This is a genomic window from Bacteroides helcogenes P 36-108 (genome assembly GCF_000186225.1).
Classification (GTDB): Bacteria; Bacteroidota; Bacteroidia; order Bacteroidales; family Bacteroidaceae; genus Bacteroides; species Bacteroides helcogenes.
This window is the reverse complement of sequence record NC_014933.1, coordinates 1,095,756-1,153,426: the sequence shown is the minus strand read 5'-3', so window position 1 is coordinate 1,153,426 and position 57,671 is coordinate 1,095,756. Positions and strand designations below refer to the sequence as shown.

At 43.9% G+C, this 57,671-nt stretch carries 51 protein-coding genes and 1 tRNA gene (2 of these 52 cut by a window edge); 42 read left to right on the top strand and 10 right to left on the bottom strand.

What is annotated here, in order from left to right; genetic code table 11:
* The 3 genes in view from BACHE_RS04435 to BACHE_RS04425 are tightly spaced (at most 25 nt apart) and all read left to right on the top strand, a layout consistent with a single transcriptional unit that may run on beyond the window.
* Positions 1-31 carry the final stretch of an efflux RND transporter periplasmic adaptor subunit gene (locus BACHE_RS04435; protein WP_013546512.1) on the top strand. The gene continues 1,112 nt to the left of window position 1, outside the view, so only the last 31 of its 1,143 coding nucleotides appear in the window; its start codon lies beyond the left edge, outside the window; the stop codon is at positions 29-31.
* A 25-nt stretch (positions 32-56) separates the two neighbouring features.
* Positions 57-3,194, top strand: a complete 3,138-nt coding sequence (locus tag BACHE_RS04430; protein ID WP_013546511.1) for an efflux RND transporter permease subunit — start codon at positions 57-59, stop codon at positions 3,192-3,194.
* On the top strand, positions 3,191-4,369 hold the full coding sequence (locus BACHE_RS04425; protein WP_013546510.1) for a TolC family protein: 1,179 nt from the start codon (positions 3,191-3,193) through the stop codon (positions 4,367-4,369). The genes BACHE_RS04430 and BACHE_RS04425 overlap by 4 nt, the downstream gene beginning before the upstream one ends.
* 318 nt (positions 4,370-4,687) lie before the next feature.
* Here the strand turns inward: BACHE_RS04425 and BACHE_RS04415 are convergent, their stop codons facing one another.
* Genes BACHE_RS04415 through aroQ form a run of 3 tightly spaced genes read right to left on the bottom strand, consistent with a single transcriptional unit; the run spans position 4,688 to position 7,262 of the window.
* A complete protein-coding gene (locus BACHE_RS04415) occupies positions 4,688-5,317 on the bottom strand; it encodes an O-methyltransferase (protein WP_013546509.1) in 630 nt (209 codons plus the stop codon).
* A gap of 30 nt (positions 5,318-5,347) precedes the next feature.
* Positions 5,348-6,805, bottom strand: coding sequence for a pyruvate kinase (pyk, locus tag BACHE_RS04410; RefSeq protein ID WP_013546508.1), 1,458 nt, complete (start codon positions 6,803-6,805; stop codon positions 5,348-5,350).
* 31 nt (positions 6,806-6,836) lie between these two features.
* Positions 6,837-7,262: a type II 3-dehydroquinate dehydratase gene (gene aroQ, locus BACHE_RS04405; RefSeq protein WP_013546507.1), complete on the bottom strand. Its 426-nt coding sequence runs from the start codon at positions 7,260-7,262 to the stop codon at positions 6,837-6,839.
* 131 nt (positions 7,263-7,393) lie between these two features.
* On the opposite strand from aroQ, the gene xerD reads away from it, so the two are divergent.
* The 4 genes from xerD (at position 7,394) to BACHE_RS04385 (ending at position 12,884) form a co-directional block, all read left to right on the top strand.
* The gene (gene xerD, locus BACHE_RS04400; RefSeq protein WP_013546506.1) at positions 7,394-8,347 is read left to right on the top strand and encodes a site-specific tyrosine recombinase XerD; all 954 of its coding nucleotides are present in this window, start codon (positions 7,394-7,396) and stop codon (positions 8,345-8,347) included.
* 136 nt (positions 8,348-8,483) lie between these two features.
* A complete protein-coding gene (locus tag BACHE_RS04395) occupies positions 8,484-10,178 on the top strand; it encodes a tetratricopeptide repeat protein (RefSeq protein ID WP_041579191.1) in 1,695 nt (564 codons plus the stop codon).
* Positions 10,179-10,288: 110 nt separating this feature from the next.
* Complete coding sequence (locus BACHE_RS04390) at positions 10,289-11,326, top strand: TlpA disulfide reductase family protein (protein ID WP_013546504.1); 1,038 nt, start codon at positions 10,289-10,291, stop codon at positions 11,324-11,326.
* 19 nt (positions 11,327-11,345) lie between these two features.
* On the top strand, positions 11,346-12,884 hold the full coding sequence (locus BACHE_RS04385) for a YifB family Mg chelatase-like AAA ATPase (RefSeq protein WP_013546503.1): 1,539 nt from the start codon (positions 11,346-11,348) through the stop codon (positions 12,882-12,884).
* A gap of 11 nt (positions 12,885-12,895) precedes the next feature.
* On the opposite strand, the gene BACHE_RS04380 is transcribed toward BACHE_RS04385, so the two are convergent.
* Positions 12,896-14,959 carry an acetate--CoA ligase family protein gene (locus BACHE_RS04380; protein WP_013546502.1) on the bottom strand — a complete coding sequence of 688 codons (2,064 nt, stop codon included), beginning with the start codon at positions 14,957-14,959 and terminating at the stop codon, positions 12,896-12,898.
* 200 nt (positions 14,960-15,159) lie between these two features.
* Between BACHE_RS04380 and BACHE_RS04375 the strand changes: the two genes are divergently transcribed.
* The 14 genes from BACHE_RS04375 to BACHE_RS04315 all read left to right on the top strand — a co-directional run bounded on the left by BACHE_RS04375 (position 15,160) and on the right by BACHE_RS04315 (position 30,603).
* Entirely contained in the window at positions 15,160-16,257 is a 1,098-nt protein-coding gene (locus BACHE_RS04375; RefSeq protein WP_041579189.1) for a DUF3575 domain-containing protein, read from the top strand.
* 113 nt (positions 16,258-16,370) lie between these two features.
* The gene (locus tag BACHE_RS04370; protein WP_013546500.1) at positions 16,371-16,736 is read left to right on the top strand and encodes a hypothetical protein; all 366 of its coding nucleotides are present in this window, start codon (positions 16,371-16,373) and stop codon (positions 16,734-16,736) included.
* A gap of 10 nt (positions 16,737-16,746) precedes the next feature.
* The gene (locus tag BACHE_RS04365; RefSeq protein WP_013546499.1) at positions 16,747-18,135 is read left to right on the top strand and encodes a leucine-rich repeat domain-containing protein; all 1,389 of its coding nucleotides are present in this window, start codon (positions 16,747-16,749) and stop codon (positions 18,133-18,135) included.
* A gap of 264 nt (positions 18,136-18,399) precedes the next feature.
* Positions 18,400-19,260 carry a virulence RhuM family protein gene (locus BACHE_RS04360; protein ID WP_013546498.1) on the top strand — a complete coding sequence of 287 codons (861 nt, stop codon included), beginning with the start codon at positions 18,400-18,402 and terminating at the stop codon, positions 19,258-19,260.
* 208 nt (positions 19,261-19,468) lie between these two features.
* Positions 19,469-20,302 (top strand): virulence RhuM family protein, encoded by an 834-nt coding sequence (locus tag BACHE_RS04355; RefSeq protein ID WP_013546497.1) that lies wholly within the window; start codon positions 19,469-19,471, stop codon positions 20,300-20,302.
* A gap of 210 nt (positions 20,303-20,512) precedes the next feature.
* Positions 20,513-21,376, top strand: coding sequence for a virulence RhuM family protein (locus tag BACHE_RS04350; protein WP_013546496.1), 864 nt, complete (start codon positions 20,513-20,515; stop codon positions 21,374-21,376).
* Positions 21,377-21,618: 242 nt separating this feature from the next.
* Positions 21,619-21,747, top strand: coding sequence for a hypothetical protein (locus BACHE_RS17920; RefSeq protein WP_280956429.1), 129 nt, complete (start codon positions 21,619-21,621; stop codon positions 21,745-21,747).
* A gap of 59 nt (positions 21,748-21,806) precedes the next feature.
* The gene (locus BACHE_RS04345; protein ID WP_013546495.1) at positions 21,807-22,481 is read left to right on the top strand and encodes a DUF6266 family protein; all 675 of its coding nucleotides are present in this window, start codon (positions 21,807-21,809) and stop codon (positions 22,479-22,481) included.
* 120 nt (positions 22,482-22,601) lie between these two features.
* A complete protein-coding gene (gene metG / locus BACHE_RS04340) occupies positions 22,602-24,644 on the top strand; it encodes a methionine--tRNA ligase (protein ID WP_013546494.1) in 2,043 nt (680 codons plus the stop codon).
* Positions 24,645-24,681: 37 nt separating this feature from the next.
* Complete coding sequence (locus tag BACHE_RS04335; RefSeq protein ID WP_013546493.1) at positions 24,682-26,127, top strand: lipopolysaccharide biosynthesis protein; 1,446 nt, start codon at positions 24,682-24,684, stop codon at positions 26,125-26,127.
* The gene (locus tag BACHE_RS04330) at positions 26,124-27,056 is read left to right on the top strand and encodes a beta-1,6-N-acetylglucosaminyltransferase (RefSeq protein WP_013546492.1); all 933 of its coding nucleotides are present in this window, start codon (positions 26,124-26,126) and stop codon (positions 27,054-27,056) included. Before BACHE_RS04335 ends, BACHE_RS04330 begins: the two co-directional genes overlap by 4 nt.
* The gene (locus BACHE_RS04325) at positions 27,044-28,222 is read left to right on the top strand and encodes a glycosyltransferase family 4 protein (RefSeq protein ID WP_013546491.1); all 1,179 of its coding nucleotides are present in this window, start codon (positions 27,044-27,046) and stop codon (positions 28,220-28,222) included. Before BACHE_RS04330 ends, BACHE_RS04325 begins: the two co-directional genes overlap by 13 nt.
* Entirely contained in the window at positions 28,219-29,349 is a 1,131-nt protein-coding gene (locus BACHE_RS04320) for a glycosyltransferase (RefSeq protein ID WP_013546490.1), read from the top strand. The genes BACHE_RS04325 and BACHE_RS04320 overlap by 4 nt, the downstream gene beginning before the upstream one ends.
* A gap of 18 nt (positions 29,350-29,367) precedes the next feature.
* The gene (locus BACHE_RS04315) at positions 29,368-30,603 is read left to right on the top strand and encodes a glycosyltransferase family 4 protein (RefSeq protein WP_013546489.1); all 1,236 of its coding nucleotides are present in this window, start codon (positions 29,368-29,370) and stop codon (positions 30,601-30,603) included.
* Between the two features lie 301 nt (positions 30,604-30,904).
* Here the strand turns inward: BACHE_RS04315 and wecB are convergent, their stop codons facing one another.
* The gene (gene wecB / locus BACHE_RS04310; protein ID WP_013546488.1) at positions 30,905-32,035 is read right to left on the bottom strand and encodes a non-hydrolyzing UDP-N-acetylglucosamine 2-epimerase; all 1,131 of its coding nucleotides are present in this window, start codon (positions 32,033-32,035) and stop codon (positions 30,905-30,907) included.
* A gap of 51 nt (positions 32,036-32,086) precedes the next feature.
* Positions 32,087-33,289 carry a UDP-N-acetyl-D-mannosamine dehydrogenase gene (wecC, locus tag BACHE_RS04305; RefSeq protein ID WP_013546487.1) on the bottom strand — a complete coding sequence of 401 codons (1,203 nt, stop codon included), beginning with the start codon at positions 33,287-33,289 and terminating at the stop codon, positions 32,087-32,089.
* Positions 33,290-33,396: 107 nt separating this feature from the next.
* Here wecC and BACHE_RS04300 point away from each other — a divergent pair, with 107 nt between their 5' ends.
* Both BACHE_RS04300 and BACHE_RS04295 read left to right on the top strand, forming a co-directional pair.
* Positions 33,397-34,662 (top strand): glycosyltransferase family 4 protein, encoded by a 1,266-nt coding sequence (locus BACHE_RS04300; RefSeq protein WP_013546486.1) that lies wholly within the window; start codon positions 33,397-33,399, stop codon positions 34,660-34,662.
* The gene (locus BACHE_RS04295; RefSeq protein WP_013546485.1) at positions 34,655-35,401 is read left to right on the top strand and encodes a glycosyltransferase family 2 protein; all 747 of its coding nucleotides are present in this window, start codon (positions 34,655-34,657) and stop codon (positions 35,399-35,401) included. The genes BACHE_RS04300 and BACHE_RS04295 overlap by 8 nt, the downstream gene beginning before the upstream one ends.
* A 76-nt stretch (positions 35,402-35,477) precedes the next feature.
* Here the strand turns inward: BACHE_RS04295 and BACHE_RS04290 are convergent, their stop codons facing one another.
* Positions 35,478-36,176, bottom strand: coding sequence for an NAD-dependent deacylase (locus BACHE_RS04290; protein WP_013546484.1), 699 nt, complete (start codon positions 36,174-36,176; stop codon positions 35,478-35,480).
* A gap of 200 nt (positions 36,177-36,376) precedes the next feature.
* On the opposite strand from BACHE_RS04290, the gene bamJ (BACHE_RS04285) reads away from it, so the two are divergent.
* The 13 genes from bamJ (BACHE_RS04285) (at position 36,377) to BACHE_RS04225 (ending at position 49,001) form a co-directional block, all read left to right on the top strand.
* A complete protein-coding gene (bamJ, locus tag BACHE_RS04285; RefSeq protein ID WP_013546483.1) occupies positions 36,377-36,970 on the top strand; it encodes a BamJ family beta-barrel-assembly machinery protein in 594 nt (197 codons plus the stop codon).
* 17 nt (positions 36,971-36,987) lie between these two features.
* Complete coding sequence (gene bamJ / locus BACHE_RS04280) at positions 36,988-37,857, top strand: BamJ family beta-barrel-assembly machinery protein (RefSeq protein ID WP_013546482.1); 870 nt, start codon at positions 36,988-36,990, stop codon at positions 37,855-37,857.
* A 207-nt stretch (positions 37,858-38,064) separates the two neighbouring features.
* Positions 38,065-38,529 carry an Lrp/AsnC family transcriptional regulator gene (locus BACHE_RS04275; protein WP_013546481.1) on the top strand — a complete coding sequence of 155 codons (465 nt, stop codon included), beginning with the start codon at positions 38,065-38,067 and terminating at the stop codon, positions 38,527-38,529.
* A gap of 32 nt (positions 38,530-38,561) precedes the next feature.
* Positions 38,562-38,873, top strand: a complete 312-nt coding sequence (locus tag BACHE_RS04270) for a DUF4491 family protein (protein ID WP_013546480.1) — start codon at positions 38,562-38,564, stop codon at positions 38,871-38,873.
* A gap of 92 nt (positions 38,874-38,965) precedes the next feature.
* Positions 38,966-39,039: transfer RNA gene (locus tag BACHE_RS04265), tRNA-Ile, on the top strand.
* Positions 39,040-39,180: 141 nt separating this feature from the next.
* Positions 39,181-40,449 carry a phage integrase SAM-like domain-containing protein gene (locus tag BACHE_RS04260; protein ID WP_013546479.1) on the top strand — a complete coding sequence of 423 codons (1,269 nt, stop codon included), beginning with the start codon at positions 39,181-39,183 and terminating at the stop codon, positions 40,447-40,449.
* Between the two features lie 70 nt (positions 40,450-40,519).
* Positions 40,520-41,362: a hypothetical protein gene (locus BACHE_RS04255; RefSeq protein WP_041579643.1), complete on the top strand. Its 843-nt coding sequence runs from the start codon at positions 40,520-40,522 to the stop codon at positions 41,360-41,362.
* 284 nt (positions 41,363-41,646) lie between these two features.
* Positions 41,647-42,738: a ParB N-terminal domain-containing protein gene (locus BACHE_RS04250; protein ID WP_013546476.1), complete on the top strand. Its 1,092-nt coding sequence runs from the start codon at positions 41,647-41,649 to the stop codon at positions 42,736-42,738.
* Between the two features lie 741 nt (positions 42,739-43,479).
* A complete protein-coding gene (locus BACHE_RS16850; RefSeq protein WP_013546474.1) occupies positions 43,480-43,671 on the top strand; it encodes a hypothetical protein in 192 nt (63 codons plus the stop codon).
* Positions 43,625-44,281 carry a hypothetical protein gene (locus tag BACHE_RS04240; protein WP_013546473.1) on the top strand — a complete coding sequence of 219 codons (657 nt, stop codon included), beginning with the start codon at positions 43,625-43,627 and terminating at the stop codon, positions 44,279-44,281. The genes BACHE_RS16850 and BACHE_RS04240 overlap by 47 nt, the downstream gene beginning before the upstream one ends.
* 205 nt (positions 44,282-44,486) lie before the next feature.
* Positions 44,487-46,784: a hypothetical protein gene (locus tag BACHE_RS04235; protein WP_013546472.1), complete on the top strand. Its 2,298-nt coding sequence runs from the start codon at positions 44,487-44,489 to the stop codon at positions 46,782-46,784.
* 298 nt (positions 46,785-47,082) lie between these two features.
* A complete protein-coding gene (locus BACHE_RS04230; RefSeq protein ID WP_013546471.1) occupies positions 47,083-48,105 on the top strand; it encodes a DUF3871 family protein in 1,023 nt (340 codons plus the stop codon).
* A gap of 62 nt (positions 48,106-48,167) precedes the next feature.
* Positions 48,168-49,001 (top strand): DNA-methyltransferase, encoded by an 834-nt coding sequence (locus BACHE_RS04225; protein ID WP_013546470.1) that lies wholly within the window; start codon positions 48,168-48,170, stop codon positions 48,999-49,001.
* Here the strand turns inward: BACHE_RS04225 and BACHE_RS04220 are convergent.
* Positions 48,998-49,588 (bottom strand): ScaI family restriction endonuclease, encoded by a 591-nt coding sequence (locus tag BACHE_RS04220; RefSeq protein WP_013546469.1) that lies wholly within the window; start codon positions 49,586-49,588, stop codon positions 48,998-49,000. The two genes, BACHE_RS04225 and BACHE_RS04220, sit on opposite strands and share 4 nt — an antisense overlap.
* Positions 49,589-49,675: 87 nt before the next feature.
* On the opposite strand from BACHE_RS04220, the gene BACHE_RS04215 reads away from it, so the two are divergent.
* From BACHE_RS04215 to BACHE_RS04200, 4 genes are all read left to right on the top strand, one after another.
* On the top strand, positions 49,676-50,263 hold the full coding sequence (locus tag BACHE_RS04215) for a tyrosine-type recombinase/integrase (RefSeq protein ID WP_013546468.1): 588 nt from the start codon (positions 49,676-49,678) through the stop codon (positions 50,261-50,263).
* 738 nt (positions 50,264-51,001) lie between these two features.
* Positions 51,002-51,577 (top strand): hypothetical protein, encoded by a 576-nt coding sequence (locus BACHE_RS04210; RefSeq protein ID WP_013546466.1) that lies wholly within the window; start codon positions 51,002-51,004, stop codon positions 51,575-51,577.
* 20 nt (positions 51,578-51,597) lie between these two features.
* The gene (locus BACHE_RS04205) at positions 51,598-52,806 is read left to right on the top strand and encodes a hypothetical protein (RefSeq protein WP_013546465.1); all 1,209 of its coding nucleotides are present in this window, start codon (positions 51,598-51,600) and stop codon (positions 52,804-52,806) included.
* 378 nt (positions 52,807-53,184) lie between these two features.
* Positions 53,185-53,607, top strand: coding sequence for a hypothetical protein (locus tag BACHE_RS04200; protein ID WP_013546464.1), 423 nt, complete (start codon positions 53,185-53,187; stop codon positions 53,605-53,607).
* Positions 53,608-53,678: 71 nt separating this feature from the next.
* Here the strand turns inward: BACHE_RS04200 and BACHE_RS04195 are convergent, their stop codons facing one another.
* The gene (locus BACHE_RS04195) at positions 53,679-55,322 is read right to left on the bottom strand and encodes a flotillin family protein (RefSeq protein WP_013546463.1); all 1,644 of its coding nucleotides are present in this window, start codon (positions 55,320-55,322) and stop codon (positions 53,679-53,681) included.
* A gap of 24 nt (positions 55,323-55,346) precedes the next feature.
* Positions 55,347-55,844, bottom strand: a complete 498-nt coding sequence (locus BACHE_RS04190) for a hypothetical protein (protein ID WP_013546462.1) — start codon at positions 55,842-55,844, stop codon at positions 55,347-55,349.
* A gap of 313 nt (positions 55,845-56,157) precedes the next feature.
* Here BACHE_RS04190 and BACHE_RS04185 point away from each other — a divergent pair, with 313 nt between their 5' ends.
* Positions 56,158-56,895, top strand: coding sequence for a M15 family metallopeptidase (locus BACHE_RS04185; protein WP_013546461.1), 738 nt, complete (start codon positions 56,158-56,160; stop codon positions 56,893-56,895).
* 115 nt (positions 56,896-57,010) lie between these two features.
* On the top strand, positions 57,011-57,671 hold the 5' portion of the coding sequence (locus BACHE_RS04180) for a class I SAM-dependent methyltransferase (protein ID WP_013546460.1). The gene runs 587 nt beyond the window's last position; only the first 661 of its 1,248 coding nucleotides appear in the window; it begins with the start codon at positions 57,011-57,013; its stop codon lies off the right edge, out of view.

Genomic DNA, 57,671 nt, shown 5'->3' with positions numbered 1-57,671 from the left:
ATCAGCCGTTCCTGAAGGTCACAACCATTAATTAACCCTTAAAATCAAGAAGAATCATGCTGAATAAAATCATAAAATTCTCATTGAATAACCGACTTTTGGTATTGGTGGCATCCATCCTGCTTATGTTGGGTGGAACTTACACGGCTACCAACATGGAAGTCGATGTATTTCCGGATTTGAATGCACCTACCGTTGTTGTCATGACCGAAGCCAAAGGTATGGCTCCGGAGGAGGTGGAACGATTGGTCTCTTTTCCAGTGGAGACAGCCGTAAATGGTGCTACCGATGTACGCCGTGTACGCTCTTCGTCAACTACCGGATTTTCCATTGTATGGGTTGAATTTAATTGGGGTACGGATATATACAAAGCCCGTCAGATTGTTTCGGAGAAACTGGCTGTGGTAAAAGATGCATTACCCCAAAATGTAGGTAATCCCACGTTGGGACCTCAATCATCCATTTTGGGTGAACTGATGTTTGTGGAACTCACGGCTGATAGTACCTCCATGCAGCAGCTTCGCACGATTGCCGATTGGAATATTCGTCCGCGGATATTGGCAACAGGTGGTGTAGCTCAAGTTACCGTAATGGGAGGAGAAATCAAGGAGTATCAGCTATTGCTCAACCCGGATAAAATGAAACATTACGGGATAGGCTTAAATGAAGTTTATGCTGCCGTACAAAACATGAATCAGAATACGGCAGGAGGTATTCTGTATGAATACGGAAATGAATATATCATACGGGGAATGCTCTCGACCAACCAGATTGAAAAATTATCAAAATCGCTAATAAAAAGCGTAAATGATGTTCCTATATATCTGGATGCTGTGGCAGAAGTAAAGATTGGAAATCGTGCCCCCAAAATGGGATTGGCTTCTTATAATGGCAAGCCGTCTGTGGTGATGACCATTACGAAACAGCCGAATACCAGCACTTTGGATTTAACGAAACAATTGGATGATGCATTAGCTGAAGTTCAGAAGACACTACCAACGGATGTAAAGATGAATACGGATGTTTATCGTCAATCCCGATTTATCGAAAGCTCCATCGATAACGTGAAGCAGTCGCTCCTTGAAGGGGGTATCTTCGTCGTAATCGTTCTTTTCATTTTCCTGATGAATGCACGTACTACCGTCATTTCTTTGGTAACTATTCCATTGGCATTGGTCGCCTCCATTCTTGCTCTAAAGTTGATGGGGCTTACAATCAACACCATGAGCTTAGGCGGTATGTGCATTGCTATCGGTTCTTTGGTAGATGATGCCATTGTCGATGTGGAGAATGTGTACAAGCGGTTGCGCGAGAACCATAACTTGCGTAAAGGAGAAAGGCGCAAAGTGATGGATGTGATATATGACGCTTCCCGTGAGGTTCGTATGCCTATCTTAAACTCCACGCTTATCATTGTAGCCAGTTTTGTTCCGTTGTTCTTCTTATCAGGCATGGAAGGACGTATGCTTGCACCGCTTGGCATTGCCTTTATCGTGGCTCTTTGCTCATCTACGGTTGTTGCGTTGACACTAACTCCTGTTTTATGCAGCTATTTATTGGGTAAGCGCAAGCTGAAAGGGGATAATGAGAACAAGGAGGAAAAAGAACCTCTCATTGCACGTAAACTGAAAGGCATATATACGGTGGCTTTGGAATGGTCCATCGACCATCGTAAATGGGTGCTGGGTGTTACAGGTGCGGCATTGGTCAGTGCGCTTATTGTGTTTTCCACTTTAGGACGCAGTTTCCTACCGCCTTTCAACGAAGGTTCCTTCACGGTAAGCATCAGTACACTACCCGGTATTTCATTAGAAGAATCCGACCAGATAGGACGAAAAGCAGAAAAAGCGTTATTGTCCATTCCTGAAATCAAAACGGTAGGAAGAAAAACAGGACGTGCCGAATTGGATGAACATGCCTTGGGGGTAAATAACTCCGAAATCGAAGCGCCGTTTATTCTTGAAGACCGTTCAAAAGATGAAGTATTGGCAGATGTACGCAATAAATTGAAAGATATACCCGGTGTGAATATTGAAGTAGGTGCTCCGATTACTCACCGTATCGATGCCATGCTTTCAGGTACACGTGCCAGCATTGCCATCAAATTGTTCGGTACGGACTTGAACAAGATGTTTACTATCGGCAATCAGATAAAACAATCCATAGAAGATGTGGAGGGTATTGCCGACTTGAATGTGGAACAACAGGTGGAACGTCCCCAACTGAAGATTGAACCGAAACGTGAGATGTTGGGGAAATATGGTATCACTATGCCCGAATTTGGTGAGATGGTAAGTGTATTGCTTGCCGGAGAACCCGTATCACAAGTATATGAGGGTAATCAATCGTTTGACTTGACTTTGAAGGTGAATGACGAAAGTCGAGAGTCTGCAAAAAGGATAAAGAACTTGATAATGGATGCCAAAGGGCGGAAAATACCGTTAAGCAATATTGCTGATGTAACGTCTTCGGTAGGTCCGAACACGATTAATCGTGAAAATGTGGCACGCAAAATTGTCATATCCGCCAATGTCGCCGGACGTGATTTGCTGGGTGTTGTAAAAGATATACAGCAAAAAGTAGATGCAGAAGTAACTCTGCCGGAAGGTTATCGTGTGGAATATGGCGGACAGTTTGAGAGCGAACAAGCTGCTTCACGTACTTTGCTTGTTACTTCCATATTTTCCATCTTGGTGATATTCATGTTGCTGTTTAACCAGTTCCGCAGTGTCATGCAATCATCTGTTATCTTGCTGAATCTTCCTTTGGCTTTGATTGGAGGAGTCTATGCAATATGGATGACGAACGGAGTAATCAGTATTCCTGCTATTATCGGTTTCATTTCCCTGTTTGGTATCGCTACCCGAAACGGTATGTTGCTCATAGCACGTTACAATGACCTGCAAGCCGAAGGATTTTCACCTTTGGAAAGTGTGTTGCATGGTTCAGCCGACCGTTTGAATCCTATTTTGATGACTGCACTCACTTCGGCACTGGCTTTGATTCCGATGGTTATAGGCGGAGACTTACCGGGCAATGAAATTCAAAGCCCCATGGCAAAGGTTATTTTGGGAGGATTGTTCACCTCTACTTTGCTGAACGGATTTATAATACCTATCATGTATTTGATAGCAAACAAGCAAATTGTAAAGAATGTCATAACGGATAATGAAATAAAAGAAATTGAAGGATGAAAAAGATACTGATTATTATCATGGCAGTCATAGCGATAAGTCCGCTATTTGCCCAGAACAATATAAGTGAAGTTCTTTCGGCTGTAGAGCAGAACAATACGACTCTCAAAGCCTTGCGTGAAACGGCAAATTCCAATAAATTGGGGAACAAGACAGGGATATTCCTGTCTGCCCCTGAAATCGGATTCAACTATTTATGGGGAAATCCATCTTCGATAGGAAGCCGGAAAGACATCAATATTAAACAATCATTCGACATCGCCACTATATCCGGAATGAAAAACCGACTGGCTGATCAACAAAATGACAGGGTGGAATGGCAGTATCAAGCCGACCGCATGAACATTCTGCTCGAAGCCAAGCAATATCTACTCGATTTAATCTATTACAATGGTTTGCTCAAAGAGCTGATGATACGGAAATCTCATGCCGAATCCATTGCTTCGAGCCAAAAAAAGAGATTGGATAAAGGAGAAGGGAATGTTCTTGAATATAACAATGTGCGTCTGAACCTCTCAAAAATTGAAGCGGAGATACAGCGAATTGAAACGGAACGGAATGCAACAGCCTCCCAACTGACCAGGCTTAATGGTGGCGTTATCGTTTCTGTTGAAAATGATGATTTTGAGAGCCTAAGCCTACCTACTGATTTCAATAGTTGGTATAGCGTAGCGGAAAGCAAAAATCCGGTGTTAGCTTATGTGAAAAGTGACATAGAATTGAATAAGAAACAACTGTCCTTGAACAAAGCGATGAATTTACCTTCTTTTTCCATCGGTTACATGAGCGAAAAAACAATGGGACAACGGTATCAAGGCGTTTCGGTTGGCGTATCTATCCCATTGTGGAGTAACAAGAACAAAGTCAAACAAGCCAAAGCTGCGGTAGTGGCAGCAGAAGCACGCCGGGCAGATGCAACAACCCAGTTTTACAACCAACTGGAAATCTTGTATCAGCGAGCAGCAGGGTTACAGGAAGCTGCTAAGACTTATAGACGTTCGCTGCTGGATGCAAACAATAGCCAACTACTTAAAAAGGCACTTGATGCCGGTGAAATCTCTGTTTTGGACTATATGATACAGGCCGGGCTTTATTACGATTCTGTAGATAAGGCGTTAGCCGCAGAACGTGATTATCAAAAAGCATTCGCTGAGCTATCTGCAGTTGAACTGTGATGAATCGCCGAGGTAGAAGATTTTTGAAACAAAATAATGCAAGATACCGCAAAAAGGGTTGCTTCTTTCACTACTATCCGTTCCCGGAGATATTTTGTTCACTAATTCTTTTCTGGGCGACACCTTATCTGTTCTTCTCTGAAAATAAATCACATATATATGGGCGATATGGGCAATACGCTTGTATCGCCCATATAAATCAAGAAATCATGACTAATGGAAAAGTCCTCATTAAGAAAGACAAACCAAGCAAAACACAGCAATAAGCATAAAACAATAAGAATGAGAAAGCATTCATAAAATATAAAACCGGCAGTGTCATATCTTTCTTATGATCGTCAATCCATCACGCAAAGGGAGGATTACTTTCTCTACCCGACCGTCTTGGGCCACGAGTTCATTGAAAGCCTTGATACCAATGGTTTGCAAATCCTTGGTATGCGGATGTTCTTCGAGCACATGCCCATCCCAAAGAGTATTGTCAGCAATGATATATCCTCCATCGGAAAGCCGATTTAACGCCATCTCATAATAATCAATATATCTGCGCTTGTCACCGTCAATAAAAACAAGGTCAAAAGTCAACTTCAATTGAGGGACAAGTTCCAGCGCATCACCGATATAAAACTTTATTTTATCCGCATAAGCCGAATTTTCCAGCCAAGGACGGGTAAACTCCTCCTGCTCATCGTTTATTTCAAAGGTATGCAGCATTCCTCCATCCGGCAAGCCCTCTGCCATGCACAAAGCCGAATAACCGCTGTAAGTTCCTATTTCCAGAATCTGCCGGGGACGTATCATTCTGACAAACATCTTAAGCATACGCCCCTGCAGATGTCCCGAAGCCATACGGGGATAAAGCAGTTTGAGGTGTGTATCACGATAAAGTGCTTTCAGGTAATCACCTTCTCCATCAATATGTTGCAGGATATAATCGTCTATGGTCATGGCAATTGACAAATGTTATCCAACAACTATTTACAAGTATCTGTTACTGTTGGGAAGCACACTCTCGGCTGCATGCTTCAAAGCATCTTCCACCACATTGATTTCAAGGAAAGAGGTCTTTGTACCGGCCTTCCCACTGCTCAGATAGCCTATCATATCGGTAGGGCATAAACGGCCTTCCTTCAGCAAACGGCGCAATGCGGCAAAATAATATTCCTGCCCGTTGGCGAGCTCCGGCATATAAATAGCTTCTACACCATAGGACAAAGCAAGATGGCGCATGGTCTTTTCCTTATAGCAGATGGCAAGTACCGGATATTTACCACGGAAAGCTGCAAGGTTGCGAGCCGTACGGCCACTGTAACTGTCTGTAATAATGGCACGGATTTTCAACTTGGTAGTCGCCTTTACGGCTTGTTTTGCAAGGAAAGCGGTTACATCATTACTGTCCTCGTCCAAAGGAATACGTATATCATTATCCGCAAGCTTATCCTTTTCAGCCTGAGCAGCCACCTTTGTCATAGTCTTAACAGCTTCTACCGGATATTTGCCGTAAGCCGTTTCACCACTCAGCATCAAGGCATCTGTGCGGTAATAGATTGCATTGGCAATATCCGTCACCTCGGCACGAGTAGGTCTGGGATTTGAAATCATGGTATGAAGCATCTGAGTAGCAACAATCACAGGCTTCTTGGCAAGAATGCACTTACGAATCAATATACGCTGAATGCCCGGAATACGTTCCTGCGGAACCTCAATGCCAAGATCCCCGCGAGCCACCATCACACCATCGGCAACCTCCAGAATTTCATCAATATTATCCACGCCCTCCTGATTCTCAATCTTGGCGATGATTCTGATGTCACTGTTATGAGCATCCAGAATAGCCTTGATGTCAAGAATATCCTGTTTGTTGCGTACAAAAGAGTGGGCAATAAAGTCAATGTCCTTTTCAATGGCGTAAAGGATATTAATACGGTCTTTTTCTGTCAAAGAGGGCAAGTTGATACGGACACCCGGCACATTGACACTCTTACGGCTGCCCAAAGTTGCGTCGTTTTGAACTTCACAGAGCAGATAATCGGACTGCTTCTCAATAACCACCAGTTCCAGATCACCGTCATCAATCAGAATATGTCCGTTCACGTCCAAATCGTGCACAAAATTTGGATAAGAGACAGAAATACATTCACGGGTAGTTTCCCGATCGGGGTTGCCCACTACCTTTACACGGTCACCGATTTTAAAAGGAATAGGTTCGGCAAGTAAAGTCGTCCGTACTTCCGGTCCTTTCGTATCCATCAGAATGGCTATACGATTCGAAACGGTACGGACATTGTTTATCAACTTCTCAGCTCCTTCACGTCCCAAATGGGCGGTATTCATACGTACCACGTTCAACCCCGCATTGAACAACTCCTTTATAAAGTCCACATCACAGCGCTGATCTGAGATTGTAGCGACAATTTTCGTTTGTTTTAATAACATAATCTTTTTATACCTATTTACTTATTTATACTTATTTGTTGTTATCTTGCAGCGCTTCCAATGCCAAACGGTAGGAGTTCAATCCGAAACCGCAAACAACACCTTTGCAAGCACATGCAATCATAGACACATGACGAAAGGCCTCACGGGCATGTACATTGGAGATATGTACCTCGATCACCGGAGAGGTAACTGAACGGATGGCATCCTGCAGAGCGATGGACGTATGAGTGTAAGCACCTGCATTCAGGATAATGCCGTCCACATCAAACCCCACTTGCTGTATCTTGTCTATAAGTTTTCCCTCAATGTTAGACTGGAAATAGTCAATTTGCATATCCGGATATTTTCCACGAAGCCCGGCAAGGTAGTCTTCAAAAGTAACACTACCATAAATGGAAGGTTCACGTTTACCCAACAAATTTATATTGGGACCGTTAATTATTTGTATTCTCATAACACAATTTTTTATACCTTTGTCACATTAAATCAGGCTGCAAGGACAATGGAAGTCTAATACAAAAGCAAATCTCTCAGCATCTGGCTGAGGTGCAGTCTGTTTTCACGGAGCAAAGGTAGAAAAAAGAAATGAAATCAGAAGAAAAATCAACGAATAAGGAAAAACAAGCGTTGATAATCAGGAAGTACAACCAATATTTGCGATTGGAGAAATCCCTTTCGCCCAACACGCTCGATGCCTACCAGACCGATCTGGAGAAGCTATTGCGATTCTTGGAAGATGAAAAGATAGATATTCTTGCCGTTACCCTGGATGACTTGCAACGTTTCACAGCCGGTTTACATGACATCGGCATTCATCCGCGCTCACAGGCCCGTATCCTGTCGGGCATAAAGTCTTTCTTTCATTTTCTTGTCTTAGCCGGCTATCTGGAAAACGACCCGAGTGAACTCCTCGAAGGCCCCAAAATAGGATTCAAATTACCGGAAGTGTTGACTGTGGAAGAAATAGACCGCATCATTGCCGCCATCGACATGAACACCAACGAGGGACAGCGCAACCGGGCTATTCTCGAAACCCTGTATAGCTGCGGGCTGCGCGTATCAGAACTGTGCAACCTGAAGATCTCTGACCTATATTTCAACGAAGGCTTCATCAAGGTAGAAGGAAAAGGAAGCAAGCAGCGCCTTGTCCCTATCTCCCACCGTGCCATCACCGAAATTACAAACTGGCTCGACGACCGTAAGGAGCGCTGGAAAATTAAGAAGGATTTTGAAGATTATGTATTCCTGGCCCGTTGGGGAAATGGAATCTCACGCATCATGATATTCCACTTTATCAAAGAATTGGCAGAAAAGGCAGGAATCACCAAGAGTATCAGTCCCCATACATTCCGCCACTCCTTTGCCACTCATCTTTTGGAAGGAGGAGCCAACCTGCGTGCCATCCAGTGCATGCTGGGACATGAGTCCATTGCGACAACAGAAATTTACACCCACATTGACCGCAACATGCTGCGGAGTGAAATCATAGAGCACCATCCCCGCAACATAAAATACCGTGAGGAACAAAGAATTCATTAAATTATAATAAATCTGCTGTCTCAATTAACAATCTGCAGGGAGATTTAATATCTTTGCGATAGTATGTCCCCACAGGGACAGTGCACAAAAATGGAATAGACAAATTTCAATTACAAACAATTAATTTATACCTAAAATGACTAAGAAAATGTATTTGCCATTTCTAATGGCGTGCGTCGTTGCATTATTGTCATCATGCAGCAGCAAAATGGGTGAATTGTCATCGGATTATTTCACTGTAACTCCGCAAGTCCTCGAAGCCGTAGGCGGTAAAGTTCCCGCTACAATCAACGGTAAATTCCCTGAAAAGTACTTCAACAAGAAGGCAGTGGTAGAAGTAACTCCCGTACTGAGATGGAATGGCGGTGAAGCCAAAGGCCAGTCAGCCGTATTCCAAGGAGAAAAAGTAGAAGGTAACGACCAAACCATCTCTTACAAGATGGGTGGAAACTACACCATGAAGACTTCTTTCGACTATGTGCCCGAAATGGCTAAATCTGAGCTTTACTTGGAATTCAAAGCAACCATAGGCAACAAGACTATCAGCATTCCCGCCGTGAAAGTAGCCGACGGTGTGATTTCCACTTCCGAAATGATAGAACAAACCCTGAGCAGCGCTAATCCGGCCAACGGTGACGATGCTTTCCAACGTATCATAAAGGAAAAGCATGACGCCAATATCATGTTCTTGATTCAGCAGGCCAACGTACGCGCCAGTGAACTGAAAACCGCCAAAGACTTCGGTAAAGAAGCAAAAGATGTAAATGATGCCGTAAACAAGAAAATCAGCAATATCGAAATCTCCGCATACGCTTCTCCGGACGGTGGCATGGACTTGAACACCAAATTGGCCGAAAACCGTCAGGACAACACTGCCAAGATCATCAGCAAAGACCTGAAGAAAGCCAAAATTGATGCCGCGGTAGATACCAAATACACAGCAGAAGACTGGGAAGGCTTCCAGGAATTGGTTTCCAAATCGAACATACAGGACAAAGAACTAATTCTTCGCGTTCTTTCCATGTATTCTGATCCCGAACAAAGAGAACAGGAAATCAAGAACATCTCTTCCGTTTACAAGACTTTGGCTGACGAAGTTCTGCCTCAGTTACGCCGTTCTCGTCTGACCCTGAACTATGATGTTATCGGTAAGTCCGACGAAGAAATCGCAACTCTGGCAGGCAGCGATGCAAAGCAGTTGAGCATTGAAGAATTGCTATATGCCGCTACCCTGACTACAGACCCCGCCAAACAGGAAGCAATCTATACAAAAGCAACTCAAATCTATCCGAATGATTTCCGTGCTTACAACAACTTAGGCAAATTAGCCTATCAGTCTGGCAATCTTGACAAGGCCGAAAGCTACTTCAAGAAAGCTGTTTCAATCAAGGACGCCCCCGAAACAAATATGAACCTCGGCCTGATAGCCTTGACCAAAGGTGACAAGTCCGCTGCCGAAACATATTTGGGCAAAGCTTCCGGTTCCAAAGGCCTGAACGAAGCCTTGGGTAATCTGTACGTAGCCCAAGGACAATATGACAGAGCCGTAAATGCTTTCGGTGACACAAAGACCAACAGTGCCGCTTTGGCACAAATCTTAGCCAAAGATTACAATAAAGCTAAGAACACTCTGGCAAATGTCGAGAAACCCGATGCATATACAGATTACCTGATGGCTGTACTTGGTGCAAGAACCAACAACACATCTATGGTGACAAACAGCTTAAAAAATGCAGTTGCCAAAGAACCGGCCCTGGCAAAGAAGGCTATTTCTGATCTGGAATTCTCCAAATACTTTACAAATGCCGACTTTATGAATATCATCAAATAATAAAGGAGACAAATAAAAGGAATTGCCCGACATGAAATATGTCGGGCAATTTTTTTTATTCACGCCAAAAAGAACTACTTTCGCAGCAATGTATCAGAAAAAGGAACTAAATGAAAAAGATTTATCTCACATACTTCCTACTCATCGTGCTGTCTGCCTGCGGAAGCAAAAAGACGGACTCAGTAAGCCTGAACGGAGAAATCAAAGGACTGGGAAACGACACTCTTTACCTTTATGGAGCAGATGAACTGTACAATCGTATGGATACCTTAATTGCAAAAGACGGCAAATTCTCCGCAACTCTTTCCACCGATACATTAGTGGCCGTATGGCTATTGTTCAGTGACGGAACGGAATACCCGCTTTTTATGGACAAGAGAGACAAAATACAAATCAAAGGTTCTGCAGCCGAACTGACGTCATTGGACATAACCGGAAACATCTGCAATGAAGAACTTACCACTTTTCAAAATAGCCTGAAAGGATTGGCAAAACCTTCCGACAAGGTGTTGGAAGAAAAAGCCGAGGCATTCATCAGCAGCCATCATTCCTCATTGGCAAGCATCTATCTCTTAGAAAAATACTTCGTACAAAAGCCCCGTCCAGACTATGCACTCATCAAGAAACTTACAGACCGAATGACGGGAAAGCTTAAAGACCGGCCTTATATAGATGAACTTTTGAACCGCATTCAGGAAGAAGAAAAAGTATCCGTCGGCAAAACAGCCCCATACTTCCATCTTCCCAACATAAAAGGAAAGGACATAAGTCGTTCCGACTTCACAGGCAAATATCTGCTGATACACTTTTGGGCTTCTTGGGACCAGCAAAGCAGGGAGGCCAATGCCGGGTTACGCCAAGTATATAAGAAAGAACAGAAAAACAAGAACTTCGCACTGTTAGGCATTTCTTTGGATATCGACCGGAAAATGTGGAAAGAAACCATTAAAAAAGACACGTTAAGTTGGGAGCAGACCTGCGACTTCACCGGATTTCAGACAGAAGCCGCCAAACAATTTGCCATCCAGACATTGCCGGCCAACGTCCTGCTCAATCCCGATGGCAGAATTGAAGGAAAGAACATGAGCAAAGAAGCCATCGAGAAGAAATTAAAAGAGATAGAAAAAGATAAAAACGCTAATCACTAACCCTTAATCACTGAATCACGTGCTTATAAAAGTCTTTGGGGCTGCTGTTCAAGGCATTGATGCTACCCTCATCACTATCGAAGTCAACAGCACCAGAGGCTGTATGTTTTATTTAGTAGGTTTGCCCGACTCAACAGTCAAGGAAAGCCACCAGCGCATTATTTCCGCCCTGCAAGTAAATGGCTATCGGATGCCGACCAGCAATATCGTCATCAATATGGCTCCGGCAGATATCCGTAAAGAGGGTTCCGCTTATGATTTGCCACTGGCAATCGGTATGCTGGCCGCCAGTGAGGTCATTCAACCAGACAAGCTGCACAAATACCTGCTGATGGGGGAACTCAGTCTTGACGGCAGCCTCCAGCCCATTAAAGGAGCGCTTCCCATAGCCATCAAAGCCAGAGAACTTGGATTTGAGGGCATGATAGTGCCCCGGCAAAACGCACGGGAGGCAGCAGTTGTAAACAAACTGCAAATTTATGGGGCAGACAACATCAAGGAAGTTGTGGAGTTCTTCAACGGGAAACAAACACTGGATGCGACGCAAATCAATACACGTGAAGAATTTTATACCCAGCAGAGTAACTTTGATTTTGACTTTTCCGAAGTAAAGGGGCAAGAAAACGTGAAACGTGCCTTGGAAGTAGCTGCTGCCGGAAGCCACAATATACTTCTCATCGGCTCTCCCGGAAGTGGCAAATCCATGCTGGCCAAACGCCTCCCTTCCATATTGCCGCCACTGTCATTGGGCGAAAGCCTTGAAACGACCAAAATACATTCCGTCGCCGGAAAGTTGGGCAAGGACGGAAGTCTCATTTCCAGGCGGCCGTTTCGTGACCCTCACCACACGATTTCCACAGTAGCCATGACAGGAGGAGGAAGTTTCCCCCAACCCGGTGAAATCAGCTTGGCGCACAACGGAATCCTATATCTTGACGAATTGCCCGAATACCAACGCAATGTTCTGGAAGTTCTCAGACAGCCACTCGAAGACCGGAAGATTACGGTGGCCCGCATCAGATGCAATGTGGAATATCCTGCCAGCTTCATGCTTGTAGCATCCATGAACCCTTGTCCCTGCGGATATTACAACCATCCGACAAAAGCCTGTGTATGCAGTCCGGGACAAGTACAAAAGTACCTGAACCGCATATCAGGACCTCTGTTGGACCGCATCGACTTGCAAATCGAGGTCATTCCCGTTCCTTTTGAAAAGATGGCGGACGCAAACCCCGGAGAATCAAGTGCTGATATCCGCAAACGCGTAATAGCCGCCCGGCAGATTCAGGAAAAAAGATACACAGACATACCCGGCATATATTGCAATGCACAAATGAACAGCAAACTGCTTGCCCTCTATGCCCGCCCCGATGAAAAAGGGCTCGCCTTGCTGAAAAATGCCATGAACCGGCTTAATCTTTCCGCACGTGCCTATGACCGCATATTGAAAGTATCGCGAACCATCGCAGACCTTGAGGGTTGCGAGTTCATACAGACCGGACATCTGGCTGAAGCCATAGGATACAGGAATCTGGACAGGGAAGACTGGGCAGGATAGGCTTCGTGAAGTCAGTCCTTCTCTATCCTGATACGCGCGTCCACTGCTATCACCTCTTTCTCCGTAGCCAGTAACGGATTGATATCCATTTCCTTTATCTCTGTGGCAAAACGCAGCAATGTAGAAAGCCTTACTATGATTTCGGCAAACTTATCCTCATTCACCCCTTTCTGTCCGCGTGTACCCTTGATTATCTTATAAGCACGCAACGAATGAATCATGGAATAAGCCTCCTCATACGACAGAGGGGCCAGACCTGAAGACACATCCTTCAGCACTTCCACAAAAATGCCTCCCAATCCGCATAGCACCACATGACCGAATTTCTCCTCGTACTTCGCTCCGATAAACAGTTCCGTTCCTTCCAGCATGGGTTGCACCATGATGCCCGTTACTTCCGGTATCTGCATCATCCGGTCGAATTCCAATGCCAGATGCTGATCTCCCTTGATATTCAGAACGACACCGCCCACATCCGATTTATGTACAGGCCCCACCACTTTTGCCACCACCGGATACCCCGCACGACGTGCAAAAGCAAGCACTTCTTCCCTATTTGCCGATACAAACTCTTCTACGACCGGAATACCGGCCGAGTGAAGCAACGCCTGCACATAATGCGGCTCGATATAACCATCTTCCGGAATGGAATCTATGATCCTGCGGATGCGGGGCACATCTACTCCAAAAAGTTCTATCTCATTATTGGCAGGGCTGGAAGCGTTTACAATCCGCGAAAGTGCCGTACCCAAAGTCACCTCGTCCGCAAAATTCACATGCCCTTTGGCAAGGAAAGCCGCAACTTCTGCTCCCGCCGTATTGATGGAAGGAAGAATGGGAAAGATAGGTTTTGTGCAGGTCAGCATCTTTTCGTGCAGCACATCATACATCTCGAACATAGTTACCAGTCCCGGAGTACCGAAAATCGCCATCACGGCATCAATCTCATCCAACTTCTCCTCACAATACTCCAGACAAAGACGCAGGTGTTCCGGAGTACCGGTAGCCAATATATCAATGGGGTTTCCCACCGCCGCACCGGGAAAGAGCTTGCCCTTCAACTCTTCGGCAAGCGCACCCTCCAACTTCGGAACATTCAGCCCGCCCTTGCTCAAGGCATCTGTCAGCATCACACCCGGACCTCCGGCATGGGTAATGATAGCAAAATTCCGTCCTTTCAGTTCCGGCAGCGTAAAGATGCACCCTACGGTCGTCAACTCCTCACGCGAATAGCAGCGCACAATACCCGCCTTGCGAAACAAAGCTTCTACCGCCGAGTCACTACTGGCAATGGCTCCCGTATGCGAGGAAGCCGCACGACTGCCACTCTCACTGCTGCCCGCCTTGATTGCCGCAATCCGGCATCCCTTCCTTATCAGTGACGAAGCATGAAGCAACAGGCGGTCAGGGTCACCAATGCTTTCAATGTAAAGCAGCTTTATCTTGGAGTCTGTCTCCGGATTGAAATTCTCGTCCATATATTGCAGCACATCTTCCACCCCAATCTGCTTGGCATTGCCCACAGACCATACGGAATTGAACTGCAATCCTTTTGTCACCGCACTTTCCAAGATAAATACGGCAGTCGCTCCCGAGCTGGATATCAAGTCCACTCCCTGCGGATTCAGGTTAGGAATAGGCTGGCTAAAGACACTATGATGCCATGTATTGAGCAAACCGATGCAATTGGGGCCTATCAAAGAAGCCCCATATCGGTTCACCGTTTCCAAAATACGGTTTTCCAGCAGAGCGCCCTCATGGGTTTCTTCCCCAAATCCTGCCGAAAGAATAATGAAAGCCCGCACCCGCTTCTCCGCAGCAAGCACTTCTACGGCATCGGGGCACAAAGCCGCAGGTATGGCGAGGATGGCAAGGTCTGTATCAGGAATGTCTTTCACATCGGCGAAAGCCGTCACACCCTGCACTTCCGTTTCTTTGGGATTGACGGCACGAAGCTCTCCGGTGTACTTCCCGTTTATCAGATTTCTCAAGATAGCACCTCCCGGCTTATGCGCGTTATTGGACGCTCCCACCACAACTATACTGGCAGGTTGCAGCAATTGGCTTGTTATCATAGTCTTCTCAAGTTAAATTGATAGATTGCACAAATATACATTTTCTATACGACAAGCAAAGAAAAGACCGGAAATTTTTCTTCGCCTCCTCCGTTCTCTCCATTCTGTCCTTCTCCCTACCTTCTCCTTCTCTATAGACAGGGAGAAGGTAGGGAGAAGGTAGGGAGAAGGTAAGGAGAAGGTATGGAGAAAGCAAAGGGATGATGCTGGTCGTTATGCCGCTGGCAATGATGACCGGATTTCCCTTGCAGGCGCAAGAAATGCCATCGTTCGTGGTGGCGGTCGATTCCCTTTCCCGCTACATCCCCATACCCGACTCACTGGTGGAGGAACGTCATACGGCAGAAGACTATGCCGGGCTGCGCCGCCTGATGATAAATTCCGATGCACCCTACCGGGATGCCGTGGTGAAAGCGATAGACAAACACCGCCGTTCTGCCGATATCAAAGCGGCCTTGTTTCGTATGGAAAGCGGGCATGTTTGGCAGCGTTTGCTGCACGATTATTATCCCCGCCTGCGTGCCGCCCGTGTAGTGCTCTTCGTGTCGGCAACGGAGACTCCCGAAGCACACACGCCGGACAGCCGTTCCGAACCGACTGAAGCGGGAGCAACGGTTGCCGACACTGCGGTTGCCACTTCCGGGGCAATTATGGAACAAACCAGCATCCTTTCTAAAAAAGAGAAGACTTCCCTTCAACCCATGCTGAACGTGAAGACCAACCTGCTCTACGACATCGCCCTTGTCGTCCCCCAATACGGCTGGGCGCCCACGCCGAACATTTCCCTTGAGTTCATGCCCCGGAGCGGTCATATCACCGCCGTAGCGGAATGGATGGGTAGCGGATGGCGCAGCGACAAGCGGCTGAAAACCTATATATTGAAGGACATCCTCCTCGAAGGACGCTACTACCTGCAAGGCGATGCCGCCTACACGGGACACTACTTTGCCGCCTACGGCAACTTGGGCGAGTTCGACATCCAGTTCTCCGCTACCAAAGCATGGATAAACGATAAGTTTGGCAAAGCATGGGGCTGCGGCATCGGCTGGGGCTACGTCAGGCGCATCGGGCAGTCGCCGTGGAAGTGGGAAGTCAATGCCGCCGTGGGCTACTTGCATACCCCTTACGACAGCTACCACCCCGCCGAAGACTGGGCGGTGCAGGGCAACTTCTACTACAATTGGCACGACGACCCCACGAAGTTCGAGAAGCGGAGAAGCACCTTCAACTACTTCGGACTGACACACCTCGGCATCAGCATCAGCTACGATTTGCCGTGGTTCGGATGGAAGAAATAAGGAATACCAGACAAAGGAGATATACAAAAGATTCCGGTAAAGGAGAAAGACAGAGACCTCCGGTAAGGACAGACCGGAGCCTGCGAAAAAGAAAGAACAAACAAGAATAAGGAATGAAAAAGAACAATTCTACCGATATAATAAGGAGTAATCCTGCGAAATACAGAAAGGAAACGACTTGCCTATATAAGAGGTATATTCGCCACGCCCTCCTACTGTGCGGACTGACCGCCCTGACAAGCGCTTGCAGCGACATGCACGAACCCCTGCTGCACATCAAAGGTACTACCGCCGTGCAGCCCCAGATAGAACAGGATGTAAGCATCGACATGATGTGGGAAGCCGACTGGCAGGCACACTGGCAAGTGGATTGGGACACTGAAGCGAAAGGCGAGATAGGCTACACCGCCCCCGAAAGCCTACACAGCCACCTACTTGTTAAAAAAAACTGCAATAGACACCCGTGGAAAGGTAGATGATGGGGACAATATGCTTAAAGAAAATGTCCCCCTTACCATAGCCGAAGACGGCAGTTACAGCATCCCCAGCGACAAGATAAACCTTGCCGGACTGGAAAGCGGAGCGACTTACACGCTAATCATAGCCAGCAACATGGAGGACAAGAACACGGCAGATGTTTCGTTCAGTTTCGATGCCATGCAGTTCAAGGTGAAAACCACCGCTGCAAGCACCCAGTTCACTATGCCTATCGCCACGGGTGCAACCTCTGCCATCGCCATTCTGTGGGGTGATACTGACGGTAAAGATGATAAGGAAATACTTACGGTAGATGCTACGAACCGTGCCAAGACCTATGCCACAGCAGGGACTTACACCGTCCGCTTGCTTGCCGCACAGACGGACAGAACGCAGAAGCAGATACCGGAGTTCAACTTCGGTAAGTATCCTACGGTGACTTGGGATGGAAACAATACCTACAATCGAAACACCAATGCTGAAATGTTGGTAAGCGTGGACTCTCCACTTCTCAATTCGGATGCTACCGATTTGGGCGGTGTATTCTACGGTACAGCCAATTTGAGTTCAATCCATGAAGACGCTTTCCGCTATTATCCCAATGCAACGTCATTCTATGATGCGTTCTATACGGTAAACACAGCATTAAACAATTCGATGACTGCCATTCCCGCTAAACTGTTTGCTTACAATACAAAGGTGACTAACTTCTGCGAGACTTTTGGTAACTTACGAGCATTGGTTTCTGTTCCCGAAGACTTGTTTGCAAACTGCCAGAATGCAACGGATATGTCCTACACTTTTTATTCATGTAAAGCTTTAACTACCGTTCCTGCCAACTTATTTGCCAATAACAAGAGCATTACCACATTCCGAAATCTGTTTGGTAGCTGCTCGGCATTGAACAATGTACCCGCAGCTTTATTTGCTAACAATACAGAGGTAACAACTTTCGTATTGACATTTAGAAGCTGTACTTCATTAAAATCTGTACCGAAAGGCTTATTCGCCAATAACAAGAAGGCTTTCAATTTTTGCAACACTTTTCACGGTTGCAACAGTTTAGTCGATTTTGAATATGTGTTTATCAACAATGATTCAGAAAAAGCCACTCGTTTTGCCTCATTGGACAAGCCGATAGATGTAAATAATATGTTATCTGGAGTAGGTTCTTCCAGCACCTCTGGGGCTGCAAATTACAATGCTATTGATTTCTCCTCGTACACCTATTCGGCAAATGGAGGATTCACATGGGATAAAGACCAAGCACCATACGTAAATGCCGCCACTACATTCAAAAACTACTCCACTGTGTCTAAATACTATGGTGGATATGTTACAAGTTGTGCAGCTAAAGGTGCTGTGGCTTATCCGAATGGATATGGCTGGGATGCTATATAAATATCAATATTACTTCGGGGATTGGTAACACTCCCCGAAGTATCGGGCTTATCCCCCGATCTACCTTCCTCAACCCCGTTCAAGGAAGCAAAGCAAAAGGAACGGGAACAATTCAATCTCCTAAAACAAAAAAGTTATGGCAATTTTAGTAAAACCCGTGCAGCACAACTTTCCTTTCACCGGATGAAAGAAAACAATAACAATCGGCTGACAAGCAATAAAATATAATACCTTTGCCTTCCGAATAAAACAGAAACATTATAAATGGAGAATCAAGGAGAAATCATACTCTATCAGCCCGACAGCGAAGTGAAGTTGGACGTGCGGTTGGAAGAGGAGACGGTATGGCTCAACAGACAGCAGTTGGCAGAATTGTTTGCCCGTGATGTCAAAACAATAGGCAAGCACGTCAATAATGCACTGAAAGAGGAGTTGAACGGTATTTCAGTTGTCGCAAAATTTGCGACAACTGCCGCAGATGGTAAAGTTTATCAAGTGGAATACTATAATCTGGACATGGTTTTGTCTGTTGGTTACAGGGTGAAATCCAGCAGAGGCATAGAGTTCCGTCGTTGGGCGAACAGCGTATTAAAGGACTATTTGCTGAAAGGCTATTCTGTGAACCAGAGACTGATAGCAATGGAACAGCGGGTGGACAGCAAATTTCAGGAACACGAACAACGCCTGAACCGGATAGACAGCAAGATAGACTTCTTCGTGCGCACCTCGCTGCCACCGGTAGAGGGCATCTTCTACGACGGGCAACTGTTTGATGCCTATAAGTTCGCCACAGACCTGATACGGACAGCAAAGAAATCCATTCTGCTGATTGATAACTACGTGGACGAGTCGGTGCTGCTGATGTTCAGCAAGCGGAACGACGGAGTGAAAGCCGACATCTATACGCAGGCGATAAGCCGCCAACTTCAACTGGACTTGGAGCGGCACAACAGCCAATATCCTCCGATAGAGGTACACGTATACAAAAGAAGCCACGACCGCTTTCTGATAATAGACGCCACGGACGTGTATCACATCGGAGCCTCGCTGAAGGACTTAGGTAAGAAGATGTTCGCCTTCTCCAAACTGGAGATTCCGGCGGAAGCCATTACCGACCTGCTGTAAGTATTGTTTTGTCCCCATTATTCCGCCTTGCCCCGTGACTGCAAAATGTCACGAAGCAAGGCGGTTCTCTTTTTCCCGATACAGAGAACCTTAGAAGCATGAGATTATGAATGTATTTCTACTCCCAATATTATAATCTCCAACAATTGGCTGACAGACAGATAAAATATAATACCTTTGCCCTCCGAACAAAACAGAAACATTATAAATGGAGAATCAAGGAGAAATCATACTCTATCAGCCCGATAGCGAAGTGAAACTGGAAGTGCGGCTGGAAGAGGAAACAGTATGGCTGACACAAGAACAAATAGCTATTCTTTTTGGAACCAAAAGACCTGCTATCACAAAGCATTTGAGCAACATCTACAATAGCGGTGAACTTGACAAGGATAGCACATGTTCCATTTTGGAACATATGGGTAATGATGGAAAGCAGAAGTACATAACCAAGTTTTATAATCTTGATGCTATTCTCTCCATCGGCTACCGCGTAAACAGCAAAAATGCAACCCTTTTCAGACGTTGGGCAAACAGCGTATTAAAGGAATATCTGCTGAAAGGCTATTCCATTAACCGCCGTTTAACTGAACTGGAGCATACCGTTGCGGAACATTCAAAGAAGATAGACTTCTTCGTGCACACCTCGCTGCCACCGGTAGAGGGCATCTTCTACGACGGGCAACTGTTTGATGCCTACAAGTTCGCTACCGACCTGATACGGACGGCAAAGAAATCCATTCTGCTGATTGATAACTACGTGGACGAGTCGGTGCTGCTGATGTTCAGCAAGCGGAACGACGGAGTGAAAGCCGACGTCTATACACAGGCGATAAGCCGCCAACTTCAACTGGACTTGGAACGGCACAACAGCCAATATCCTCCGATAGAGGTACACGTATACAAAAGAAGCCACGACCGCTTTCTGATAATAGACGCCACAGAAGTGTATCACATCGGAGCCTCGCTGAAGGACTTGGGCAAGAAGATGTTCGCCTTCTCCAAACTGGAGATTCCGGCGGAAGCCATTACCGACCTGCTGTAAGTATTGTTTTGTCCTCATTATTCCGCCTTGCTTCGTGACATTTTGCAGTCACGAAGCAAGGCGGCTTTCTTTTTCCCGATACAGAGAACAGCTTAGAAACATGAGATTATGAATGTATTTCTACTCCCAATATTATAATCTCCAACAATTGGCTGACAGACAGATAAAATATAATACCTTTGCCCTCCGAACAAAACAGAAACATTATAAATGGAGAATCAAGGAGAAATCATACTCTATCAGCCCGATAGCGAAGTGAAGTTGGAAGTGCGATTGGAAGAGGAAACGGTGTGGCTGACACAGGCACAAATGGTTGAGTTATTCAATTCGAGTAAACAGAACATCAGCCTTCATATCAACAATATATTTAAGGAAAACGAGTTAGACAGGAATTCAGTTGTCAAGGAATCCTTGACAACTGCCTCGGATGGCAAAAAATATCAGGTGAAATACTTCAACCTTGATGTGATAATATCAGTAGGCTACCGGGTAAAATCCACAAGAGGTACGCAGTTCCGCCAATGGGCAAACAGCGTATTAAAGGACTATTTGTTGAAGGGCTATTCCGTGAACCAACGGCTCAGTAACCTTGAGCACCGGATGGAAAGCAAGTTCATAGAGCATGAGCAACGCTTAGACAAGATAGACGGTAAGATAGACTTCTTCGTGCGCACCTCGCTGCCACCGGTAGAGGGCATCTTCTACGACGGGCAACTGTTTGATGCCTACAAGTTCGCCACAGACCTGATACGGACAGCAAAGAAATCCATTCTGCTGATTGATAACTACGTGGACGAGTCGGTGCTGCTGATGTTCAGCAAGCGGAACGACGGAGTGAAAGCCGACATCTATACGCAGGCGATAAGCCGCCAACTTCAACTGGACTTGGAGCGGCACAACAGCCAATATCCACCGATAGAGGTACACGTCTACAAAAGAAGTCACGACCGCTTTCTGATAATAGACGCCACGGACGTGTACCACATCGGAGCCTCGCTGAAGGACTTGGGTAAGAAGATGTTCGCCTTCTCCAAATTGGAGATTCCGGCGGAAGCCATTACCGACCTGCTGTAAGTATTGTTTTGTCCTCACTATTCCGCCTTGCCCCGTGACTGCAAAATGTCACGAAGCAAGGCGGCTTTCTTTTTCCCGATACAGAGAACAGCTTAGAAACATGAGATAATGAAAGTATCAGCCCGATAGCGAAGTGAAACTCAAAATGCGGTTGGAAGAGGTTATTGTGGTATCGATTCACAAAAAGAGCCGTATCAATTCTACTTTTGATTAGTCACGGGTAAAAGAATACACAAAAAAACATGAAGAAAAACGGATTTTTTAATTTGCAGGAGAAAAATACATCCTCTATCTTTGCCGTCGTAACGGAAACACAAACACCGTTCTGCCGAATGAACAACACACAAGAGATTGCTGCAGAAGTCTTTTGACTGCATTCATCGACAACACAAACTTTTTATTTCACTAACAACACTAAAAATTAAGAATTATGGGAACAATCAAACAAGGAATCCTTGGAGGATTCTCAGGCAAAGTAGGCACAGTAGTAGGCAGCAATTGGAAATCAGTACACTACATGAGGGCATTGGCTCTAAAAGTAGGCAATCCGAATACGGAAAAGCAACAACGCCAACGGAACAATTTCTCCACTGTAATCCAGTTTCTGAAAACATTTACCCCGATTATCCGCATCGGCTATCAACAGTATGCGCAAAAGCAGTCCGAATTCAATGCAGCAATGTCTTATGTGATAAAGCATGCGATAGTGAATGACGCCATTGATTATACCAGAGCATTGGTGTCACGCGGCAGCCTGACAACCGCAGCAGATGCCACTGCCAGCGTAGAAGCCGGCAAGGTGTCGTACGTCTGGAAAAACAACAGTGGAACCGGGAACGCAGAAGCAGGAGACACAGCCATACTGCTGGCTTACAACAAGGATAAGCGCGAAGCCGTCTATACCATAAAAGCTGCTACACGCTCTGAGGCAAAGGCAGAGCTGACACTGCCTGCAGGCTGGAGCGGAAACGCATTGGCACTCTATCTGGGTTTCTACAATGATAAGAGTGTGGCCAACAGCATCTGTCTGAAAAATGACGATGCGGGCAGTACCATCCCCGACAGTGGTGCGGGTGGAGACGAAAATGAGAATCCGCTTGGATAAAAACAGAACGAAAGAAAGTGTGTTCAGATTGAAGAATGCACTTTCTTTGTTTTTGGCAGAAAACCGCTATCTTTGCACCTCTATAAAAGCGTTCATAACAAAAGAGATACATATTACACTATGGAAAAGAAATTCAAACGTACCACCGTAACTTCGGCACTGCCCTATGCAAACGGTCCTGTTCATATCGGACACCTTGCGGGTGTCTATGTTCCTGCAGACATTTATGTCCGTTATCTCCGGCTGAAAAAGGAGGAAGTAGTCTTTATCGGAGGCTCCGATGAACATGGAGTGCCCATCACTATCCGTGCCAAGAAAGAGGGTGTCACTCCGCAGGATGTGGTAGATCGCTATCACACTCTTATCAAGAAATCCTTTGAGGATTTCGGCATTTCTTTCGACGTTTACAGCCGCACTTCTTCAAAGACGCACCACGACACAGCTTCCGACTTCTTCCGCAAGCTGTACGAGAAAGGTGAATTCATCGAGAAAACCAGCATGCAATATTATGACGAGGAAGCCAAACAGTTTCTTGCCGACCGCTATATCACCGGTGAATGCCCGCACTGCCACTCGGAAGGAGCTTACGGAGATCAATGCGAAAAATGCGGGACCAGCCTCAGTCCCACAGATCTGATCAACCCCAAAAGTGCCATCAGCGGGAGCAAACCCGTGATGCGCGAAACGAAGCACTGGTATCTGCCTTTGGACAAACATGAAAACTGGCTGCGCCGGTGGATTCTGGAGGAGCACAAAGAATGGCGGCCCAACGTTTACGGACAATGCAAGAGCTGGCTTGACATGGGCTTGCAGCCGCGTGCCGTAAGCCGCGACCTTGACTGGGGCATTCCGGTTCCGGTGGAAGGAGCCGAAGGGAAAGTGCTCTATGTATGGTTCGACGCTCCCATCGGCTACATCAGCAACACTAAAGAACTGCTTCCCGAATCTTGGGAGAAATGGTGGAAAGATCCGGAAACCCGCCTCGTTCATTTCATTGGCAAAGACAACATCGTGTTCCATTGCATCGTGTTCCCCGCCATGCTGAAAGCAGAAGGCAGCTATATATTGCCGGACAACGTGCCGAGCAATGAGTTTCTGAACTTGGAGGGCGACAAGATATCCACCTCACGCAACTGGGCGGTATGGCTGCATGAGTACCTGCAAGACTTCCCCGGCAAACAGGATGTGCTGCGCTATGTGCTCACGGCCAATGCACCCGAAACCAAAGACAATGACTTTACATGGAAGGACTTTCAGGCACGCAACAACAATGAACTGGTGGCCGTATATGGCAACTTCGTGAATCGTGCCTTGCAACTGACCAAGAAATATTTTGACGGTGTGGTTCCCGCAGCAGCCGGGCTGACCGATTACGACCGAGAGACACTGAAGGAATTCTCCGACGTAAAGGCGGAAGTGGAAAAACTGCTCGATGTGTTTAAGTTCCGTGATGCACAGAAAGAAGCTATGAATCTTGCACGCATCGGAAACAAATATCTGGCAGACACCGAACCGTGGAAGCTTGCAAAAACCGACATGGAACGCGTAGCTACCATCTTGAACATTGCCCTGCAATTGGTTGCCAATCTTGCCATCGCCTTCGAACCGTTTCTGCCGTTCAGCAGCGACAAACTTCGCAAGATGCTGAACATGGACAGCTTTGACTGGGCAGAACTGGGACACACGGACTTGCTGCCTGCCGGACACCGGCTTGGTACGCCCGATCTATTGTTCGAGAAGATAGAAGATGACACCATTCAGGCACAAGTCGATAAGCTTCTTGCCACCAAGAAGGCAAATGAGGCTGCCAATTATAAAGCCAGCCCCATTAAGCCTACTGTCAGCTTCGAGGAATTTGAAAAGCTGGACATCCGCGTAGGCACGGTGCTGGAATGCTCTGTTGTTCCTAAGATGAAGAAGCTGCTGCAATTCAAGATTGCAGACGGACTGGAGAACCGCACCATCGTAAGCGGCATTGCCCAACATTATCAACCGGAAGAACTGGTGGGCAAACAAGTGCTTTTCATAGCCAACCTTGCTCCACGGCAATTCAAGAACGGATTGGTGAGTGAAGGCATGATTCTCTCTGCCGAGAATTATGACGGCGCTTTGGCTGTGACTTCACTACTGCGGGAGGTAAAACCGGGAAGTGAAGTTAAATAAAACCGTCCGGAAAGCCGCATAAGGAAAGCAAGCAATCATGAAGGAATCATCACTGAAGGAAAAAACTGCAAAAGGACTATTCTGGGGAGGGCTCAGCAACGGCATACAGCAACTGCTGAATCTTCTCTTCGGTATAGTCCTTGGTCGTCTGCTCGATGCTTCCGACTATGGCATGATAGGCATGCTTACCATTTTCTCGGCCATAGCTTCGGCGTTGCAGGAAGGAGGTTTCGTTTCGGCATTGACCAACCGCAGGAATGTCTGCCATAAAGACTACAACGCCGTATTCTGGTTCAGCACACTCTGCGGAATCACTCTCTACATACTGCTATTCTTTGCCGCACCATTGATTGCCGACTTCTACGAAACACCCGCACTGATTCCTCTTTCACGCTTCCTATTTTTGGGATTTGCCATATCGAGTATGAGTATTGCTCCACGGGCATATTTATTCAAGAATCTGAAAATAAAGGAAGCAACCGTTATTTCCATTATCAGCCAGGCTGTTTCGGGCGCTGTAGGCATCACATTGGTTGTCTATGGATTTGCATATTGGGGCATGGCCGCACAAACCATCACGTTTGTAACGGTAATGACTCTTCTCAACTTTTACTTTTCTCATTGGAGACCAAGCCTCCGGTTCGACTTCCGGCCCATCAAGGAAATGATAGGGTTCAGCAGCAAACTGATTGTCACGAATATCTTCAATATCATCAACAATAATCTGTTCTCTGTCCTGCTGGGTAAATTCTATTCGGAACGGGAGGTAGGTAATTTTACCCAAGCCAACAAATGGAACGGCATGGGACATACATTGATAACCGGAATGATCAATGGCATAGCTCAGCCCGTCTTCACAAGTGTGGGTGATGACAAAACGCGCCAACTGGCTATATTCCGCAAGCTGCTTCGTTTCACAGCCTTCATTTCTTTTCCTGCCATGTTAGGATTAAGCTTAGTGTCCAAGGAACTGATCTTCATTACCGTTGGAGAAAAATGGCTTCCCAGCGTTTATATCTTACAAATACTATGCATTTGGGGAGCTTTTATACCTATCACCAACCTGTTTTCCAATCTGATAATCAGCCGCGGGTATTCCTCTATCTATATGTGGAATACTATCACTCTGAGCATATTGCAGTTGATAGCCATGTGTATCGTTTATCCCTACGGACTGGAACGGATGTTGCACAGCTTCGTGATTATCAATATCAACTGGCTGTTCGTCTGGTTCATATTTGTTAAAAAAGCAATAGGACTGACACTGAAAGATATGCTGAAGGATATTTCTCCTTATCTGACATTGTCTGTCATACTGATTGCAGGTGCACATTACATGGCAAGACCTTTTGAAAACCTCTATCTGAGCATGGCTGCGAAGATTATATTCGTAGCAGGGCTTTATGCGCTGATCTTATGGAAACTGCAATCTGTCATTTTCCGTGAGAGCATTGAGTTTCTTCTAAAGAAAAAGAGAGCATGAGCCGCATAGCCTATATCCTGTCAGCCTATAAAGATGCCCCACACTTGGCGCGCTTAATCAGCGCACTGGATGACCGCGCCGACTTCTACGTCCACATCGACCTCAAGGCCGATGCCCGCCCGTTCAAGGAACTGTTAGGAGGCAAGGTTACCTTCGTGCCCGGACATTGGGTAAGCTGGGGAGGCTGGGAACAGGTGGAATATCAAAAGGAATTATTGGCAGCAGTGCTTCGGAACGGTACAGAATACACCCGTGTCGTATGCCTCAGCGGACAAGATTATCCTCTATGGACAAATGAAGAAATCCATTGTTACTTCGACAAGCACAAGGATACCGAATTCATCGCAGGAATGAACCTGACACGCTGCACTTGTGCAGACCAACGTTCAAAGATAGTCAATTATCACTTTTTCCGCGATTTGAAGTGGAAGAATCTCTGGTGGAAAAACAAGCTCATCGTAGCTTCCCGCAACCTGATGAAACTGCTTCCTGTACGGAAAGACATCCGCACGCTACTCGACAGCAAGAAAGCAGACATATTCTTCGGCTCCGACTACTGGGCAGTCACCTTGCCCTGCGCACGCCATATATACGAGAAACTATGTTCGGAGAAAAAAATGATACGCTATTTCAAGACAAGCTTTGTTCCCAGTGAGCTATGCATACAGACGATCGTATTCAACTCTCCTTTTGGAAAGCATGCCCTCCTGTACGAAGGAGATTATCCGGGATTGTCGGGACTGACACCTTTACATTACATCGAATATGGAAAAGCCATCAAAGTATTGACGGCAGAAGACCTGTCTGCCTTGCAGCAATCCGGCAAGATGTTCTGCCGGAAAGTGGCAAGCATAGCCTCCGGCAAGCTTGTAGAAGAAATTGACCGAATCCGACACCTGCAAAAACACTCATCACCATGCATATACTGATACTCCCCATGTATTATCCCGAACCGGGTTCTCCTCTACACAGAGGATACATGTTCTATGAACAAGCCTTGCAACTGGCCCGTTCGGGATGCCGGGTAGGCCTTGCTTATACGGAACAACGCTTACCTAAGGAATTTACCTGGAAAGTATTCTGCCATGAGAACCATTTCCAGATAACAGAAGAAGACAACGGTACTTTCACCACCCTGCGCATGCATGCCTGGAACCCGAAATTATCCACTCGTATCGGAGGTGTCATCTGGTCGCTGCTGACGCTCTTGCTGGTGCGCAACTATATCCATCGTCATGGTAAACCGGATGTTATACATGCCCATTTCGGTACATGGGCAGGGTATGCCGCCAATTTAATCCATAAATGCTACGGCATCCCTTATGTCGTGACAGAACATGCCTCCTCCATCAATGGTGGAAAAGTAACACCCGGACAAGCCGCCACGCTGAGGAAAGCTTATAAAAATGCACGGAAAGTCATCTGCGTCGGCACATTGTTGAAGAAGAATCTTTCTTCCTACCTCGACCGTCCTGACAAAGCTATCGTAATACCGAACTTCGTCGATATCGACACATTCTGCCAAAGCAACCGGCACACGGAGAAGGAAAAGGAATTCACTTTTGTCAGCATCGGCAATCTGAGCAAACGAAAAGGATTTGAAGAATTGGTGGATGCCTTTGCACAAAGTTTCCGCAGCCGCCCACACGTATCGCTCGTCATTGCCGGAGACGGAGAAGAGGAAGCTAATCTGCGAGACAAGATACATGCCCTCCGGCTGGAACGGCAGGTTACTCTGGCAGGACGCCTGCCCCGCGAAGAAGTGGCCCGGCTGCTGGCATGCAGTGACGCCTTTGTACTCGCTTCTTACGCAGAAACATTCGGCATTGTCTTCATAGAAGCAATGGCAACCGGCATGCCTGCCATCGGCTCTGTCTGCGGAGGGCCGGAAGACATCATCACACCCGGAAGCGGCTATCTCATACAGCCCGGAGATGTGAAAGCGCTCGCCGAGAAGATGTGTGAACTATATGACAACTATGAACAATTTGACAAGAAGCTCATCAGAAAATCCATTGCCGAACGGTTCGACTTCAAGTTAGCAGGACAGAAACTAAAAGAAATCTATCAAAACTGTAAAAGGACAGAGAGATGAAAGTAGCTGTTATAGATTGCTCCGTCACCGGACATCGGGAGACATATTACAAAGAGTTTACCCGTACATGGGCAGCTTTAGGAGAAGAAGTATTGCTGATTGCTCCACGTGAGCCAGAGACCGGAAGCATAGCCGCCTTTAAAAGAACAGGCGCCCGCCCGTTGCTCCCACTCCCTACGGGACAACCATTGAGAAAAAAAATCACTGTTATGCGGAACGCCCTCATCCGGTTGCGGAATCTTGCGACCCTGCGCAGGCAATTGGTTGACTTTCGTCCGGACTTGGTTTACTTTCCCTGCTTGGACGACATACTTCCTACTTTTGCTCCGATTGCACTTTTCAACAGATTATTGCCATACTCCTGGAGTGGCCTGCTTGTACAATCCGCCCTTCCTCCTTATAAACCGGGAATGCCGGACGTGCGACCGTTTTTGCGCAGCCGCCACTGCCGCGGGATAGGAGTATTGAACGAATATTCCACAGATGAACTGAAAGACTTCCAGACGAACATCTGCCGACTGCCCGATTTCGCAGACTTATCAGCACCCGACGAAACATATCCCCTGCTGCACACCTTGAAGAAACATGCCGGAGGCAGAAGAATCATTTCATTGTTAGGATCCATCGGGACTCGAAAAGGCATCGGACTACTGCTCAGCACCATTCCTTTCCTACCCGAAGATGAGTATTTTTTCCTCATCGCAGGCAAGTCCTGGCTGACAGAGACACAGAATCTCGAACTGAAGTCTTTCGAGGCAAGCCGCAACAATTGCCTCTTCTCCTTAACACATATTCCTGATGAAGCCTGTTTCAACGCCCTCGTCTCTGCGAGTGATGTGCTCTTTGCCGCCTACCGCAAGTTCACCGGAAGCAGCAACCTGCTGACCAAAGCCGCCGCCTTCGGAAAACCTGTCATAGTCTCGCAAGGCGAATGCATGGGCAAGCGGGTTACCGACTACGGCACAGGCTTCGCCGTGCCCGAAGAAGATCCGGAAGCTTGCCGTACAGCCATCATCCGACTCTGCCGGGAAGGAACACCCTCTCCGGAAGGGCTCACCCGATATGCCTCCGAACACAGCCAAGACAAACTGGCAGACATTCTCCGACAACTCATAACGAACAAATAAATAACAGACTATATATATATGAAAGTCCTTTTCACGTTCGGCGGAATACCGCACTACCTCAACGCCATGCTGAACAAGTTGCATGCAAAGGGAATAGAGATTACAGTTATTACCCCACAGAAAGGCAACGCCACCATTGGTAAAGGCGTAAAGATGGTGGAAGGTGGTACTTACAAGCACCTCACCACTCCTGAAAAAAAGATGTTCTACGGAAAAACTGCTTACCCTGCTTTACCTGAGATTGTGCTGCAAGAGAAGCCTGATATAATAGTGATGGGATGGCCTTATTTCCTGCAAGTATTCTTCCAGCCACGATTGAGGAAGGCAATGAAGGAATGCGGCTCACGTTTGGTAATTCGTGAGATACCCTTTCAGACACCCCCTTACGGAAGAATAAAAGAATATTTCCGGGAGAATCCCATGTATGACGAAAGCATGCGCTTAATGAGTCAGGGCACAGCTTTCTACCTCCGCCAATGGCTGACGGCATTAGTTCGCAAGTATTGCTATGCCCGGGTAGCGGGTACACTCAACTATTCCACTGCCGCTTACGATATTATTCCTTCTTACGGAGTAGATAAAGAACACATACATGTCACTTACAACTCCACAGACACCGAGGTTTTGTTACGCGAAAAAGAGTCCGTATTGGCATCCGAACCACTGCTGCCAAAGTCAGAGAGACGGTTGCTGCACATCGGTCGCTTGGTAAAATGGAAACGGGTGGACTTGCTGATTGATGCTTTTTCCCAGATAATAAAGACTTATTCCGATGCCGAACTACTGATTGTAGGCGATGGCCCTGAGCTGGATAACCTGAAACGGCAGGCGCAAGCTATGAATATACCGATCTATGAAGTCGGAAATGACAATAACGGAGAGGGAGGAATCCGTTTCATCGGCGCCGTCTATGACCCGAAAGCGCTGGGAGCCTATATGAACGAATCTACGGTGTATGTACTGGCAGGTATGGGAGGACTTTCTATCAATGATGCCATGACATACGGTCTTCCTGTTCTTTGTTCCGTTTGCGATAGTACAGAACGGGATCTTGTCACAGATGGCAAGAATGGCTATTTCTTCCGCGAAGGCGATGTTGACAGTCTGGTAGAAAAGATAGATCAACTGTTTGCCTCCCCCGACCGTTGCCGGGAGATGGGACAAGAGTCGGAAAAGATAATCCGTGAAAAGATAAATATAGATACGGTAAGCGAAAGATACCTGAAGGCTTTCAAAGAGATTATGAACTCATAAATGAGTTATTACGGTTTTAGGAATGAATAAAGCAGGTTTACACAAAGTATGATTTCTTTACCAGTGTTATCTCTACCAGTCATCTTTTCTTTTACCCCCATTCAAAACACCTTCTGAGAGGGGGTACAATGACTCAGGGACTGAAAGGCTTTCACTCAGGGACTGAATGCCTTTCAGTCCCTGACTGAATCCGGTTCATTCAGTGAGTGAAATAAGAACTCTTTGCCGGGCGAAGTGTTTATGGGCTTATTTGTAAGCATTATGCACTTCTTATTACATTCATAACCCATCCGAAATGCAGTTACTTTCTCAGCGCCGCCATTATTCTTTCGCAAGCCTGCCCATCACCATACGGATTGTGCGTTTCGGACATCTGCTGATAGACTTCTTTATCACGTAATAGTTCCGTCACGTTCTTTACGATGGCATCGGCATCTGTGCCAACCAACTTCACAGTACCTGCTTCTACAGCTTCGGGACGTTCGGTAGTGTTTCTCATTACCAAAACAGGCTTTCCCAATGAGGGAGCTTCTTCCTGCACGCCGCCACTGTCCGTCAGCAGCAACACAGAGTGCTGCATGGCATAGATAAACGGCAGATAATCCAACGGGGAAATAAGAAATACATTCTCAAGACCGGAAAGAAGTTCATAAACAGGCTTCTGAACATTAGGATTAAGATGCACCGGATAGACAATATCCATATCAGGATGCAAAGAGGCGATTTCCTTAATTGCCCGGCAAATATGCAGGAAGCCTTCACCAAAATTCTCACGGCGATGCCCGGTTACCAATACGTATGGGCGATTGCCAACCGTATAACCTTTTGTACGAAGTTCCTCATGCAATTGTTCTTTCACACCCGGCTTATGAGCTATGATATCGACAGCCATCAGCAGAGCATCAATAACCGTATTGCCGGTGACAGATATCTTTTCATCCTCAATATTCTCATGCAAAAGATTCTGACGTGACTTCTCCGTGGGGGCAAAGTAATACGTACAGATTCGGTCGGTAACCTGACGGTTCATTTCCTCAGGCCAAGGCGAAAGCATATCGTATGTACGCAATCCGGCTTCTACATGCCCTACGGGAATTTGTTGGTAGAAAGCTGCAAGGGAAGCTGCCATCGAGGTGGTAGTATCGCCATGTACCAGTACCACGTCAGGTTGAAAGTCCTTCAAGACATCGCGCAAACCTAACAGCACTTTGGAAGTGATATCATACAAGTCCTGATTGGGCGCCATGATATTAAGGTCGTATTCGGGCGTTATCTCAAATACTTCCAGCACCTGATCCAGCATTTGGCGGTGCTGGGCAGTGACGCATACTTTAGTATCAAAATGTGCCGTATCCTTTTGCAAGGCTTTCACCAGCGGAGCCATCTTGATGGCTTCGGGACGGGTTCCGAAAACGAGCAATATCTTTTTCATTTACGATGGACGATTTACGATGTACGATTGGAATTACTTTGGAATTGGCTGCTACTTGCGCACTCCGCAGAAGTCGAGCTCCAGCTTTTCTTCCTTGCGAGGCAGTTCTACGAACGGGGTATGGCGTACAAGCCAAACGATAATATCAGCTTTCTGATAAGCTTCCTTATAATCTGTTATATGGAAACTGGGGTGTGAAGTGATATTAGGCTCTACTATCAGTACATCAGCACGGCTTTCGCTGACAATTCGAGAAGCAATGTACTTGGCGGGAGATTCACGAAGGTCATCGATATTCGGTTTGAAGGCAAGACCCATACAAGCTACTATCGGCTCACGTTCGTATTTCTCGACAAAACGTTGGCAAGACTCTAATACTTTGTTGGCACACCAATCGGCTTTATAGTCGTTCGTTTCACGGGCACGCTTGATGAGTTGTGCCTGTTCGGGATAATCGGATACAATGAACCAAGGGTCTACGGCAATGCAATGGCCGCCTACACCGCAACCGGGTTGCAGGATATTGACACGAGGATGTTTGTTGGCAAGTTCTATCAACTCCCATACATTGATACCGGCTTTGTCACAAATCATGGAGAGCTCGTTGGCAAAAGCAATCTGAGAATCACGACTGGAGTTCTCCGTCAGCTTACACATCTCGGCAGTACGGGCATTCGTGCGATGCAGTTTACCTTGAACGAAAGCAGAGTAGAATTCAATCGCCTTATCGGTAGATGCGGGATTGATACCACCGATTACACGGTCGTTGTGCACCAGTTCGTAAAGGGTATTGCCCGGCAATACACGTTCGGGACAATAAGCAATGTATATTTGGTCTTTCAACTCAGGGCGCTGCTGGAAAATAAGTTCGGCCATACGCTCGGTAGTGAATACCGGAGAAGTGGATTCTATCACAAACAAATCTCCCGGCTTCAGGCAAGGGATAACAGAACGGGTAGCCGACTCTACGTATGTGATGTCTGCGCGATGGTTTTGTTTGAAAGGTGTGGGCACTACCACGAAGAAGGCGTCTGCCGGTTCAGGTCGGGTCACGGCACGCAGATGACCGCTTTGTACTGCCTCTTTGACAATCTTACCCAAGTCCGGTTCTACAATATGCACTTTACCTTGATTGACGGTTTCTACCACCGATGGATTTACATCCACACCCACCACCTCGAAACCATGATGAGCAGCGACCGCTGCCGTAGGCAGGCCTATGTAGCCCAAACCTATAAATACAACCTTCTTCATATTATATATGTGATTCTAAGTACCGCAAAAGTACAAATAATATGCGACTTTGTACCGTTTATCGGCGAAAACCACTACTTTTGCTCAAACATTCTGAATGCACAGCAATGAGAGTACTACTAATAAATACATCCGAACGCATCGGCGGAGCAGCCATTGCCGCCAGCCGCCTCATGGACTCACTGAAAAACCACGGTATTAAAGCCAAGTTGCTGGTACGCGACAAACAGACTGACCGGATTACCGTCGTATCACTTGACCATAGTTGGCGGATGGTCTGGAAATTTGTATGGGAGCGTATTGTTATCTGGAAAGCCAACCACTTCAAGAAAGAAAACATCTTTGCCGTCGATATAGCCAACACAGGCACAGACATCACCTCGCTGCCGGAATTCCAGCAGGCCGACGTCATCCACCTGCACTGGATAAATCAAGGCATGCTTTCGCTGAAAAACATTGAAAAGATACTGTCCTCCGGCAAACCCGTGGTATGGACCATGCATGATATGTGGCCATGCACAGGCATCTGCCACCACGCCCGCGAATGCACCAGCTATCAGCAGGAATGCCGCAACTGCCTCTTCATTCACAGCGGCGGGAACAAAAAGGATCTTTCTTTCCGCATCTTCCGGAAGAAACAGAATCTATACAAGGGCAGGCACATCAACTTCGTGGCCTGCAGCCATTGGCTGGAAGAACGGGCCGGAAAAAGTGCACTTCTGCGCGGACATGCCGTGACATCCATCCCCAATCCCATCAACACCAACCTCTTCAAGCCCCACAGCATGCGGGAGGCACGCAGCAAATGCCTGCTTCCGCAGGACATGAAGCTGATGCTGTTCGGGTCTGTGAAGATCACGGACAAAAGAAAAGGCATTGATTATCTGGTCGAATCGTGCAGACTGCTGGCGAAGAAATATCCGGAGCTCAGAGAAGCATTGGGCGTAGTGGCCTTCGGCAATAACTCCCGACAACTGGAAGACTTGCTTCCCTTCAAGGTCTATCCACTGGACTTCGTGACCGATGAGCACCAATTGGTGGACATCTACAATGCGGTGGATATCTTCGTTACCCCCTCTCTGGAAGAGAACCTGCCCAACACCATCATGGAGGCCATGGCTTGCGGAACTCCGTGCATCGGATTCAACGTGGGAGGCATACCGGAAATGATAGACCACCTCCACAACGGCTACGTGGCTCAGTACAAGTCGGCCGAGGATTTTGCCAACGGCATTTACTGGATGCTGACCGATCCCGACTATCCGAGCCTCTCCGAACAAGCATGCCGAAAAGCCGTCTCACACTATTCCGAGAATGTCATCGCCAAGAAATACATCGACCTTTACAATAAAGTAACCGGAAGAAATGCATAACCGCCTTACACCGAAATTCAGCATCATCACCGTGACCTACAATGCCGAAGCCGTATTGGAGGACACCATCCAGAGCGTCATTTCGCAAACATACCGCCATGTGGAGTACATCATCGTGGACGGCGCCTCGAATGACGGCACACTTTCCATCATCGCCCGGTACGGCGACCGTATCACCCGGGTGGTGAGCGAACCGGACAAAGGGCTGTATGACGCCATGAACAAGGGCATGAGGCTGGCAAGCGGAGATTATCTCTGTTTCCTCAATGCCGGTGACAGCTTTCACGAAGACGACACCCTGCAACAGATGGTGCACTCCATCACCGAAGCGGAACTGCCCGACGTGATCTACGGCGAGACGGAACTGGTGGACAAGGAGGGACACTTCATACGCATGCGCCGCCTTTCCACTCCCCAAACGCTGACATGGCGCAGCTTCAGGCAAGGCATGCTGGTATGCCATCAGGCTTTCTTCGCCAAGGCTTCCCTGGCAGAACCTTACAACCTGCAATACCGTTTCTCGGCAGACTTCGACTGGTGCATCCGGGTGATGAAGAAAGCGCGGACGCTGCACAACACCCATCTTACAATCATTGACTATCTGGAAGAAGGGATGACAACGCAGAACCGGAAAGCATCTTTGAAGGAACGCTTCCGGATCATGGCGAAACACTATGGACTGGCAAGTACCATAGCCCATCACGCATGGTTCGTGCTGCGGGCCGTGCTGAAGAAATAATCCGGAGCGGCAAAAGTTTGCCAACAGCATGACAAAGGTTGGCAAAATAAGAGAATGTAAATCAGTCGCTTGTTCCTCAACTACGCAACAAAGAGATCAATTCTTCCACACCGTCCGAAGCTCCTTTCCTGATTACATGTATCTGTCGCAGCGTGTGCGCGTCCACCGGCTTGGGGTCTATCAGATAGACGTCCGCCTCACGGGGTACATAGTTCAGCAGCCCGGCAGCGGGATATACGTTCATCGAAGTACCTATGATGACAAAGATGTCCGCCTTTTCCACATAGCGAATGGCAGTCTCAATTTGGGGCACGGCTTCGCCGAACCACACAATAAAGGGGCGAAGCTGCGTTCCGTCACCCGCCTTGTCGCCCATCTTCACTTCATATTCTCCCGGCTTCAGTTCCTTTATAAAATGCGGATTGTAGGGGTCACGGCTGGAGCACACTTTCGTCAGTTCACCATGCAGATGGATGACGTGCGTGCTGCCCGCCCGTTCGTGCAAGTTATCTACATTCTGCGTCACCACCGTCACATTGAAATCCCTTTCCAGCTCTGCCAGCCCGGCATGCCCGGCATTCGGCTTCACGTCCAGCAGTTGTCTGCGGCGCTCGTTATAGAAGTTGATGACCAGCTCCGGATCACGCGCATACCCTTCGGGAGTAGCCACCTGTTCCACCGGATACCTGTCCCACAATCCTCCCGCATCGCGAAACGTACTGATACCGCTTTCGGCACTCATTCCGGCGCCGGATAAAACAACAAGATTCTTCATAGCCTTTTGTTTTTGTTTCTTACAAAAATACATAAAGATAGCCCAAGTTGATACATAAATAAGAAAATTTAAATAACGAAGCCCTCCATCATTCAAATAAAAGACGTACTTTTGCCACTCGTTAATTTACAGTAGATTGGAAAAGAATCACTCCGAGTAGATGGAAAAAGAATCGCTCCGGTCGCCAACAAAATCATTTTATGGACAAATTCAGTTACGCAATCGGCCTCGGAATAGGTCAGAATCTTTTAAGCATGGGTGCTAAAGGCATCGAGGTAAATGACTTCGCACAAGCTATCAAGGACGTGTTGGAAGGTAACCAGACGGCAATCAGCCACACAGAAGCCCGTGAGATAGTAAATAAATACTTCGCCGAACTGGAGGAGAAGATGAACTCCGCCAACATCGAAGCAGGTAAAAACTTCCTTGAAGAAAACAAAAAACGTCCGGGTGTCATCACATTGCCAAGCGGACTTCAATATGAGGTTATCAACGAAGGAAACGTAGGACATTACGCACAGGCCAGCGATCAGGTACAATGTCATTACGAAGGCACGCTGATAGACGGAACACTGTTCGACAGCTCCATCAAACGCGGACAACCTGCCACTTTCGGCGTAAGCCAGGTGATACCGGGCTGGGTAGAAGCGCTGCAACTGATGCCCGAAGGAGCCAAATGGAAACTCTATATCCCCAGCGACCTGGCATACGGCGCACAAGGCGCCGGCGAAATGATTCCCCCGCACAGCACGCTCGTTTTCGAAGTAGAACTGATGAAAATTTTATCCAAATAAAAACAAGTAAAAGCAAAATGAAAAAAGTAACATTTCTTATGACTCTCGCAGTAGCTGCCGGTCTGGCATCTTGTACTGCACAAAGCCCGAAAGGTAATCTGAAAACAGACATCGATTCATTGTCTTACGCTTTCGGTATGTCACAAACAGAAGGTATCGACCAGTACTTCGCCCAACAAGGCATTGACTCAACCCAAATGGCAGACTTCCTGAAAGGCTTCAACGAAGGCGCTACCAAGATTGACAAGAAAGACGCTGCCTACATGGCAGGCCTCCAACTCGGACAAATGGTAAGCAAACGTTGGGTAGAAGGTCTTAACCAACAAATCTTCGGTGAAGACTCTACCAAAACCGTCAGCCGCGAAAATCTGCTGGCAGGTTTCGTTGCAGGTGTAATCAATAAAGGCGGCCTTATGAACAAAGAAGATGCCCGCGCCTACACACAGACTGCAATGGACGCCATCAAAGAAAAAGCCACTGCAGAGAAATATGCCGACAACAAAGCCGCAGGAGAAAAATTCCTGACTGAAAACAAAGGTAAAGAAGGCGTTGTAACAACTCCCAGCGGTTTGCAATACAAAGTTCTGACCAAGGGCACTGGTGCTATTCCCGCAGACACTTGCAAGGTAAAAGTAAACTATAAAGGAACATTGATTGACGGAACGGAATTCGACAGCTCTTACAAGCGTAACGAACCCGCAACTTTCCGTGCCAATCAGGTTATCAAAGGCTGGACAGAAGCTCTGACCATGATGCCCGTAGGCTCCAAGTGGGAACTTTACATCCCTTACGACTTGGCATACGGTACAAGAGAATCCGGTGGCGGCCAAATCAAACCGTTCTCTGCTTTGATATTCGAAGTAGAATTGCTGGGCATCGAAAAATAAGATAAACGCAACAAGCTAAAAACAACAGAGTGACAGAGCGCTTCGGCGTTCCTGCCACTTTGTTGTTTCTTATCCCTTCCACCTTCCATCTACTTAATCTCCCTTCTCTTTTATTCATTTTTTATTCCCTTTTCATAGATAAATTAAAATAAAGTCCTATATTTGCTTACTATTTGATAAGAATAAGAACTTTACATATTTACCATTATGGAAAAAATAGACAATCTTGACCGGCAAATTCTGGAAATCATTTCGCAAAATGCCCGTATTCCTTTTAAGGATGTAGCTGCCGAATGCGGCGTATCACGTGCTGCCATTCACCAACGCGTACAACGCCTGATTGACTTAGGAGTCATCATCGGCTCCGGTTATCATGTCAATCCCAAATCCTTGGGTTACAGAACCTGTACGTATGTAGGAATCAAGCTCGAAAAAGGTTCCATGTACAAGGCCGTCGTTGCCGAAATGCAGAAAATACCCGAAATTGTAGAGTGCCATTTCACTACCGGCCCATATACCATGCTGACTAAAGTATATGCCCGCGACAACGAACATCTGATGGATTTGCTGAACAATAAAATGCAGGAAATTCCGGGTGTCACCGCCACCGAGACATTGATATCCCTGGAGCAGAGCATCAAGAAAGAGATACCTATCTGTCCGGAAAAATAGAGGCGGGAGCTGCAACAACACTCATAACAATAATGGATTTCTTAAACGAATATCATTTGTCAGGACTTGTCATCGGCATTTGCACATTCCTCATTATCGGCTTGTTTCATCCTGTGGTTGTAAAGGCCGAATATTATTGGGGTACTAAATGCTGGTGGATTTTCTTAGTGTTGGGCATCGGCGGCATCATTGCTTCCCTTTACACGGAAAACATCATGTTGGCTTCCTTATTGGGAGTATTTGCCTTTTCCTCATTCTGGACGATAAAAGAGATCTTTGAACAGGAAGAACGGGTCAAAAAGGGTTGGTTTCCAAAGAATCCAAAGCGTACTTATAAGTTTTAAAGATAAAGTTACAAGTATTTTTTAATTGAAAGTCTTGCATATTCCAATAGAAAATACTACTTTTGTCCTCGCTATCCGAGCAAGGATACGCCGGACTTGTAGCTCAGTTGGTTAGAGCAACAGACTCATAATCTGGAGGTCCCTGGTTCAAGCCCAGGCTGGTCCACAAACTGAAAGGCTCATTCTTAACAGAATGGAGCCTTTTTTGTTTGCAGACCCTCCAGATATAAATCTGTTGCTCTTGGTTGATTTACTCCTATTTTAAGCAGATGTTGACTAATTGTTGACTAATTAAAATAGAGCTAATATGCTGACTATTAAAGCTGAGATTAAAAGGAGTGAACTAAAAGTTGACGGAACTTATAACGTCAAGATTAGATTCACATTAGACCGCAAGGTAAAACGCTTATCCACCAACCTGTTTGTAACTCAACAAGACCTAACTAAATCCCTCAAATTCAAAGAGGACACTTCCATTAAGAGAGAGATAGATAGGCTTGTTCTCTATTATAGGGAACAGTGTTTAAAACTGCAATTAGACCAAAATCATTATTCATTGGATGAGATAATTGAGTTCCTAAACGGAGAGCAAGAGAAGCAACAAACCATTGACTTTATAAAGTTCAGTCGTGAGTGGATAGCTTCTACTACCATAAAAGGAGCACCCAATTATACAACTGCCATCAATGCTTTGGTACGGTTTGTTGGTAAAGAGGAATTGGATATAAATCTTATCACCTTAGACTTCTTGGAACAGTTCAAAGCATTTTTAATTGGAGAACGTGATGCACGTACCAAGAAACTGATGCAGCAAGGTAAACGTGTGACCTCTAACCGCACTCTTTCCCTCTACTTGGTAAGCATCAAGAAGCTGTTCAATGAAGCCAAACGTAAGTTCAATAAGAAGGACAAGAACCTTATTCTTATTCCTAACTCACCCTTTGAAGACTTCAAGATACCTAAACAGGAAGCTACACGTAAGAGAGCCATTCCAGCAGACATCATTAAAAAGGTGTGGAAGCTGCCTTATAAAGACATGAAGAAAGGATATAAGTCCACCTGCCGTTATAACTTGGCTAAAGATTGTTTCATTCTCTCATTCTGCCTTATGGGAATCAATTCAGCAGACCTTTACAATGCTACTGAAATGAGAGGGAACACTATTATCTATAACAGAACTAAGACCAAAGCTCGCAGATTGGATGGTGCAAAAATGATGGTAGATATTCCTAAGATAGTGCAACCTCTTATTGATAAGTACAAAGATAGCACAGGCAAACGTCTGTTTAACTTCCATCAATTCTATGGGGATGAAAAGACTTTTAACAAGGCTATCAATTCTGGATTGAAAGAGATTGGTTCAATATTAGAAGTAGATGATTTGGAGTACTATGCAGCAAGGCATAGTTGGGCTACTATCGCTCTCAACAAAGTAGGCATAGACAAATATACAGTCCATGCAGCCCTCAACCATATTGATGACTCTATGAAGGTGACAGACATTTATATTGAACGCGACTTCGTAAATGAAAACAAGGCTAATACCAAGGTTGTGAAATACGTGTTTGGTAAGTAAGCTAATAATTCCTCACTTGTAGCAATGCAGGTGAGGATTATTTTTTTAACTTTGCCTTAAACTAATGATTATGGAGAAGCTAAAGGAAGATTATATAAACATTGACACCCGTTTGGAATACATGGAAGCCATAGCCGTTAAATATGTTCCAGACGTAGATATAGACCCAGCCACAGGAGAAAGATACGTCTGTGGCACTACCGCCTTACCTCTATTCATAAGAAGATACAATCAGAATAAACTATATGGCAACTTCACATACGGAGATTATATAGCCAATGAGGACATACAAAATACTTTAAAAGGTTTGGGAGTTGATATAGACAAGTTCTGGTTTCTACTTCTGTTCATCTTTGACTATACTTGTGGCACGTGCTTGGACGGAATGAAAGCTACAGGCATTGGAATAGAACAGCTCACCAAATTCACCAAAGCCATAGCTGACAACCATAAGGAGATTAACCAATTTGGAGTAAGTTTTAAGAAACCTATCACTATATCTGTAAAGGTAGAGGGTAAGCATCAGATAGTAATTGATAATGCCAATGCAATAGGTTACTTAGCTACTACCATCGCCAATAACCTAAAAGAGATAGAGGAACACCCTTGGATGCAGAGCCAACAAGTCAGCATAAGCACCCATGCAGAAGAAAAGGAATCCGTTCAGATATGGCTGTTCTATAAGATGTTCAATGACTTCTTCAATTTAGAGCCATATAACAAGCGGTTTAATGTCAGACAGAAGAAAGGAAGCACCATATCACTTAGTAAGACATTGCTCATATCAAGGCTTATCTACTTTACTAAACTATCTAAACATAGTAAATTCTCAGAAGATGAAGATGTTTTAAAAGGTTACATCAAGCAATATAAAGACAAAAGAATTGATACTGCGAACAGCATATATTTCTAATAAATATCTGATAATTAATACAATCCTGCTTCACACCATTAAGAGGGTACATGAAAGCAGGACTTTTTTTCTCTCTTTTAATCCTGCCATTATATCCCATCTTTGCATCGTCAAAACGATAGCGGACGAGCAACCAATTAAGAGGGGAAGTAAAACTACTCATTAATTTCTCTCTTTTAATCAGCCCAGAAGCAAGTAGTTTTGCAGCGTAATCAGATAACTAAGTGTACATAGGTTTGACGGTTGCACAGAACATTATTAATCACAATTTAAAAGAAATAATTATGACAACTTCAAATGTTAATTCAGTAGAGATGGTAAATAATAGTGTAGAATCAAACAACGCAACTATGGGTAACATAGAAGAACTGACCAAGGTCTTTGAGAAAGAAGAGAAAGAATTGAACCGCCTTGTAAAAGGCAACAGAAACGAAGCTGTAATAGCAGCACAACAGAAAGTCGTTGATGAAGCCAAAGCCCAAATGGAACAGGCAAAGGAGTTTGAAAGAATCTCTAAGGAGAAAGCTGTCAACAGTTCTTTCACATTCTCTGTAGTGGATGAAGAAACACGTGCAAGAACGGAACAACAGAAGAAGATAGCATTTGTAAAGAACAACAGACCTGTAAACTCTAAGAAAGTGGATGGTTTTATAGCCTTGATAGCCGCCAATAAATATGACAAGGCTTTCCCCATTATCGTAATGGAAGCGTCCAAACTGATTGAAGCAGGTTATACTGTAACGGACATCAATGGAAAGGAACTGACTAAGGAAGAAGCCAAAGACTACTTCGTTATCCTTGATGGGCAACACAGAAGTACGGCATTCGCCAAACTGATTGCAACAGGGAAATATCAGAATATGATTCCCAATGTTCACATAAGGGATATTGAGAATGTTGGTGAATACTTGGTTGACATTAACAATGTAGGAAGCAGTTGGGATAAAAAGGACAGATTGGTTGTAGCTTCTTTGACTTCTAATGATGAACTGTTCCAAAATGTAGCAAAATTACTAAACGAAGGGTTCAATCCAACCACAGCTATGTTGATTTACACAGGTAAAAGTCTATCTGACAAACAGGTAAACAATGTGTTACAAGGAGAAGAATTTATACTTCCCAAAGATGCAAAGGTTGACATTGAAAGAGGAAACAAGTTCATCAACTTATGCAAAGCAGCTAAGATGGATGTTTCTTTCATCACTAAGCGTTACTTTATCAAAGGCTTCAACAGTCATGCCATATCTATAAGTGAAGAACAGGCATTTAAAGCTCTTGACAATCTAAAATACAAGAACTACAAAGAAGATAAGTGGAAAGGGGTTAAATCAGAGAATGATTTCATTAAGATATTGAAAGAAGCTCTGGAAGCATAAAACACCAACTATAAAGCCCATGTGACAGGTGGGCTTAATTCTTAACCAATTAAATAATAAAACAATGAATCCATATATCATACAATCCAGCTTATATCTAAGCACTATCTACGAAGCAATAATTGCTAAGCAAGAAATACTAAGAGCTAAAATGCAGCAATACAATGATGTCAAGCTCTATCTGTTCAGTTTCATTCTCCCAGAATATAGTTCTAATGAATATATTGCAAATAGCCTCAAACTTTATAATGAGAATGAACTGTTCCCCATTATTATAACTTCCATTACATATAAAGAAGTTGATAATCCAAGAATAGCTTTCAAGAATGAGAATGGAATTATACACTTAGTCCTATGTTTTGAACATGACAAGGAGGATTGACAAGAAGCAGGGAAATGTGAGAGGTTTCCCTGCCTACTTAATACTTCTGAATTGTGGTCTTACCATTAGTTCCCCACTCATGAAATTACTATCTTTACAGTACCACAGACAGATAATCCCACCACACAGATTGACGGACTTACAAACTATTCAGAATATCTAAAATGGAAGAATTTACTTATGAACAGATAAGGGTTAAGGCTCTTAAACAGGGAGTAAAAGATAACAAGGTTCACATTGGATTGTGGGCTAATCTTAATAACTATCTAAAGACAAGGAGAAAGAAGAATGGAAAGGTTACTACCTATTATATTTCATTGCAGAAACTATCTTATTAATTCACTGAAATTTAAACTGACATGATAATTCATCTACCAACAGGAAAGAAGTTCCATAACAGAAAGGAAGCTAAGATATATTTTGGAACTGCCTACTATTATAAGATGGAACGGGAGAAGAAAGATTTAGTGTTTATCAATAATGTTCAATCAGCTACTAATGAATATGAAGATACCTCAAAGATACCTGCAAAACAGGACAAGCAGCATTAGGCAGGACTATGCCACTATTAACAAGTCTATTGTAGATAAGCTCAATCCACCCAATCTATACAGATTCTTCTGTCTGTCCTTATATAGAAATGACTATTATAAAGTCAGATGGAGAATTAAGGATTTAGCTAAGCGGACTGGAGAGGAAGAAACTGCACTAAAGAATTTCAATAAGGATATAGAAGCTGTGTTGGTTAGAAAGAAATATTGTGTACCAATCAACCATCCCATATATGACTTTACAATGAGATGTCTTTACTGCATCCCACCCATAGACCACCCCAACTTTATAACACTGTCCCACCTCTTTATGAAAGTGGATTTGGATATTAAAGTGAAAGGATATTATATCAAGCTCTTATTGATAGCAGAAGATAACAAGATATTGCTTTCTCTTAATAAGTTGGCTGACAAATTGGGAATGGGTAAGAAAAATGTAGAAAGTTACAATCTGGATTTATATAGTGCAGGTCTGTTAAAATTCATACCCAAAGGGATAGAACTTACTCCAAAGGAACTATTATTAAACAATGATATAGCCAAACAACGTAAGGAGTGGAATCCAATCAACTCAAAAAACGTGGTTAAGATAGCTTTCAAGTCCAAATAACAGGCAAGCAGGATTTTTCGTACTGTTTATTAATATATTAAGAGATGGTACGAATAATCCCCAACTAACCTCAAATCCACTTGACAAGCACCTAATGCCCAAATTCTTTAATAGCAAGAAGCATATTAAGAGAATAGATGTTGGATAATCAATTTGTTTTTTCTTTATTTAGCCCTACATTTGTAGATACATAAAAAGAATATTCATGGAACAACTCTGCTACATACACTTTGAGCTTCTTAATCATAAAACCCAAGAAGGTTATTGGGCTACAGATAAGGGATTACGAGTTAAACACTTGCCAGAAGTTATATTAGAATCCAGAGGGAAGACAGCTACAGGATTTTATAATGAACAAACTCAGCGATTCAGATTCTTCAACTACAGCGAACAAGATTGGAATGTCTTGTTTCAAGAATATATATTCCATGATAAGATTACAAATAAGTTTTACTACTTATACATTTTAAGAATACTATATGCAATCAACACATCCAAATTCCAGCCAGAAGCATTTAAAAAAGCTATTCACAAACAGATAACTGACTACCCTACCATACAGGCATGGTTCATAAAAGACTTATATAAATACATTTCATTCGCATCTCTTAATAGGCAAGAGCTTATCTTGCCCATATTAAACGAGTTTGGCTATGATTTTAAAGTGATAGAGCCACAATTACTCACTGATGCAATAGACTTCATTGGAGATTTCCTTATTTATAGAGGATTAGGAATATTCAATCAATTCAGACTTATATTCAACAGAATTCAGCAATGGAAGAAAGAGAAATCAGACTATCATTTAGAGCATATTACATCTAAAGCACACAATGAAATCATTCAACTAATGCTATGGCTTAATGATTTGCATAGAATGGTAGATATAAGCGTTATTGAGAAATACTTCTACTATTTAGGAATGAATATCAGAACACTTATAATAAGAAAGCTATTTGAAGAACATAGGAATAAGAACTACTCAATAAACATAGGCTTCTTGGAAACCTTATTAAACTCCAAGCGTAAACTATTGGCTGACTATCAAGCCGCATTGTTCGGTTTAAAAACAGAAGTAAATCCCTCATTGGAAATACTCATAGATGCCATTAAAAACTATACAGATAAAAAGACATTCCTAACCCTTAATGGAGTTATTGACATAGCTATACAGCAGTCTGGAAGTAAGAAAGTAAAGATAAACTTAAATTCCCAGCGATTATTTGACATCTGCAATGGTGGACTACGGATAAATCCAAAGTTTAATGGCTTTCTTCTTGTTGAATACCAAATGACCCCCAATAGCACATTGGCTTTAGATAATTTTAGGGAACATACGGCTACAGTTATCAGCAGGATAAGAAATTTAAAAGACTTATCTTATGACGATATTGACTATGTGGAATCACTAATTAATGAATTGAATGACTGCATGGATGACTTACCCAAACTTCTATCGCTTTTAAAAAATAAATACCCAGATAATACTTGGAATACGAAAGGTGCAGATAAAATAAGTAAATGCCTTATGCCAGAACTTCTAACCATAAACAAGGCAAGATTCACTTTAAGCCCTTCCATTGATACATTCTCTAATAAGGAGGAAATAAAGGCTAATATCATCAATATTCTAAACGAATGGACTGAAAGCGACTGTAAGGATGAATGGGTTATCCCTGTTCAGAACAAGGAGCTTATCAATAGAATCATGAAGGGCTTTTACATCCAAAATACAGGTGAAACCCATCCACCATTTTACATAGATTGGAGAGACATTTACAAGAACCTTAAAAGCAACTTACCCAGACCTACCGATATTTGCTACGGGAATTTATCTGACAAGAGACATCATATTACCAATAAAAGTTTTGTCTGGTGTAAACATCAACCATGTTTTAGAACCGCTATTGAATATAAACAATCATGGCAGGATTATAAGCTAACAGATATGCTTAACATCTTAGGGCATAATATCACAGAGGATAAGGGATGCGGTTTCATTGCAGACGGAGAATATAATAGGTTTGTTGATGTAGTGCTTAAAGCCCAGAAAGTTGTAGATAAACTCCAATGCAAAGAATGTGGTCATATTCTATTCCCAGTCAAACGTAGTACAGGAAACGATTCCAATGAATACACATATTATTATTGTGAAAATGCACAATGTAAGGAATACCATCAAGAAATCTACATTAATCATTGCTTTAATTGCAAAAATGGAATTATTGATTCCAGAGAAAGTAAAAGATGTCCCAATGGATTGTGCATTTGCCCAGAATGTTTAACCTGCTGCTCTAATGATTTTTTTGACAGAATGGCTAATAAATACCTATCCTCTAATAGACTTGTTCCTCAATGGATTAATAATAGGTTAGGAAAAGGACATAAAGACCTACATACATTGTTTTGTCCAAAATGTGGAACAGAGTTTGACGATACGCATACAGAGTGCCCTTCATGCCATTATAAGTGGAAAATTGCTAACTACAAAAGAAGAATATAATATAAGCGGACAACCATACTACTATTTTATCCCCCCCTCATGGCTCTTAAATAAAAAGAATGCTTTAGAAATGCAGTCTGATAGCTGACAGGAATAAGCATTCTTATTAATCCAAGAACAGGCACGATGCACTATTGCCACAGCCTATCAATAATTTACTAATGCTCCTCATTTCCTTTGAAAGAATCTTTAGGGAAAGACATAGGACAGCCTAAGATACAAGCGAAGAAATCACTTGTGTTTTAGGTCTGTTCCTATTAAATCCATTCAATCAATAACCATTTAATTCAATTTCATTATGAGAGATTTAGTAATTATGCCAGCTATGGCACAGCGTAGAGAATCATTAAACATGGGTGAGTTTGCAGAAGAAGCAATCATTGTGGAAGAAGTAGCAGCACCCAAGAGAGTAAACCATTTCATTGAAGCAAACACGCAGGAAGTAACCTTGCATCATCTGAAACATGACTGCATTACTCCTGTGTTCTCTAAAGACAATGAACTGACCATTAATCATGCTGCATTTGTGGAAACCATACAGGATGCAGCACAATCATTCTTTAACGGTGAGAGAGTGGAACAGGCAGATATTCGTGTGAGCCACATTATTAAAGGAAGAATCCCTGAAGCTATCCATAAGCCAGCCAACCAACTGTTGGAATCTGACAAGACTATCTACTATGAAAGGGCGGCTTTCAGCATTGACATTCCAACCATTTATGAAACTGTTGGAGGAAACAAGCTGAATCTTTCCATCGTAGGCGTAAGGGCATACAATCAGATGAATCTTTATTCAAAGAAAGTTCCAGAGTTGTTTAGACTTGCAATAGGCTTTAAAAACCAAGTCTGTTGTAACATGTGCATCTTTACCAATGGTTACAAGGATGATTTGAGAGTAAGCAACACAACAGAACTCTATCGTGCAGCGTTGGAACTGTTTGGGAACTACAACCCTGCCAAGCATCTTTATCTGATGCAGCAATTAGGCGACACTTCCATGAGTGAACACCAGTTCGCACAGATATTGGGCAAGATGCGACTTTACCAATGCCTGCCAACAGGCTACCAAAAGGCATTGCCAAGAATGTTGCTTACTGACACGCAGATTAATTCTGTGGCAAAGGCATACATCAATGACAATAACTTTGGCGGCTTTGGGAGCGAGCTTAATATGTGGAAGTTCTATAACCTGCTTACAGGAGCTAATAAGTCAAGCTATATTGATTCATTCTTAGACCGTTCATTAAATGCTACTGAAATGGCTTTGGGAATCAATGCGGCTTTACATGGGGACGAGCGTTACAAATGGTTCATTGATTAGAATGATAAAAAACATTGCTATTATATTAATAGAGCTAATATAAATTATACTACCTTTGCATTATGAGAATAGAAGAAATTAAAACTAAAATAGGTAGTCCATATTATGAAAATGAGTTCGGATTACTTTATAATATGGATTGTAGAAAAGGATTAAAGCTATTAAACGATACCTGCTTTAATTCAACAATAACCAGTCCTCCCTATAACATTGGGAAAGAATATGAAACTGTAATGCCTATCGGTGACTATATAGACTGGCTTACCGATATTATTAAATTAATTCATAAATTAACTGTACCTACAGGAAGTTTTCTGTTAAATGTCGGTTATTTAAATTTCCCCAATAAAGGAAAGGCTGTCCCTATACCCTATTTATTATGGGATAAAATACCTTTCTTTTTACAACAAGAAATCGTTTGGAATTATGGGGCAGGAGTTTCAGCTAAACGTTTTTTATCTCCAAGAAATGAGAAAATATTATGGTACATCAAAAATGAAAAAAATTACACTTTTAATTTAGACGAAATTAGAGACCCAGATGTAAAATATCCTAATCAAAAGAAGAATGGAAAATTAAGATGTAATTCTATTGGAAAAAATCCATCTGATGTTTGGCAAATAGCTAAAGTTACTTCAGGAACAAACAGAGCTTCCGAAGAAAGAACTGCTCATCCAGCCCAGTTCCCAGAGGATTTAATTAAAAGATTAATTTTAGGTTTTACTAATAAGAATGATATAATATTAGACCCATTTATGGGGTCTGGCACTGTTGGAGCTGTTGCTATAGAATTAGGACGAAAATTTATCGGTTTTGAGATAAATTCTGACTATTGTGAAATAGCCCCAAAAAGGATACAAACAAAATATGATGAAAAAAAAATGCGATTATTTTAATCGCATTTTTTATATATAGTAATTAATTTATTCTTATCTGCATTAGTTGATAATCTTGCTTGTTGTCCAGTAGCTGCTTTTTGGGCAATCCAATCACTGTGCTCCAAATATCCAAATCTTATCTGTAATATTTGGGGCTTGGGATTAGACTCTGAGAACTTCTCAAAGTTAATTCCAATATAATATCCATTTTTATCTTTCTCTTCAGAAGAAGATGACGGTTGTGCGTAACTCCGATTAGCAAAAATTTGCGTAGGATGTGAAGATGCTTTAATTTCAATTCCCATTTGAGGATTAATAATATTATGTACATCCTTTTCTTTTTTTGCTTCCCCAACTTTATACTCTTTAGGATATTCAAGAGATAAATAGTGTGCAACTAATTCATGAAGAAAAAAGCTCATTATTTGTGGAGAAGGGAAAATGTCTTTTCCTATTTTGAAAGACCCCATTTGAGAATTAAAAATATCATCCCATGCCTTAAGAACGATAGGTACGATTTTTTCTTTAAGAGGATGTGCCTTAATTAATTCCTCCGTTTTACTCTTCCAATCTTCTACATTTAATCCGTTATAAGGTGAACTCATAGTTGTTTTTTTTCAAAGGAACAAAAAATATATGATATACCAATAAAAATATTCACTTTTATTCGTTTCATTATAAAACAGAACATTATGTCACTCAAATATTCAACGACAACAGCGGACTATCTTGTTTGGTCTGACGCTATGAACCTCATAAGGAAGTTGACGAAAGACGAGAATTATAAAATCTCTCTTCTTATAGCTTTGGGATGCTTCACAGGATTAAGAATATCTGATATTCTATCTCTAAGGTGGAAGCAGATATTAGGTACTGACGAGTTTACAGTAATTGAGCAAAAGACAGGCAAGGTAAGAACTATCAGACTAAACCCACAATTACAACATCATATTAAAGAGTGCTACGAGCATATAAATCCAGTTGGAATCAATGCACCAATTCTTATAAGTCAGAAAGGCACTATCTTCACAGTTCAGAGAATTAATATCATTCTTAAAGAGGTGAAGAAGAAGTACAGGTTAAAGATTAAGAACTTTAGCTGCCATTCTCTTAGAAAGACATTTGGCAGACAGGTCTATAACATGAACAGTGATAATGCTGAACTTGCTTTAGTAAAGCTGATGGAACTGTTCAACCATAGTTCTGTTGCCATTACTAAAAGATACTTGGGATTAAGGCAGGAAGAGATTCTACAGACTTATGACTGTTTGAGCTTCTAATAATTGGGACAGGATTATTAAGATTCATCTTTATAGTGGTCTGAATGATTCTGTCCCAAATCAATAGAATATTGAGCTTAGATACATCTAAAGTCCAATCTTGGCAGTTTGGCATTTCAGCCTTATAGAAGTAGTTCAATTCCATAAGTTTACAGAGTTTATAACTATTTCAACTCTTATAAGCCATGTTACAGGTAGCACTTCTTGAATATCCAATAATATGCTGACTTAAAGATGATTATTCAAGGTGGGTAAGAATATTCAGAATTTAGTCCTTATATGGGGAGAAGTGAATTTGATGCCCATATGGATTTAGGGAGTTAGATGCAACTCTGATTAAATATCTCATTCAGACTATGTTTGAGAGCATAGAATTTACTATTAATCCACACTTCATACCTAATGATTTAAAACCTTTTGTTACCTTTGCACCAATTCCAACGAACTAATGAGATAGGGAGTTGGAAGGACATATTTAACGAAAGGTGTTATTGAAATTATCTTCTACATTCAAACTTCGCAACTTTGATATTGGCACGAAGATGATAGCAATAGCACCCACACATTTGATATATATTCATCGCTTAGGTGAACTATATACCCTTTGGTGTGGGGCTATTGTTTTATCCGTGCCAAAGGTAATGCGAAGACCTGAATGTAGGATAGAACAAATATAGCTTCCACACCTTTTTTATTTATAATTCATCGTAGGAAGCAGATGAGCATAACATTTTAATTATGAAGCACAGATTATTACTGTTCTTATCAATGCTGTTTATAACCACTTATATCAATGCTCAAAATGAAATTACAGGCTTCTTAGGAATTAAATTGGAAGACAAGCCTTATGTAGCCATAGATAAGTTAAAAAAAAGATACTCTAATGTAGAATGGAAATTTCCTTGCATTCATTTGGATAATGTCACATTTATTGATACAAGATTTGACAATTTGACTATAACCTTTAAAAATGAAAAGCTTGTGGAAGCAAAATTTACACTCTCTGATTTTGTATCTGTAGCTGACAACCCTTTTAAGGATAGAGCAACTTTACTTAACGAAGCCAAATCAAAGCAGAATCAGATTGCAAATAGGTTCACACAAACATTTAATAGTTTGGGTAATGCATTTTGTTCTAAATATGGTAATCCAGCAGTTTCTTCTGAAGGTAATGCAATATGGAGAGATACAAATTCTAATTCTATAACTCTAAATGTCACCCTTAATAATTCACAAGATGAACTGGGAGTACATTTTGACGGTATATTGACAGTTACATATAGAACTGCAACCACAAACAATGATGAATTTTAAAAACTTAAACATACAGAATAATGAAAACATTTAGATTATTAGCGACCTCATTATTGGTTGCATTAGGCATGGGAATTAGCTCTTGTGGGGATGATGAATTAGAGGTAAGTCCACCTTTAAACAATGTAGAACAAATGTGCTTGGAATATGGAATTGCAGACTATCAGAATATTGAATTACTAAGTCTGTTTAAGCATGGAGATAACACTGCTATAAATATAGGACAAGCTAATTTCTCTGGATTAAGGGATAATAAGCTATGGCTTGCATCATTCAATATAGAGGATAAATCTCCGATTATAAATTGGACTGACGAGTTACCATTTAATAGAAATCGTAGAATTTACAAAGGCTATGGAGAATATGAAGATGTTACAATTCAACAGATAACTCTATTGCAAGCAATGCCATTCAATCAAGATTTTGTAGCATCATTAAGTTACAGCTTTGGGAAAGATTATAGCTACCACGCCTTACTGTTTAAGCAAAGTTCGCAAACAAAAGAAGTGCAACTCAAAGATAGTGGATTTGGCATAGGTGCATGGTACGAAAACTCTATCATAAATGGTAAATGCTGTTATTCGTTGTCTGGAGATACTATCTATATAGCAGAGAAAGGTTTTGGATATTCCAATGTAGGAGTTCTCTATACTTCTGAACTTTTATCTTATGAAGAAGCAATCTATAGTCATAGAGATAATAAAGGCTTCTTCGTGGGTAAAAGAAGTTTTAAATTGGGAGAGGATTTATGGCATATCCAAGTACCACAGCTTAACGATGAACCTGCTGATGCCAAGATTGAAGTCAGTGTAGAAGATAAATCTACGCCAGTTTGGAAGTTTAATGTCAATATTATACATTATGATGGAACTAAGAAGAATGTAACATTTGAAGTAGATACTGATAATGGTACAATCAAAGGACAGGATGATTATGCTTCTCTCATTATAGGCAAATGGAAGATGACAAGTGGTAATGCTGTTGCTACCCATGTTACTTATAAGAATGATGGCACATTTGAATATACAAGTACCGAGAATCCTTTATATAATGAAGTGGGCAAGTACAAGATAGACGGTAACAAACTCTATGAAATGTTTAGTGATGAAGATGAATGGATTATCAGTGATATTCTGTTACTTAATTCAATGACCTTATCAGTGCAGGAATTGGAAGCAGACGGAGTTACACCCACAGGTCAGAAGTACTCTTATCAGAGAGTGGAATAAAGAACTTATTCATACTAAAAGTAGGCAGCATTTGAGGAAACTCTTATGCTGTTTTCTTTTTTATATAAGCACTACGAATGTTACATACTAACAACCCAATTCTTTGGAATATAGGAAACTAATATTTAACTTTGTACCGTAGGTTTAGCTGTTGACTAATTGTTGACTGATAAACTTCCAATGAGATTATTAATACGTTGACATATTGCAATTTAATAGGATGAAATTTAGAGCCTCATAATCTGGAGGTCCCTGGTTCAAGCCCAGGCTGGTCCACAAAGAAAAGGCTCATTCCTAACGGAATAGAGCCTTTTCTTATTATAGTCTCAACCATCGCCAAGATAATATCTATCTTTGCACCGCAAGAAAACTCTTATCATGAAATATGGAGTAACCCGACATACATTGCTTATCACTGCCGGAACAATATGGTTGCTGGCCGGCATGAACATCCTGCGTATCGGTTTGACCTGCTGGATAGCCGATGCTCAATACTGGCTGTTCAAAGTATGCGAAGCAAGCTTAATTTTCCTTCTATTCTTCGGCGTTGTCTTTCACAAGCTATACAAAAAACATACTTTCCGCATCTCACAAAAAGAGGGGAGGCATTGTCCTTTTTCCTTCTTCGACGCCAAAGGATGGATTATCATGGTATTCATGATCACAATCGGAATAGTCACACGGATATACCGCCTGTTGCCCGACTCTTTCATCGCAGTATTCTACACCGGACTGTCTTTGGCCCTTATCGGTACAGGAATACGTTTCATCAAGTATTGGTGGAAAAACAAAAAGGTCTGAAGACCGTACAAACTCACAGACATAGGAATACAAAATGAGGGGACATCCACCGAAGCGGCTCCCCTCACTCATTACTTTTTATTTCCCTGTTTCTCCTCTGTCTTCTTCTCCCCCTTGTCTTCCGGATGTATGATGCTCTTTACCGTCTCTCCGATAGGCAACTTATCCAAAACTCCAAGGCTCGGAGCGACAGTCTTTACCAGCGAACTCAAGAAATTGCTTGTACCACCGTTTCCACCATCGAATACTGTGATATTTCCTAAATTGATATGTTCGAATGCCTTCACTTGTTCGCCGGCAATTTCCTTCCATTGGTCTACCATCTTGTACTGGATAGCGATAGCCGGATTTGATTCAGCAGCTTTCACCATAGCCTCGAAACCTTCGGCCTCGGCAAGCAATGACCTCTTCTTACCTTCGGCCTCAGCTTCCAGTTTCAGTCGGATGGCTTCGGCCTCAGCCTGAGCCTGGGCAAGCAATGCCTTGGCACGTGCCTCAGCCTCACGGGTCACTTTCTCCGCAACTGCATTCGCCTGAAGAATAGCTTCCTGACGGGCTATCTCTGCAGGAACTATCTTTTCGGCCTTCAAAGAAGATTCCACTTTTCGGGCTTTAGCTTCTTCCACCTCTTTCTGGGCTATTTCACGAGCTGTTTGTACGGATGCTTCCGAACGGGCAGCGGCCTCACCGGCTTGTTTGTCGGCAGTGGCTTGCGTCACGGCAAGTTCTGCATCCGACTGTGCAATGGCTTTCTGCGCTTCGTTTCGGCCAATTGCAGCTTTTTTGGCAGCTTCGGCCTGTTTGATTTCCATGTCAGAATTCAATTCGGCAATGCGGCTCTCCTTTTCCGTATTGGCCTGCTCAATGCGTATGTTTTTCTCGGCCTCGGCCTTAGCCACCTGCGATTCCTTCTCGGCGTTGGCCACGGCCACTTGCGAGATACGATCCTTGTCGGCATTGGCTACGGAGATTTCCTGCAGCTTCTTGGTTTCTGCAATGGCGATGTCTTGATCCTTACGGGTTTCGGCAACCTTGGTTTCGCGCTCTTTTATCTGAGTGGCAATTTTGATGGCTCCAAGTTTCTCCTGCTCTTCGATATTTGCCTGAGCCTCGTTCTGCGCCTTACTCTCGGCCTCCTTACCCAGATTGACAATATAGTTGGCGGCATCGCGGATGTCGCTGATATTGATGTTCATCAGATACAAACCGAACTTACGGAGTTCCGTGTCGATATTGTCTTTTACTTTAGACAAGAACTTATCACGGTCGGAGTTCAACTCCTCAATCGTCATATCGGCAATAACCAGACGCATCTGACCGTAAACCACATCGGTAATCAGATTCTGCTTGTCATCCATCGTCAGTCCCAACATACGTTCGGCAGCATTCTGCATTACTTCGGGATCTGTACTGATGGCTACAGTAATAGTCGTCGGAACATCCACACGAATATTTTGGGCAGACAAAGCACCGGTCAACTTGCAGTCTATCTGCATCGGCTTCATCGAAAGGAACTCATATCCCTGAACGATGGGCCATACAAAGGCAGCCCCACCATGGTATAACTTGGCCGATTTCTTATCGCCACCCGTCTTACCATATACTACCAAAACCTCGTCACTCTTACATTTGCGGTAACGAGAAAGGATACCGACAAAAGTAAGCAGAACAACCGCTATGAGAATGGCGGTCATAATCATCATTTCCTGTGTCATAAGATTGTTTATTTAGTTTTATTTCTATTGTATATACAATATTCCATCCCGGTAAGCCGTGATAATCACCTTATCTCCGGTCTGATAAACCTTGCCTGCCTCAGACACCACATCGACTTCACGCATGGCGCCGTCTTTCTTGATTTGCACGGTATATTTGCCATCCCCTTGACCGAAATACAGGGTGCAACCGCGTCCTATAAGCTGTTCAGGCTTCTCGGAGCGATTCACTTGCTGCAACTGATAGGCCTTCTTATAAAGAAACCACACGGCAAGCACAAAGAACAGGCCGATCAGAATAGCAATAATATAACTCTGGGGATCAGCGTTCCCAATCAGATACATATACCACCCAAAGCCGATACCAAAATGGGTAAGACCTTTAAAAGAGACCACACTGCTGAGGTCGGCATCTATGTCCACATCCGCGTCAATATCTCCGAAAAAGATAGAAAGAATAAACTGTATCACAAAAATTCCAGTCGTGACCAGCGCAATGATAAGGAAAATATTACTGCTCATAGGCAAATTGAAGTAGTGTCCTTACACTATATATTAGATATATGAATCAAATATAGGTATTTGGCTTATACACACAAAACAACTGCTTCTATTTAACACTTCTTCATTCGATCTGCAAGAGGCAGATCTGCAATTTTCGTATCAATACATGAAAGAACAGAAACAGGAATTCAACACAGCACATACACGAACTCAGCCTCATAGAGAGTGCCCATGAATATAGGACAAGATGGTGTATTTCAAATTAATCCTTTACCTTTGCCGACAGAAATGACTGCTTACAAAAACATGATATGAAGAAATATGTTATGATATGAAATACATCCTCTTTTACCTTTACATGCTGTGCATACTATGCAGTTGCGGCAACGGACAGAAAGAACCTTCACGACATATCGGCGCTCCGGAAGATTCCATCTGCTCCGCACAGCCTGTTCCCGCCAAAAGCCACACAGCCTGCTATCTGGATTCTCTGGGTTTCGTCAACATTGCCGAAGCAGACACCAGCATCGCCATAGAACTAATGTATGCCCGTGCAGATAACTTCACGGGAGAAGTGCTTTATAAAGACCTCCACGAAGCCTATTTACATCCCGATGCCATGAAAAGCTTATCCGAAGCACAACGCCTTTTAAAAGAACTGCATCCGGACTATAGCCTCATCGTATATGACGCCGCACGCCCCATGCACATACAGCAAAAGATGTGGAATGTAGTTAAAGGAACTTCCAGACAGATCTATGTATCCAATCCCGCCCGTGGAGGCGGTTTACACAACTACGGGCTGGCGGTAGATATCAGCATCCTTGACGAACAAGGCACTCCTCTATCCATGGGGACACCGGTAGATTATTTAGGCAGAGAAGCACATATCACGCAAGAAGAGCAATTAGTAAAAAACGGAAAGCTCACCGCCCAGGAACGTAACAACCGCTTACTGCTGCGACAAGTGATGAAAAAGGCCGGTTTCCGCCCATTGCCCAGTGAGTGGTGGCACTTCAATCGTTACAGCAGACAGGCTGCCAAAGAGAAATACCAAATAATTCCATAGATTATCGCTATCTTTAAATAAGGTAGGCTGCAACCTCAACAAAAACTTTTCAAACAAGCTTGAAGTATTTTGTCTTCGGTTTGCACTATCTTTGTTCTCTGTTTTATAAAGACCCATGACACTGACCGAAGAAACTCTCCGCTTTATCCGGGAACACCGCAATGACGATGTACGCAGCCTTGCCCTGCAAACCCACCGATACCCCATGGTAGATATGCCCGCCGCCATCACGCAAATAGCCGGACACCAGGCTGCGAAAGGGAAAATACCTACTTGGGCAGACGTTGAGAACATACTCTATCCGGCACATTTATCTTTGGAGCAGTGCTCCTCGGAAACGACGGCACGACACAAGGCAGAAATGATCTGTACCATCGCCCGGAAAGAGAATGCGACTGTCTATGACAACCTCACCGACCTGACCGGCGGCTTCGGCATAGACTGTGCCTTCCTTTCCTCCTGCTTCAAGCAGGTGACCTACGTGGAAAGACAAGAACAGTTGTGCCAAATAGCTTCACATAACTTTCCGTTACTGGGATTGACGCAAATCTCTGTCTGCCACGATGACGGCATCAGCCATCTGCAACAGATGCAACCTGTGGACTGGATATTCATTGACCCCGCCCGCCGGGATAGTCATGGCGGAAAGGCCGTTGCCATCGGTGATTGCGAACCGGATGTATCGGTGCTGGAAGACTTGCTGCTCGAAAAGGCACGGCATGTATTCGTCAAACTATCGCCCATGCTGGATCTGACACTGGCATTAAATGACCTGA

What these genes read in the sequence shown, in the direction of transcription:
- BACHE_RS04430 (WP_013546511.1), top strand. Translation starts at nt 57, where the DNA reads ATGCTGAATAAAATCATAAAATTCTCATTGAATAACCGACTTTTGGTA.
- BACHE_RS04425 (WP_013546510.1), top strand. Translation starts at nt 3,191, where the DNA reads ATGAAAAAGATACTGATTATTATCATGGCAGTCATAGCGATAAGTCCG.
- BACHE_RS04415 (WP_013546509.1), bottom strand. Translation starts at nt 5,317, where the DNA reads ATGACCATAGACGATTATATCCTGCAACATATTGATGGAGAAGGTGAT.
- pyk (WP_013546508.1), bottom strand. Translation starts at nt 6,805, where the DNA reads ATGTTATTAAAACAAACGAAAATTGTCGCTACAATCTCAGATCAGCGC.
- aroQ (WP_013546507.1), bottom strand. Translation starts at nt 7,262, where the DNA reads ATGAGAATACAAATAATTAACGGTCCCAATATAAATTTGTTGGGTAAA.
- xerD (WP_013546506.1), top strand. Translation starts at nt 7,394, where the DNA reads ATGAAATCAGAAGAAAAATCAACGAATAAGGAAAAACAAGCGTTGATA.
- BACHE_RS04395 (WP_041579191.1), top strand. Translation starts at nt 8,484, where the DNA reads ATGACTAAGAAAATGTATTTGCCATTTCTAATGGCGTGCGTCGTTGCA.
- BACHE_RS04390 (WP_013546504.1), top strand. Translation starts at nt 10,289, where the DNA reads ATGAAAAAGATTTATCTCACATACTTCCTACTCATCGTGCTGTCTGCC.
- BACHE_RS04380 (WP_013546502.1), bottom strand. Translation starts at nt 14,959, where the DNA reads ATGATAACAAGCCAATTGCTGCAACCTGCCAGTATAGTTGTGGTGGGA.
- BACHE_RS04375 (WP_041579189.1), top strand. Translation starts at nt 15,160, where the DNA reads ATGATGCTGGTCGTTATGCCGCTGGCAATGATGACCGGATTTCCCTTG.
- BACHE_RS04370 (WP_013546500.1), top strand. Translation starts at nt 16,371, where the DNA reads ATGAAAAAGAACAATTCTACCGATATAATAAGGAGTAATCCTGCGAAA.
- BACHE_RS04365 (WP_013546499.1), top strand. Translation starts at nt 16,747, where the DNA reads ATGCTTAAAGAAAATGTCCCCCTTACCATAGCCGAAGACGGCAGTTAC.
- BACHE_RS04360 (WP_013546498.1), top strand. Translation starts at nt 18,400, where the DNA reads ATGGAGAATCAAGGAGAAATCATACTCTATCAGCCCGACAGCGAAGTG.
- BACHE_RS04355 (WP_013546497.1), top strand. Translation starts at nt 19,469, where the DNA reads ATGGAGAATCAAGGAGAAATCATACTCTATCAGCCCGATAGCGAAGTG.
- BACHE_RS04350 (WP_013546496.1), top strand. Translation starts at nt 20,513, where the DNA reads ATGGAGAATCAAGGAGAAATCATACTCTATCAGCCCGATAGCGAAGTG.
- BACHE_RS17920 (WP_280956429.1), top strand. Translation starts at nt 21,619, where the DNA reads ATGAAGAAAAACGGATTTTTTAATTTGCAGGAGAAAAATACATCCTCT.
- BACHE_RS04345 (WP_013546495.1), top strand. Translation starts at nt 21,807, where the DNA reads ATGGGAACAATCAAACAAGGAATCCTTGGAGGATTCTCAGGCAAAGTA.
- metG (WP_013546494.1), top strand. Translation starts at nt 22,602, where the DNA reads ATGGAAAAGAAATTCAAACGTACCACCGTAACTTCGGCACTGCCCTAT.
- BACHE_RS04335 (WP_013546493.1), top strand. Translation starts at nt 24,682, where the DNA reads ATGAAGGAATCATCACTGAAGGAAAAAACTGCAAAAGGACTATTCTGG.
- BACHE_RS04330 (WP_013546492.1), top strand. Translation starts at nt 26,124, where the DNA reads ATGAGCCGCATAGCCTATATCCTGTCAGCCTATAAAGATGCCCCACAC.
- BACHE_RS04325 (WP_013546491.1), top strand. Translation starts at nt 27,044, where the DNA reads ATGCATATACTGATACTCCCCATGTATTATCCCGAACCGGGTTCTCCT.
- BACHE_RS04320 (WP_013546490.1), top strand. Translation starts at nt 28,219, where the DNA reads ATGAAAGTAGCTGTTATAGATTGCTCCGTCACCGGACATCGGGAGACA.
- BACHE_RS04315 (WP_013546489.1), top strand. Translation starts at nt 29,368, where the DNA reads ATGAAAGTCCTTTTCACGTTCGGCGGAATACCGCACTACCTCAACGCC.
- wecB (WP_013546488.1), bottom strand. Translation starts at nt 32,035, where the DNA reads ATGAAAAAGATATTGCTCGTTTTCGGAACCCGTCCCGAAGCCATCAAG.
- wecC (WP_013546487.1), bottom strand. Translation starts at nt 33,289, where the DNA reads ATGAAGAAGGTTGTATTTATAGGTTTGGGCTACATAGGCCTGCCTACG.
- BACHE_RS04300 (WP_013546486.1), top strand. Translation starts at nt 33,397, where the DNA reads ATGAGAGTACTACTAATAAATACATCCGAACGCATCGGCGGAGCAGCC.
- BACHE_RS04295 (WP_013546485.1), top strand. Translation starts at nt 34,655, where the DNA reads ATGCATAACCGCCTTACACCGAAATTCAGCATCATCACCGTGACCTAC.
- BACHE_RS04290 (WP_013546484.1), bottom strand. Translation starts at nt 36,176, where the DNA reads ATGAAGAATCTTGTTGTTTTATCCGGCGCCGGAATGAGTGCCGAAAGC.
- bamJ (WP_013546483.1), top strand. Translation starts at nt 36,377, where the DNA reads ATGGACAAATTCAGTTACGCAATCGGCCTCGGAATAGGTCAGAATCTT.
- bamJ (WP_013546482.1), top strand. Translation starts at nt 36,988, where the DNA reads ATGAAAAAAGTAACATTTCTTATGACTCTCGCAGTAGCTGCCGGTCTG.
- BACHE_RS04275 (WP_013546481.1), top strand. Translation starts at nt 38,065, where the DNA reads ATGGAAAAAATAGACAATCTTGACCGGCAAATTCTGGAAATCATTTCG.
- BACHE_RS04270 (WP_013546480.1), top strand. Translation starts at nt 38,562, where the DNA reads ATGGATTTCTTAAACGAATATCATTTGTCAGGACTTGTCATCGGCATT.
- BACHE_RS04260 (WP_013546479.1), top strand. Translation starts at nt 39,181, where the DNA reads ATGCTGACTATTAAAGCTGAGATTAAAAGGAGTGAACTAAAAGTTGAC.
- BACHE_RS04255 (WP_041579643.1), top strand. Translation starts at nt 40,520, where the DNA reads ATGGAGAAGCTAAAGGAAGATTATATAAACATTGACACCCGTTTGGAA.
- BACHE_RS04250 (WP_013546476.1), top strand. Translation starts at nt 41,647, where the DNA reads ATGACAACTTCAAATGTTAATTCAGTAGAGATGGTAAATAATAGTGTA.
- BACHE_RS16850 (WP_013546474.1), top strand. Translation starts at nt 43,480, where the DNA reads ATGATAATTCATCTACCAACAGGAAAGAAGTTCCATAACAGAAAGGAA.
- BACHE_RS04240 (WP_013546473.1), top strand. Translation starts at nt 43,625, where the DNA reads ATGAAGATACCTCAAAGATACCTGCAAAACAGGACAAGCAGCATTAGG.
- BACHE_RS04235 (WP_013546472.1), top strand. Translation starts at nt 44,487, where the DNA reads ATGGAACAACTCTGCTACATACACTTTGAGCTTCTTAATCATAAAACC.
- BACHE_RS04230 (WP_013546471.1), top strand. Translation starts at nt 47,083, where the DNA reads ATGAGAGATTTAGTAATTATGCCAGCTATGGCACAGCGTAGAGAATCA.
- BACHE_RS04225 (WP_013546470.1), top strand. Translation starts at nt 48,168, where the DNA reads ATGAGAATAGAAGAAATTAAAACTAAAATAGGTAGTCCATATTATGAA.
- BACHE_RS04220 (WP_013546469.1), bottom strand. Translation starts at nt 49,588, where the DNA reads ATGAGTTCACCTTATAACGGATTAAATGTAGAAGATTGGAAGAGTAAA.
- BACHE_RS04215 (WP_013546468.1), top strand. Translation starts at nt 49,676, where the DNA reads ATGTCACTCAAATATTCAACGACAACAGCGGACTATCTTGTTTGGTCT.
- BACHE_RS04210 (WP_013546466.1), top strand. Translation starts at nt 51,002, where the DNA reads ATGAAGCACAGATTATTACTGTTCTTATCAATGCTGTTTATAACCACT.
- BACHE_RS04205 (WP_013546465.1), top strand. Translation starts at nt 51,598, where the DNA reads ATGAAAACATTTAGATTATTAGCGACCTCATTATTGGTTGCATTAGGC.
- BACHE_RS04200 (WP_013546464.1), top strand. Translation starts at nt 53,185, where the DNA reads ATGAAATATGGAGTAACCCGACATACATTGCTTATCACTGCCGGAACA.
- BACHE_RS04195 (WP_013546463.1), bottom strand. Translation starts at nt 55,322, where the DNA reads ATGACACAGGAAATGATGATTATGACCGCCATTCTCATAGCGGTTGTT.
- BACHE_RS04190 (WP_013546462.1), bottom strand. Translation starts at nt 55,844, where the DNA reads ATGAGCAGTAATATTTTCCTTATCATTGCGCTGGTCACGACTGGAATT.
- BACHE_RS04185 (WP_013546461.1), top strand. Translation starts at nt 56,158, where the DNA reads ATGAAATACATCCTCTTTTACCTTTACATGCTGTGCATACTATGCAGT.